The organism is Winogradskyella bathintestinalis, assembly GCF_030407435.1.
GTDB lineage: Bacteria > Bacteroidota > Bacteroidia > Flavobacteriales > Flavobacteriaceae > Winogradskyella > Winogradskyella bathintestinalis.
The window spans coordinates 57,672-115,342 of the sequence record NZ_JASDDK010000002.1 but is presented as its reverse complement, the minus strand read 5'-3'; the positions used below and the strand labels follow the sequence as shown (position 1 = coordinate 115,342).

Below are 57,671 nucleotides of genomic sequence, written 5' to 3'. Positions count from 1 at the left end.
AGTGATTATATGAGAGTTTTTATCGTTTTTTTATTGATAAATATGTATTTTTAACTTATGTTTGGTCTGAACAATTAATTATGAAACAATGGTTGATTTCTAAATGATTTAAGCCTATAAAATCAACATATTGGTTTTAAACGATAAACGCAACAACTTGTCTAATTTTTCTTTTTAGTCATCTTATTTTTTAATAAATTCCCTGAAATAAATTAACCGTTTCGCTTATACCAAATCCATAGATTTTAATTCAGTTAACCTACGTCTCATGAAGCAACCAAAAATTTATACTACACAATCTCAAGCAGAAATTTGGACTGCTTGTAAATTAGGTGGTATAGATGCTAATCGAGGATATAACGAATCTATCTCCTTGAAGTTATTGGGCCGTTTAAATAAAAAAGCATTTAAAAAAGCGGTAAGATTATTAGTAGAACGGCATGAATCCTTAAGATCTACCTTTAGTTCTGACGGTCGTTTCATTAAGGTCCCTAAGGATTGGTCAGCAATTATTAATGATAAAAACATTTCTGAATGTGATGCCGTCGAAAAGGATAAAATCATTGCTAACTATTTAGCTTCAGAAGCCAATTTTATTTTCGATTTAGTTAAGGGACCACTATTTAAAGTAGGTCTGATTAAGTTATCAGAAACAGAACATCGCTTTATTCTTACCGTGCATCATCTAGTATGTGATGGTTGGTCTATAGGAAATTTATTAGAAGAATTAGGACGTATCTATACTGCCGATGTACTTAACACTAATCTAAATTTACCACAACCAATAGCATTCGGTTCTTATGCGGCGAAAAAACATGCTAATTTGGGCAATGATGCTTTTGATGTTGCTGAAAAATATTGGTTAAATCAGTATAAAGATACGGTTCCACAATTGACATTACCAACGGATTTTCCGAGACCAGAACTTAGAACGTACAGAAGTGATCGATTGAATTTTTCCTTAAAAACAGACCTTGTAGACGGTTTGAAGAATATTGGTGAACAAGCAGGTTGTAATTTCATTAATACACTACTATTTGCTTTTGAGATTTTTTTATCTGAACAAACAGGCCGTAATGATATAGTTCTTGGCTTAACCGCAACTGATAAGATAACGGAAAATAAGACGCATATGATAGGTAATTTCTTAAATTTATTACCATTACGAAGTAAAATTGACACGGCTTTAAGTTTTAAAGAATATTTAGAACAACGAATTCCTCAATTACAAGAAGCTTATAATCATCAAGAATTCAGTTTTGGTCAATTACTCCAAAAATTTTCAATTGCTAGAGACCCGTCTAGAGTCCCTTTAATCCCTATAGTTTTTAATAATAATATGGGCATTATGGAGGCTGTCTATTTTTCAGGTTTAAATTGTGAGCTGGAAAGTAACCCAAGAGCTTATGACGCCTTCGAAATTTTTTTAAATGTAACTGGTTCTGAGGCGAATTTAACATTGGAATGGTCTTTTAATACGGCATTGTTCAAAAGAGAAACCATTAAAGAAATGATGATGTCATTTCAAGATTTACTAGAACAATTTGTAAATACACCCCAAAAAAATATAGAAGAAATTCTCAAAGTAGATGATGCGTTATATCAATTAGTAAATGCTACTAAAATAGATTATCCAAAGATCACATTACATCAACTTATATCTAAACAAGCACAGCTAAGACCTGAAAAGATTGCCTTGAAATTTGAAAATTCTGAAATTTCATATAAAGATTTTGAGATACAAGTCAACCAGCTTACACATTGTTTATTTGAAGAAGGGGTAAAACCAGGGACGATTACGGCGGTGGCATTACCTCGGTCTATTGAGCTCGTTATAAGTTTAGTGGCTATTATGCAATGCGGTGCCGCGTATTTACCGTTAGATCCTAGTTATCCGCAACAGCGTCTAGATTTTATGATGAAAGACTCAGAGGCTGAAATATTAATTTCATCAGAAAAAATACGACTAAAGTTAGACGCCATTCCAAAACAATTAACAATAGAACATTTGTTTTCGGATTTATCAAAATATTCTGCAAGCCCAACCAATACTGCTGTAGATATAGATAAAATGGTGTATTTGTTATATACTTCTGGATCTACTGGTAATCCGAAGGGCGTTCAGGTAACGCACAGAAACCTTGTAAATTTTCTTTATAGTATGCTTGAAAAACCAGGCATACAAGAAACAGATCGATTATTATCCATAACTACAATTTCATTCGATATTGCAGGTTTAGAGTTGTACCTACCATTATTAAAAGGAGCTACATTGGTTATCGCAAACGACGAAACAGCTAAAGATACCCGTTTAATGCTCGATGTTCTCAAAGCAGAAAAAATCAACATATTGCAAGCGACACCAACAACTTGGCAAATGTTATTAGATGCTGGATGGGAAAATCATTTGCCATTAAAAGCACTTTGTGGAGGTGAAGCTCTTTCCCTGAATTTAGCGACTAAATTGTTGCAGCGCGTGGATGAGCTTTGGAACATGTACGGACCAACAGAAACTACAATTTGGTCAACGGTAAAACAGATTAAAACAGAAGATACATTAATTAGTATTGGAAAACCAATTGCCAACACCCAATTGTATATCTTAAATGATAAAGGTCAACTCATGGCACCTGGTAAAATAGGTGAATTATGTATTGCGGGCGACGGTGTTGCAAAAGGGTATTGGAAACGAAAAGATTTAACTTCTGAAAAATTTATAGCTGATACCTTTAATCAAGACGAAGAGACACTATTATACAGAACAGGGGATTTGGCTAAAATGCTACCTTCAGGAGAGGTTCAATGTTTAGGCCGTATGGATCAACAAGTTAAAATAAGAGGTCATCGTATAGAACTTGGTGAAATAGAAGAGGCTATTAACAACTTAGAGGATATAGAAAATTCTGTTGTGTTGGTTAATGAAGAACGACTTGAAGGTTTTGTTATTTTGAAAAAAAATGAAGAGGTGTCAACAGACCTTACTAACAGCTGGAAACAAAGCCTTGCGGAAGAACTTCCAGCTTATATGGTGCCTGTAGATTTTTATTTTTTAAAAGAATTTCCAACCACATTAAACGGGAAAATAGATCGAAATGCACTTAAAGGTCAAGCTTATAAAAATAACCGATTAGCGGAATATACAGCTCCGCGAACTGAAACAGAAAAAATAGTAACCTCTATTTGGGAAGATTGCCTAAAACGAGACAAAATAGACATATTCAGTGACTTTTTCGAGCTTGGTGGTCATTCGTTAATTGCTGTTAAAGTCATGTCCCTGTTAGATAAGAAAACAGGAAAACGATTACCATTATCTGCCTTAATGATTTATCCAACTGTCGAAAAATTGGCAGAATTCATAGATTTAGAGACTAAAGAAATTTGTTGGAGTTCTTTTGTGCCCATAAAACCAGAAGGAACAAAAACACCGCTTTATGTCGTACATGGTGCAGAACATAATGTTTTGTTTCTAAATTCTTTAGCAAAGAATCTAGATAACGACCAGCCTATGTATGGTTTACAATCAAAAGGACTTGATGGTGTGGATACACCACATGATAAGATTGAAGATATGGCTTCATATTACATTTCTGAAATTGTGAAATCTAACCCAGAAGGCCCTTATATACTTGCTGGTTATTCTTTTGGGGGAGTCATTGCTTTTGAAATGGCAAGGCAACTTATGTCGCAGAATAAAACCGTACATAAAGTAATTCTTTTAGATAGTTATGTATATCCTTATTATTGTTATACACCGTCCGCAAGAAAAAAGATTTCACGTACAAAATATACTTTGGAAATGGTGCTTTATATGTCTCAGAAAATGTTTCATAGCAAGTCCAACTTTGAGCATCGCATGCGATTATTTAAAGAAAGCTTAAAACAAAAGTATTTAAAATTCAAATATGGAAAAGAAGCACATCACAAAATGCTGCATAGCTGGCCGTTTGAGTTAGATCAGATGCATAAAAAAGCTATTAATAATTATCAAATTTTACCCTTAGACATAAAAGTAGATTTATTAAGAGTGGCAGAAGATGATGTTTTTTATGCTCATGATCCAGATATGCTCGGATGGGGACAACTAGCCACAAAGGGTGTCAATAAGCACTTAATACCAGGAAACCATGTCAATATGCTTTCGCCTCCAAATGATAAAAAGCTTGGAAAAATATTACAAAACATTCTAGACCGTTAATAAAATGAGTCAGGTTTATAATGTGTTCTGTCACAGCACTAAGGTTATTATTGTACCCTTTGATAAATTTGAAAATAATTCAGAATATTTAAATATTTTTAAAATTAAGCTCTCACTGTATCAAAACTTGGTGATTGATTTTTTACAATTTCTTACGCCTGTTGAAATGCAACGTGCAGAAAGATATTATTCTCCGAAAGATAAATCACGCTTTATAATCTGTAGGACGTTACTAAAATTTATACTCGCTCAGAAAACAGGACTTGAAATTGAAAATATTATTTTTGAAAAAGATAATAATAAAAAGCCGTATTTACCTTTTGATAGATCAATAAATTTTAATGTTTCGCACTCCGAAAATTATGCTTTAATAGCATTAAGCCATGCTTCGGTAGGTATTGATGTAGAATATATGAATCGAGATTTTAATTTTTTGGAAATTATTCCGTCTACATTCAATGACTTAGAAATTAGATCCGTTTTAAAAGCGGCTAATAAAAAAGAAGCTTTTTATACATGTTGGACGCGTAAAGAAGCTTTCGTTAAGGCAACAGGGAAAGGTATCGATGATAATATTGCGCAAATTCCTGCATTAGATGGTCAACATACTAAAGCTTCTCATTTGCTAGGCGAGTTCAAAAATATGACTGTATTTAGTTTTGACTTAGATGAAAAATATAAAGCTGCTGTAGCTTTTAGTGAAACAATGATTTCTGAGGAAATTGTAGTTTCTAATCTTCCAACGACTTTACAGGAGTTGATAGAATTTAAAAGTATAAATAGAACATAATCTAATTATTCTGTAACATAAGTAACGTACATTTTCTCATTTACTTCGTATTTTTATAGCTTAAATTCTGGCTATGGAAGACATGCTCTTTTACGATAGAGTGCAGTTTGCATTTACGATTACATTCCACTACATATTTCCTCAATTAACCATGGGCTTATCTTTAATGATTGTCTATTTTAAGTGGAGATATTTAAGAAACAAAATTGAAAAATATAACAATGCTGCGAAATTTTTCATGAAGATTTTTGCTATCAATTTCACTATGGGAGTTATAACAGGTATTCCTATGGAATTTCAATTTGGTACTAATTGGGCAAAATTTTCTGAACTCACGGGCGACATTATCGGTCAGACCTTAGCCATGGAAGGTATATTTTCCTTTGTACTAGAATCCTCATTTTTAGCACTATTTATTTTTGGCGAAAAATTAATGGGTCAAAAATTACATTTCTTAACGGGATTTCTTGTGTTTTTAGGCTCATGGGCAAGTGGTTGGTTTATTTTGGCTACAAATGCCTGGATGCAATATCCTGTAGGTTATGAAATACTAGACAATGGAAAATTTGTATTAGATAACTTCTCTTCGCTATTTACTAATCCTTGGCTCTTGCCTGCTTTTTTGCATAATCAAGTGGCTTCAGTAGTAACCTCTGCTTTTGTAATGGCTAGTATTGGCGCTTTCTATATTTTAAGAAACAAACATTCCGAATATGGTAAACTGTTCTTAAGAACTGGTGTGGTCTTCGGGTTTATTTCAAGCGTTCTGGTTGCATTTCCTACAGGCGACTGGAATGCAAAAAACGTAGCGAAATATCAACCCGGAACTTTTGCAGCGATGGAAGGAATTTTTGAAACTGAAGATGCAGGCGCTGAAATTGTTCTCATTGGTCAACCTAATATGGTGGACAAAAAATTGGACAATAAAATTGCCGTGCCTAATATTCTCAGCTTTTTAACCTATCAAGAATGGAATAAACAGGTTATTGGCATGGATCAGTTTGAAAAGGAAGAATTGCCAGATAATATTCCGGCGCTCTATTATTCCTATCATATAATGGTTGGTTTGGGCACTATATTTATTGGTGTTATGGCCTTGGCAATTTTTCTCTTATGGCGAAAAAAATTATACACCATAAAACCGTTACTTTGGACCATTATGTTTTTAGTACCTTTTCCATACATTGCAAATCTTACAGGATGGTACACGGCAGAGCTTGGTAGACAACCTTATTTAGTTTACGGTTTACTAAAAACTAGCGATGGTATTTCACCTACGGTCTCATCGGGTAATACGTTATTTACTTTATTAGGTTTTATAGCGTTGTATATGCTTCTCGGCTTGTTATTTTTAGTCTTGGTTGGTAAAATTATTAACGAAGGTCCAACACCTAAAACACATTAAAAATGGAATTATTTTGGTACATAGCCATTGGTATTGTTTTAACGGTCTTTTTTATTTTAGATGGTTATGATTTTGGTGCAGGGATTATTCATCTCTTTTTTGCCAAGGAGGAAAAAGACAAGGAAGTCATTACAAAATCAGCAGGCCTGTTTTGGGATTCTAACGAAGTGTGGTTAGTGGCCGCAGGAGGTATGCTCTTTATGGCCTTTCCTACGTTTTATGCTTCTGTGTTTAGTGGCTTTTATTTACCGTTGATACTGGTATTATGGTTGATTATCTTTAGAGCAATAGGCTTAGAATTTAGAGGTCAATTCAAATATCAAATGTGGAAAGACATTTGGGATAAATCCTTTGGGGTTTCGAGTTTACTATTAGCCTTATTTTTTGGAATTGCATTGGGCAATATTGTGAGAGGTGTAAATTTAGGAATCGTTGAAAACGGAATAGCTACGCACGAAGGTCATTACTTTTTCTTACCATTGTGGGACAGTAGTTTTAGTCCTTTGACAGATCATCCCGGAGTTATCGATTGGTTTACAATTTTAATTGGTTTAATCTCAGTGGTAACCCTAACCATTCATGGTGCGAACTGGGTTATTCTTAAAACCAATTCATCCATTAATACTAAATTGAAAAGTGTCATTTTTAAATTAACTATAGCGTTGACCGTACTTACGTTGATATCTTTGATTACTTGGCAAATAATCAATCCGAATGCATTAGATAATTTTGCTGATAAACCTTACTTATTAGTGTTTCCAATAATTTATTTAACAGGCTTAGTGGGCCTACTATTTATTAAAAAAATTAAAAAAGAACGTCATGCGTTTTTATTATCCACCTTATTAATATTAGGTGGAATTACATCGTCATTAGCTTCCTTATTTCCTGTAATATTACCTTCTATTAATGAGGTTCATCAAGATTTAACCATTTACAATACTGCAGCATCAGAGTATGGACTGTCCGTGGCTTTTATTTGGGGTATTATCGGTTTAAGCTTAATCGTTGTATATGCTATTGTTCAAAATAGATTAAAAGGAGGAAAGGTTGATGATATGGATTATGGTCATTAGTTTAGAACTATTGAATTCAACTTTGACGTAGTTTTTAATCGAATCTAGTCTAGATTGGGTATCGATTTTGCGGTCGCAATAAAAGTTTATAATGACAATCTTACAAATCAATGACATATTCAAGATGAGTAAATAATTATGACAGGGACATTAATTTCATTAATTAGTATTATCGTAGGTATTGTTGCTGCACATACGTTTGCCAATTTTAAGAAAAAATACACTTTTGGTTTTATAGGAAATACGGTGATTGGCGTTTTTGGTAGCATTCTTCTCATTAAATCGTTTGGACGATTGGGTTTCACGCCTTGGTCTATAATGAATAATGGTGATTTTGATGGTTTCCGATTAATGATAAATATATTAGTGTCTGCGCTCGGTGGTATTTTGGGGCTGATAATTGGAAAATGGATGGTTCAAAAAATAAATAGAAAAGCGTAAATTGAGTTAATGCAGAAGCAGAACATCAGTTATAACCATACGTTCAATTGATTACAGTTAAACTACCATAAGTTCTATTGTGTGAAACTTTCGGTTTGTCTTTTCTATTTATAAGAAATTTTAGTATGCTGCCATTTACTATCGGAATAACGACGAAACAGTTATATATCATTTGTTGTGCATAATGTCCCAAAAACCGTAATCTGAATTATAGTTTGAGAAAAAAAGAAATATTTTGGCTGATTGGAACGACAATTTTTGTGTTGATTTTGAACACGCTGATTTTCGGAATTGACGGACTGAAATCTGACTCAACTCTAGATATTAATGTTCACGATACGTATTATGTAATTACGAATTTTCATGTCATTCTATTAATCGGAGTTCTGGTATTTTTTGCAATTTATTTGGTTAGAACATTACGCAGGAATTTCAAAAATTTGACTGCAAATCTAATTTTAATGATTTCGACAATACTTCTGATTTTAGTATTAATCGGAATTGATTCGATTTTAAATGCTTTAATTAGGCAAACAACGAGCTGGACAATCTATCCACCTTTGAGTGCGGGAGAAGTTAAACCTGATTTTAAACCGAAAAAAAATAATTTAGGACTTTTATCAAGTATCCTTTTCTTTACCCATATATTCTTACTGATTTTACTTGCTTTTTGCGGATTTGAAACTGGTCGGAATTATAAACGGAATGAATAAAAATACGATGCACAACAATGTGTATAATTCATTGCTGGTTATAGCCTACTTACCAACGTCATCGCGGACTTTCTATCTAAGATTTATTTACTAACTCTATTGCTAAAATACGCAACGAAATGATACACGAGACAGACCGGTAGATGAAAAATGTAACGTTTTAAATAAAATCACGTCATATAAGTAAAATCATCAATTATGGAATCGAATTACCATTCACTTAAACGTAGAGACAATCAATTATTAGTTATTACACATTTATCGCAATTATTAACTTACATTACTGGATTTGGTGGTCTTATAGCACCGTTAATCATTTGGGCAACTCAAAAAGAGAAAGTTGAAGATATGGATGCCCATGGAAAATCTATCTTGAATTTTCAATTGAGTGTTCTTATTTATTCACTGATCAGTATACCATTAATTATAGCCTTTGGATTAGGAATACTAACCTTAATCTTAATTGCAATTTTAGCATTTGTTATGCCAATTATAAATGCTATAAAAGTTAGTAATGGCGAATTACCTTCTTATCCATTGTCTATTAATTTTATTAGTTAGAAATTAAATAATGGAAATTAAAAAGCTTTGCCAATTGGTGAGGCTTTTTTTGTTTAGAAAAAAAAATCCTTATTACAGAAAAAATCAAAATGAGATATTATAATTATATCTTAAGTTTGTTTTTTCCTTGTATATGCCTGTAAATTTTAGAAATATTTTATTTTTAATACTACTTCTTTTACATGAAGTGGTAGTCGCTCAAGATCCTGTTTTTGAGCATCTCGCAAATATCTCTAATCTGCCAGATGTTGAGTTTTATGATATTTTAGAAGACCACAACCACTATATTTGGTTTGCGGCGGATAAAGGTTTGTTTAGATATGATGGTAATACCTACCAGCGTTACAGTCACCCAAATCAAAAAGCAAATTCATTATTTCAATTAAAGGAAGATGATGATGGTAAGTTATGGTGTAATAACATATATGGTCAACTGTTTTATGCGGAAAATGACCAATTACATTTGTTTCTAGATGCAAGTCAATTAGTAAAAGGGCAATTAGCAGCCTACACTATTTTAGAAAATGATATCCGCTTGTTTACTATAACAGGCATCTATGATGTAAATAAAACTACAAAAAAAATCACCAAGATTTTTGAAGGTCTATGCATAAGTAATGCTAATAGTCACGATAGTAATTATGTGTTTACAATTAATGAGGCGGCAGGTTTAAATAAAAATTGTATTTATAAAATAGAAGGTGATCATAGGATTAAAATATTTGATATTGAAAGCTTAGGCCTTATACAGTCTCCTAAATTATTCGCTTTTAAAAATGAAGTATTTTTTATTTATAAAAGTGATGATAAAAACATAATTTATCTCATAAACAGGGGTGATAATTCAGTAATAAAACTTGAAACTCCACCTCAATTAAATAATAAAATCTTTTACAATCTCTTAAGTTTTGACAACGAATATTGGTTTTTAACCACTGCAGGTATTTTTGTTTATGAATTTAAAGATCAGGTTTTCAGTCTGAAAGAACAACTTTTTAATACAGAGTCTATTACGGACGTTGAGATAGATTATAATAATAATTATTGGTTTGCGACCTTGGATAATGGAGTCTTTGTATCTCCAAATTTAAATATTAGGCGTGCAGACTTGGAGTCTACAAAGTCTAAAATTACGGCATCTTGCGCTTTACAAAATAATCAATATGTATTAGGTACAAACGATGGTAAACTTTTATTTTATGACAAGCTTCAGCGTTTTAAAACATTGCAATTGCCTGGAGAGAAAATAATAGGTAATCTATTTCACGACGCCCAACGACAGCGATTAATTGTAAGTATTAATGCTTCCGAATCTTTTGTAGTTAATCTGAAAAATAACAAAATTACAGATGTCATTAACAAATTTTCAGTAGCTAAAACTATTTCAAAATTAAACGATACCTTATTGTTTTATGGTAATTATAAAGAAGGTATAGTGTATAATAAACCTTATAATTCAAAAGAGAAAAAGAGCTTGCGTTCTAGTCGGGTAAAGGCTTCAGTGGTACATAATGATAAACTTTTTGTATCTTATATTGATGGCTTTTTTCAATATGATTTAAATAGCTTTTCTTCGGAAGGCATACGGTTTAAAGGCCATAATTTGTTGGTTAATGCAATGAGCACATCAAACAAAGCAATTTGGCTTGCAACTCAGCATAATGGCTTAATGAAGTTTGAGAATAATACTTTAAGCCAGCCTTCGGCTAATTTATTTAAGAATTTACAAATAAATACGCTAAAATCTGATGGTGATTTCCTATGGATTTCAACGGATTCTGGACTGTATCAATATAATACAATAACTAAAACTTCAAGATTTTTAAATGGGCAAGATGGGTTGAATACGGCTATAAATGACTTTCTTGTTCTTAAAGATGTTATTATTCTTAGCTTACCGCAATCCCTTTATGCACTGCCAAAAGGAGAAGGTTTATTTAAGAATTTTAAAACTTCTAAAGTTGAGGTTAAAGCTGTACACATTAACGATCGTGATACCTTGGTACAGTCTTATTATAAACTGCCTTATGACTTAAATAAAATTGGTTTGGAGTTTAATTCTAATGGCTTTCAAACCAATAAGAATGTTAAATATCAATATCGCGTACAGCAATTAGATACTGCTTGGCAGAGCATACCACTAAATACAAATGTGGTTAATTTTAATAGTTTGGCAAGCGGAACTTATAACGTAGAATTAAAAGCAAAAAATGTAAGTGCAGAAAAGGCTGTTTTTGCGACTCCGATGACCTTTGTGATTACCAAACCCTTTTGGGAAACATGGTGGTTTTATGCAATTATTTTATTTGTGATCTTTGGTTTAATTTGGTTGTATTTCAAATGGCGTTTAAAACAAAAAGAAGAACAACGTATTAGCGAAATTGATAAAATTTTAATCGATAAAAAAATTACCAATTTAAGATTAGAAAATCTGCGTTCGCAAATGAATCCGCATTTTATTTTCAATGCTTTAAATTCTATTCAAGATTATATTGTATCGAATGAAAAAGAATTGGCAAGCTCGTATTTAGTAAAGTTTAGCCGATTAATCCGAATGTATTTAGATTACAGTCAGCAAAATGAAATCACTCTTCAAGAAGAATTAAATGCTTTAAAATTGTATTTAGAATTAGAGAAAGTACGTTTTGAAGAGGAGTTAGAATATCAAATTCACATAGATCATCAACTTAAAACGCAACAAATAAAAGTGCCGTCTTTATTCGTTCAACCTTACGTTGAAAATGCGTTAAAACACGGCTTATTGCATAAACTAAATGACCGACAATTAAAGGTTGAAGCTAAAATTATTGAAAACAATAACTTACAAATTACCATTGAAGATAATGGTATAGGTAGAACACAATCTGAAAAATTAAAACGACCGAACCAACAGCACAAACCTTTTGCTACCAAAGCCAATGAAGAACGGGTTCACCTTTACAAAAACAAATTAAAACGAAATATAACCATTGCTATTGAAGATTTATACGATGAAAATCAAATAGCTTCAGGAACCAAAGTGGTTATAATAATGCCTATATAATATAGATGAAAGCCATAATTATAGACGACGAAAAACGCGCCAGACATTTACTATCTAAACTCCTAAATGAACATTGTGCAAGCATCTCAAGCATAGATGAAGCGCAGGATTTAGCATCTGGTGTAGGCTTAATAAAGTCTTCAAAACCAGATATTGTATTTTTAGATATTGAAATGCCAAATCAATCAGGTTTAGATATTTTAGAATACTTTCCAAATCAGATTAATTTTAAAATCATTTTTGTTACCGCTTATAACCAATACGCTATTGAAGCCTTTAAATTATCTGCGGTAGATTACCTATTAAAACCTGTAGATACGAGCGAACTAAAAGAGGCAGTTGCAAAAGCGGAAGAAGCAATAAAAGCCAATAATTTAAACGACCAATTAAATAAGTTGCGCGACTCACTAAAACAACTCGCTATAGATAAAATAGCCTTAGAAATTCCTAAAGGGATTATGTTTGCGTCTCATAACGACATTGTTTATTTTGAAGCTGATAGCATGTACACCAACGTACAATTAATTGATGGAAAACAAAAAACAATTTGCAAGCCCTTAAAGCATTTTGTAGAACAATTAGAAAACAATGCCATGTTTTTTAAATGTCATCGTTCCTATTTAATTAACCTAAAATACGTAGACGAATTGGTGAAAGACGACGGAGACTATTTACTCATGAACAATCAAAAGCGTATTCCTATTTCAAAATCTAAACGCGATCAGTTTTTAGAAGTTATTAAGGAAACATTTTTGTGATATTAGCTTAAAAATTCGTTTTCATTCAGAAAAAAAATCCACAACTTTAGAAAAAACACTATTAAGAATAGTGGTTTAGTTGCTTCTTTTGAGGTCTATTAAACACAATTCTTATGAAAAAAATAATTCTATTATTAGTTTTAGCATTATGCTACAATACATCCAATGCACAATTGGGCAAAATGTTAAAGAAAAAAGCCAAAGCTGCAGTAGAGAAGAAGATGAATAAAAAAGAGGAGACAAGTTCATCTTCAAGATCTGAAAGCTCAACAGGAATGGTTGGTAATACTTCAACTTCCAGTCAAAATTCATCTAAATCTGAATATACTGATGAAGAATTTAAAGCAGAATTAGCTAAAAAATACCCTAACGACCAAGAGAAGCAAGATTTATACTATCAAAAATATCTTGAGAAAAAACAACAGAAAGCCGAAGCTAATAAACCTAAAACAGGCTCTAGTATAAGTGACGACTTTTTATACATGTCTTATCCTTTTGCAATGACTAAAGGTATGAGTGCTGTTGGGGTAGACCGTGTAAAGTTGAGACGCCAAATGACAGATATGGGTGATAATGTAGATGTATTACCTGCACAAGATCCAGAATATTCGTGGTTACGTTTTTTAACCACACCAGAATTAGAAGCCATGTCACCAGAAGGTTATATTGGTTACGAGTTGGTTTCAGGAATGTTTACAACCAAAGTCGGAGCAGACAGATCACAAACGTTAGAGCTTGGTACAGGAATGCCAATACTGGTCAGAGGAATGCTTATTACAGACGATGTATTTGTTATTTATGCAGCATCGCATCAAGGTGGCCATGCGTTTAATGTACCATCGTATATGCATCAAAAGGATATAACTATTTTGAATGTTATTGGTAAAGGAGAGCAACAATTTCATTTAGAATGGCTAGAAAAAGCAAAACCAATAGTACAAGAGTTCGAAGCAACCTTAAAAGCGAATTATGATGCTGCGGCACAATCAACGATGGATGCTATTAAAATGCCAAAAGCTGGCAGCATGAATAATACTGCGTCATTAGTAAGTTTTGCTAAACAAAATGTGTCCACGACTATTGAAAAAGATGGTGCTAAACTTTTGAAGTTAAATATAGAATCTAACGACTGGAGTGTTGTAAAGAACAAATATACCGGACACATTTTGTACCGTTGGATTAAAGGTGCTTTTACCGAAAAAAATAAAAATAATGATTGCTACTTACAAGGCTTTTTAATTAAGCAACACTACAACGGTTCTGGCTATGGTAGTTCGGAATTTGGTGGCATTATACACGGCCAAATGCCTTATGGTCAAAAAATGAATTGCGAGTAAAAGGAGTTATTGTTTTATGGTTCATTAAAGTCTGCTTATTAAAGCAGGCTTTTTTTTATAACCTATAATGCAGGTGTAAACTTTAAGTTTCATTTAGAAAGAAATTTCAGTTATTCAGAAAAAAGTAAATTGAAAACCTTTCAGTTGATTGTTGCTTTGTAGTCGATTAATCATAAAAAATATTATCTACAATGAAAAAAACATTACTCTTATTTACAGCCTACTTGTGTTTAGGTTTGTTTTCGGCTTTTGCTCAAAACGTAAACATTCCAGACGCTAATTTTAAAATCTATTTATTAGCAGACGTAGCCATTAACGTCAATAATGATTCAGAAATCTCTGTCGCAGAAGCACAAGCTTTTACAGGAACTATATCGGCAACAGGACTTGGAATTACAGATTTAACAGGAATTGAAGCCTTTGTAAATATTACCATATTAGAGGTATATTCAAATAGCCTAACATCTATAGACGTTAGTAACAACACTCAGTTAACACGATTACATTGTGCAGATAACCAAATAACCCAATTAGATGTTAGTAACATTCCTACATTAAATCAAGTTCATTGCCAAAACAATCTATTAGAAGAGTTAAATATAGCCAATGGTCAAGGTGCTGCGTTTACATACATGAAATCTTACAATAACCCTAGTCTTACTTGTATTCAAGTAGATGCTGGAACTGTACCACCATCTAACGTAGGTTTGTATGATGTGGGTTGGACGAGAGATCTAGAAACTAGAGTCGTAGAAGATTGCAGTACAAGTATTTCTTACGTCACTATACCAGATGCAAATTTTAAATCTTATTTAGTTAACAGTGCAGTTAACACAGATTATGATCAAGAAATTTCTGTTGCAGAAGCACAAGCTGTTACAGGAGCATTAGATGTTAGTAGTTTGGAAATTTCAGATTTAACTGGGATTGAAGCTTTTATTAATCTTACCGAATTAGATTGTAGTGATAATACAATTACTGCTTTAGATGTGTCAACTATTTCAGGTCTTACCAATTTAAATTGTAAAGAAAATAATATTGGTAATTTAAATGTGCAGGGGACTTCTTTAATTACTTTAGATGCTGAAGATAACAGTTTAACAAGTTTAGATGTTTCAAATTTAGCGAGCTTAACAACTTTAAATACGAGATCAAATAGTATTTCAAATTTAAATCTTCAAGGTGCAATTGGTCTTGAGGTTTTAGATTGTAGCGATAATAGCTTAACCACTTTAAATGTAAGTTTAAATACTAATCTTATTGATTTAAATTGTAGTGATAATAACTTAACGACTTTAGATGTAACTAATTTAACGTCGCTAACAGATTTAAATTTTGGTGATAATACCATCTCATCAATTATACTTATCACGAATTCAAATTTAAATACATTAACAGCAAACGATAATAACTTATCTAGTGTTGATGTATCTAATAATACGATGTTAACTGATTTAATTGTGGCAAGTAATAGCTTAACGAGTATAGATATTACTAATAACACAATGCTTACTGCTGTAGATTTTCAAGATAATTCAATCAGTAGCCTAGATATTAGCAATAACCCTGATTTAACTAGGATTCACGCTGCTTTTAACCAATTTACAACTTTTGATATTAGCGCCTACCCCCAAATAAATCAATTGTTAATATATGACAATCAGCTTACAAATTTAAATGTAGCTAATGGTAATAACTCTAATTTTGTATATATGAAGGTGTATAATAATCCTGATTTAACATGTGTACAGATTGATTCAGGATATACACCAAACCAAGTAGGTGTGTATGATAATGGATGGACTAAAGATGCATCCACAAACTATAGTGAAAATTGTACACCTACAGTGTATTATGTGAATGCAAATGCCACTGGAAATAATGGTGGAAGCTCTTGGGCAGATGCTTTTACTACCATAAACGATGCATTAAGTAATGCATTATTAAATGATGAAATTTGGGTGTCTAGTGGTGTTTATACTTCAGCAACAGCCGCTTCAGTATTAACTTTAGATTTAGAAAACTTAAAAATCTATGGTGGTTTTGATGGTACTGAGTTAACCTTAGCAGACCGAGATTTAACTAAAGTATTTACAGATAACGCGACTATTATTTCTGGAGATATTAATGGTGATGATATTGAAGGTGATTTCACAACTAATAAAACCGATAATGCCACAGCATTAGTAAGTCTTGAAGCCGATCATGTCATTTTTGATGGCTTTGTTCTTCAAAATACCTACACATCTGGTTCTAGTCCTGTAATAGCTACTAATTCAAATATCACCGATTTTACATTAAAAAATACGTGGATTACAGAAAATTATAGTGAAGGCTTACTATTAGATTGGAGAAATTTTTCTGGAGACTTGGTGGTAGAAAATGTAGCAATAACCAACAATGCTACCAATAATGGTGTTGTTTTATTAGAGCATAGTGCTTCAAATTCAGATGCATTAACGTCTCATTGGTCAAATATTCTTTTTGCTGATAATGTTTATAATTCAGATTTTGGTGCAATATGGTTTAGAAGAAGTTCATCTTCCAATGGTAACAGAAGTATAGTACACTATTTAAATAATGCCACAATTGTAAATAACGTCAACAACCACACAACCGTACAACAAGTTATTAATGTTAGTGGAAGTGGATGGATCCGTCTAGAAACAAGAAATAGTATTTTTTGGCAAAATAAATATAATGGAAACCAATTCAATACTGTAGATATTGATAATAGCAAAACAGGCGAAGGGGATAGCCAAACGATCAATGTATATAACTCGGTTATACAGGTAACTTCAGCTGCTACTTCTGGTACTTATAACGCTTTAAACATTACTCAATTAGATCCTGCAACCGATAATTTGAACTTAGATAGTGATTACAAACCAACATCAGCTTCAAATTATATCTTAGATCAAGGTGAAAATTCTTATTATGATACAGCCATTTTTGCAAGCTTGGATTTATCTGGAAACGAAAGATTTTTCAATATTACTATAGATTTAGGTGCTTATGAGTATAATTCTTCATTAGGATTAAATGATGAAGTTTACATTTCTGAATTGAAATTATATCCAAATCCGGCAACCGACAAATTGTTTGTTAGCTCTACTGAGCAGGTAGAACATCTTGTTATTTACAACATAAACGGTCAATTGGTAAAGCAAACTAATACAGTAACAAACGGTGTTGATGTATCGCAACTACCAAGTGGTTTATATATGGTGCAAATAAAAACAAACACCAATACTACAACTCAAAAAATCTTAAAAAAATAAGTCTGTATTTTCAGATCTATATTAAATGGCCCATTGTAAAAAGTGGGCCTTTTCTAACTTTTAAAATGTCTTAATATATGAAACATATAAAACGTTTTGCATTCGCAATCTTAGTTATTTTAAGTGTGTCTTGTTCATCCGATGATGATAGTTCCAGCTCTCAAAACGAAAACAATATTACAGTAGGAGCATCGGTTTATGAAATGAAAACAGCCATGGTAGAACCCTCAATAGGTAATAAGATATATTTAAATATAACCAATAAAAAAGAGGATGAAATAACAGCTGCTATTAATGGGACGACACTTAATAATGTAGATATGTTTTCGGCTCGAATTAATGCCTTGGATCTTACACCTAATATAACTTATAATTTATCAGAAATTTCAAGTTTAGAGTTTGTTGTTGATGGTGAATTTATTGGTGCCGACTTTGAAAATGGTCTGAGTCAATTTTATTTAGGGGATGGAACTTCGGATTTAAGAGTCGTTGATGGTAGTATTACCGTTTTAGATTACGCTATGGAGACTATTAGTTTATCGTTTAGTTTTACACGAGCAGATGGTGAAGAAATCACAGGAATTTATAAAGGCGCTTATTTATATCAGACTTCAAATGATGAATAAGTTGTTCTAAAAACTATTAAGTTAAGGTTCATCTATGAGTGATGAACCTTTTTTTTATAAATAAAAAAGACTCACCATTACAGTGAGTCTTTTAATAAGTAATTATTATAAATAGCAATAATATTATTAGTTTAACTATTCAGCATCACAGGCATTACCAACATCGTAACAAGTTCTCCTTCATCTAAACCATCAATTGGTGTTAAGATTCCAGCTCTATTAGGTAAGCTCATTTCTAATTGCACATTATCTGAACCTAAGTTGTTGATCATTTCGGTTAAGAAACGCGAGTTAAACCCAATTTGCATATCGTCACCTTGATAATCACAAGTTAAACGTTCTTCAGCTTTGTTTGAGTAATCGATATCTTCAGCAGAAATGTTTAATTCTGCACCTGCAATTTTAAGTCTAATTTGATGCGTTGTTTTATTCGAGAAAATACTAACACGCTTTACCGAATTTAAAAATTGATTTCTATCAATAACTAATTTATTTGGATTCTCTTTAGGGATTACCGCTTCATAATTAGGGTATTTTCCATCAATTAAGCGACAAATCAATACTGAGTTTTCAAAAGTAAACTTGGCATTAGACTCGTTATATTCTACTAACACATCATCATCACTACCTGCTAAAATACCCTTTAAAAGTGTGAGGGGCTTTTTAGGCATTATAAATTCGGTAGTCTCTGTGGCGCTCACATCGTTTCTAGTATACTTTACCAATTTGTGTGCATCAGTAGCTACAAAGGTTAAATTATCTTGTGAAAATTGAAAAAACACACCACTCATTACAGGTCTTAAATCATCGTTACCAGCAGCAAAAATAGTTTTGCTTATCGCCGTTGCCAAAATATCTCCCATAATGGTCGTTTTACTAGCGTCTTCTATAGAAACTGCATTTGGGAATTCTGCACCATCAGCATAAGCTAAAGCATATTTACCATGATTAGAGCTAATTTCAACCGTGTTATTATCTTCGATAACAAAAGTTAAAGGTTGCTCTGGAAACGTCTTCAGTGTATCTAATAATAACCTGGCTGGTAAAGCAATACTACCTTCAGAATCACTTTCAACATCCATTGTAGAAGACATTGTAGTTTCCAAATCGCTAGCCGAAATGGTTAGTTTCGATTGGCTAAGCTCAAATAGAAAGTTGTCTAAAATTGGAAGTGTATTACTGTTATTAATAACGCCTCCCAATACTTGAAGTTGCTTTAATAGATAAGTGCTTGAAACTATAAATTTCATGTGTTCTATATTAATTATTTTGTATTCATCACATGGAACATCTTAATAGAATTCTAAGATAAAATCCAACCTGTAAGGCCAGATGTTTCATATTAAATGGATGTGTTTAATACTTTTGGTTCGTCTTACAAATATATCTTAATAGAAGGGTTTTATAAAACAAACTTATTAACAAATTGTTTCATTAAATATTGGAATTCTATTGTTCTAAAAACGAAATTTACTTGGCGTATTTTCTCTTTCTGAAGTAGTTGAATAAAAAGCCAAACATCGCTAATACAGCTAATGGCAATGCAATATTTAGAAGCTGCCATGTACTTTTACTGTCTTTTATTTTATCTGTGTCCAAAAATGCGACCGTAATCTCTTTAGCTCTAATGTTTATAAGTCCTTTGTCATCTAAAAGATAGTTCACAGCATTTAGAAGAAATTCTTTGTTACCAAAGGACTTTCCTGTGAATTGATCAAAGCCTAACTCTAACGGACGATTTTTAATAACGTCATTTTTAATAACGTTACCATCCGATATAACCACCATTTTAGTAGGTGCACTTTTAGATTTATAATTGTTTATTTTAAAAGGTAAAACACGTTTATCATAAACCGATGAAAATTCACCTTCTAAAAGAACTGCCAGGTTTTGAGACCCAGAATTATAGCTTGCTTCATCTGTTGCTTTCGTTACGTTCGCTAAAGAAATAGTAGTGGGTGCTCCTTCAGTTTTAGATTTTGGGGAACTCTGCAATAAAATCGATTTCTTAATGCTGTTTTTCAATGTGTCAATCGGACTAGCAAAATCAAATTTTACCAAGTTTAAATTTTTGGTAATAGGATGTTCAGGGTTAGACGCTGCCAACGGTGAATATTGCCATTGAATAGGCTGCATTTGTGCTTGGCTGCCTTCGCCAATCGATAGCATTATTGGGGCAGAGTAGAGGTCCTTTACTAAAGTAGGGTTCACACGGACGCCATATTTGAAGAAGAAATCATTCAATTTTAAATCGCGCATAATGGAAACACCTGTTCCAGCAGCATTCTTTAAACTGTCTTGGTCCATAACTACGGCTTCTGTCAACCAAAGGCTTTTACCACCACCCATAGTATATTGATCTAATACCAGTTTTTCATTTTCTGAAAACGCGATACTCGGTTTGGCTGAAATAATTAAATCGTAATTTTGTAATTTTTCTAAAGTACCTTGTGGATTGGTCGCTACACTATCTAACGTGAATTGTGCTAAATTATAATAAGGTTTTATAGTTTGAAGAAAATCAGCGATATAAATATCATTGAGCTGTCCGTTACCTTTTAAAATGGCGATCTTTTTTGATTTAGCATTTACTAATTTACTAAAGCCATCGGCAAAAGCGTATTCTAAAGATTGAACAGAACTATTAATCTGCTCTTGTAAACCTTGAGTAATACTTCGTTTTAAAAGCGGAATTTTTACGCGTCCCTCTTTATAACTTGCGTAAGCCCAAGGAAAAATAATGTCTTGAGTAACTTTTCCTGTGCTATTATCAGTATTGATATACGGTTCTAACCCTTGTTTAGTTAATTCTTCAATATACTGTTGTCGTGTCGTTTCGTTTTTAATTGGATCGATATAATTAACAATTATTCGAGGCGATTCTAATTGAAATTCATCAACAATTTGTCTTACTTCGGTTTGAAGCAATCGAAATTCCGAAGGAAAATCGCCTTCTAAAAAGATATCGATAATTAATGGTGAATCTAAATCACTAAGTAATGATTTTGATGCCCCCGAAAGTGTATAACGATTATCTTTAGTGAGATCGAAACGTTGGTATATTGAACTCGAAATTATATTTATAATGATGAGCCCAAAAAGGATAGCGACAATATATAATGTATATTTATTCTTCTTCATTCTCAAAAGTTATGTCTTCTTGATAGGTTTTTACGGCAACAACGTTATCATTTTTAAAAGTTATTTCTAAACACTCTTTTTGGTTATTAAATGCTCCAGGTTCAATTCCAAGACCGTAATTCCATTTATTTTCAACATGAGTTTTTTTAGTTTCATCCCATGATAACCATTCGTAAGTACCTAATAACTTTAAAATTTTATGTTTTGATTTTCCGATTAACGTATCTGATGATATAGTGTTATCCACCATTTCGTAGCGTAACGCAGGGTTTTCCGACCAAGTTTCGCTATCAAAATATTTTTGATGATGATAATTACTAATGATATTCAAAAACGGATAGAACATAAAGAAATATACAATGGGAGTCAATATTAAACTAATTAATCCTGAAAGCCATTTACGTTTATCAACAGTATTTAAAAATAAAAACAGCAGTACAAAAACGACAACTAAAAAAAGAATTAATAAAGGTGTAATAATCATGCTATTGTTTTTGAATTCTCAATTTAGTAAACAGTAAAAATGCCAATGTAATACTAATAAAATACACTAAATCTCTTGTGTCTATTACCCCTCTGCTCATGCTGTTATAATGTGCAGACATGCCTAGATTTTCCATATAAACAAGGTTGTCGAAAAGGTTATAATTGGACAAACCTTCAAATCCAAAATAGAAAAAGAAACAAATAAAAACAGCAATGATAAAAGCCACAATCTGATTATCGGAAAGGGTAGAGGCAAACACACCAATTGCTGTATAAGCACCCACTAAAAATAATAGGCCAAAATATGACCCGGCAGTACTTCCCATATCGAGATTCCCTTCCGGATTTCCTAATTGTGATACAGTATAAACATATAACAACGTCGGAATCAATGCCATTATAATCAGCACAAAAGCTCCCAGATATTTCCCCAAAACAATCTGAAAATGCGAAATCGGTTTTGTAACCAACAACTCTAAGGTCCCTTGTTTTTTCTCATCACTAAAACTTCGCATGGTTACGGCAGGAACAAGAAAAATAAGTATCCATGGTGCCAATAAAAAAAATGATGACAAACTTGCCAAACCGTTGTCTAAAATATTGAATTCTCCTTTAAAGACCCAGAGAAATAAGCCGTTGAGTAATAAAAAAACACCAATAACTAAATAGCCAATTGGTGAGGCGAAAAAAGTGTTTATTTCTTTTTTAAGTATTGCGAGCATTTTTTAGTGTTCAGTATTTATAGTTTTTACTAATAATTAACAACTATTCAAGCGAAGCGATTTTATTAACGCTCCAAGCCTCAGGTTTGGCATTAAATAAAACTTTGGTTTGTGCCCAAACTCCTTTAAATAATTCAGAATGTCTGTAATTATTCAAATCGTTTTCAGAATTCCAATAACTATAGGTGAAAAAGATATTGGTGTTATTATGGTCGCGATACAATTCTAAAAATTGACAACCTTCAAAATCCCGAATTTTTTGTTTAACTGTTTCAAAATTAGCCAAGAATTCTTCAATTTTCGAAGGTTCAAAACTCATTTTTACAATTCTTACTAACAACGAATTTTCGCTAAATTGTGAATCTCTATTTTCTATAGTCATTGTTTTAAATTCTTATTTATTATGCAACTCATTCTACTATCATTCTTTAAATCTATAGCATCCTTTTATTGAGAAAGTATAGAAGATGATATAAAATTAACCGTCACCGTATCCATGGTTTGTAAACCCATTAATGTTGAGGCGCCACCAACTGTAGTACAATTACTTTTATAAACGGCGATTTCTAAATACCCAGAAGAATTAAATACCACTAAACCTTTGCCTTCGATATCGCGTTTAGATTCCTCAATTTCAAAATTAATTATGTCACTAAATTTATTATGAATTTTTTTGAATTTATGGTTTCGAGCGAAAACCTCATAAGCTCTTCCTTTTTGAATGTTTTCAAAAAATTTGCGCTTTATATTTGTGACCACATTTCCATAATTATCAATATAAATGACACTACCAATAATTTGGTTTTGCTCATCATTTACAAATGGCACTAAATTTTTAATTGGCTTAATGGTGTTAATAACTTTACCAATTACATCCAAAGTTCCTCCTCTAGCAATATGGCAGGCTACTTTTACAAAAATATCTAATACTGGGAAGTTAGTTTCTACACGATCGTGAATGTTAATTTCCACAATTTTTTCAGGAGCAATTTCGGTACAAATCATACTCATAATACCATTATTGGCACATATAAAGTAATGGTCGTCTAATTTTACTGCAATGTGCTTATTTTCAGGGCTTAATTCAGAATCAATTCCTATTAAGTGAATTGTTCCTTTAGGAAAGCTACTATATGCATTCTGAATGATATAAGCGGCTTCAGAAATATTAAATGGCGATACAGAATGCGATATGTCAACAATCCTAATGTCCTCAAGTTCACTATAAATCGCTCCTTTTATGGCACCTACAAAATGGTCCTTTTCTCCAAAATCAGTCGTTAAAGTGATTATCGCCATGGATTAATTGTTAATATTTTTTTAAAATTAATATTTGTAAAATTACTAGCTTTGTGTGTACACAATTGTTGCACAAAATTAAGAAAAGAAAACAGATTAACGGACCGAAAGAATTTTAATATTTGTTCGGTGTAAACTAAATAAAGCACGCTTTTGAACGAACTAATCCTAGAACTCGAAGAAATATCTCCAAAAGAATTCTTCGGTGCACAAAATGCAAATATTGAATTATTAAAAAAATACTTTCCTAAACTTAAAATAGTCGCTAGAGGTAATAAAATAAAGGCCTATGGTGATGAAGATTTACTCGAAGAGTTTGATCGGAGGATAAATATGCTAATAAAGCATTTTGCAAAATACAATAAGTTAGACGAGAATGTTATTGAACGTGTACTTACTAGTCAGAGTACAGATGATTACGAAACCACCGCAAAAAGTGGCGAGGTATTAGTACACGGTGTCGGTGGAAAATTAATAAAAGCACAAACGGCAAATCAGCGCAAGTTGGTGGATAGTATGCGTAAAAACGATATGGTTTTTGCTATTGGTCCAGCCGGTACAGGAAAAACCTATACAGGTGTTGCTTTAGCTGTTGAAGCTTTAAAAAAGAAAGAGGTTAAGCGTATAATATTAACGCGACCTGCTGTAGAAGCCGGTGAAAATTTAGGATTTCTACCTGGAGATTTAAAAGAAAAGCTTGACCCTTACATGCAACCCTTATACGATGCTTTACGCGATATGATTCCTGCAGAAAAGTTAGAAAGCTATATAGAAAAAGGGGTTATTCAAATAGCACCTTTAGCATTTATGCGCGGTAGAACGTTAGATAATGCATTTGTAATATTAGATGAAGGCCAAAATACCACCCATGCCCAAATGAAGATGTTTTTAACAAGAATGGGTAAAAATGCCAAGTTTCTTTTAACAGGGGATCCTGGACAGGTCGACTTACCACGACGTACAATTTCTGGATTGAAGGAAGCTCTATTGGTATTGAAAAATGTAGAAGGTATAGGTATGATTTATTTAGATGATAAAGATGTCATTCGTCATAAGCTCGTTAAAAAAGTAATTGCTGCGTATAAAAGTATAGAAAATAGGGAATAATATGTATGATGTGGTTAGTTAGGTTTTTAGGGGGTTTGACCTTAAGATTATATAAGATATACTAGAAATCATATAAATATTCTAGTAACAATCCTGTATAAATTTGCTGAAGTAATAAAAACTTAAACAACATGAAAAAAGTAATTTTAATTATTGGAATAACATTAGGATTAAACCCATTATTTGCTCAAGAAGATGATTTAGATATCAGTTCGGATAATGCTTGGCTTAAAGCAGGTGTAACGGCAGGCGTGCCTGTAAGTGATGCAGGTGATTTTTCGTCTTTCACTTTAGGTGTAGATTTAAGAGGACAATATTTATTCAACCCAAATTTAGGAGTTGGTATAGCTTCAGGATATAGTAATTATTTTGGGGAAGATGAAAATGATGATTTTGGGATTATTCCTCTAGCAGGTTTTATCCGTTATTATTTTACACCTAACGGTCTTTTCTTTGGGTCTGACATCGGTTATGGTTTTTTAACTGGAGCAGATGATACCGAAGGTGGACTTTATGTGAATCCTCAAATAGGTTACCACAACAGAGATTGGAATATTTATGCGTATTATCAAAACACCTTTGCAGAGAATGATATCGATATACAATCTATTGGAATTGGTGCAACCTATAATATTAGATTCAAATAATTAAAAATAGCATAGATTAAATTAAAAAGGAGAAATTTTATTTCTCCTTTTTTTATTGAGTTTATTGTCGTACCCAAGTAAAGAAATTACATTTGTATTTCACAATAAATGATGAATAGATGAACACCATAATAGAAACCAATTTCAATTTTCCGAAGCAAAAAAGTTTTTATAAAGGAAAGGTAAGAGCCGTTTACAATATAAATGATGAGCAACTGGTTATGGTTGCTACGGATCGCTTAAGTGCTTTTGATGTGGTGATGCCAAAAGGGATTCCTTACAAAGGACAAATTTTAAACCAAATAGCCACTAAAATGATGAAGGAAACTGAAGATTTGGTGCCTAATTGGTTGGTGGCTACTCCAGATCCTAATGTGGCGGTTGGTCATTTATGTGAGCCTTTTAAGGTAGAAATGGTAATCCGTGGTTATATGTCTGGCCATGCAGCGAGAGAATATAAAGCGGGTAAACGAATGCTTTGTGGAGTTGCAATGCCAGAAGGTATGAAAGAAAATGATAAATTTCCTGAACCAATTATTACACCTGCAACGAAAGCTGAAATGGGAGACCATGATGAGGATATTTCGAGAGAAGATATTTTGAAAAAAGGAATCGTTTCAGAAGATGATTATTTAGTATTAGAGGATTACACCAGAAAACTTTTTCAACGAGGGACAGAAATCGCTGCAGAAAGAGGTTTAATTTTGGTGGATACCAAATATGAATTTGGGAAAACTAAGGATGGTAAAATTGTCTTAATTGATGAAATTCACACTCCAGATTCGTCACGTTATTTTTATGCAGATGGGTATCAAGAACGCCAAGATAGAGGGGAGGCTCAAAAGCAATTATCTAAGGAATTTGTGAGACAATGGTTAATTGCGAATGATTTTCAAGGGTTAGAAGGGCAAACCGTGCCTTTTATGAGTGATGACTATATTCAATCTGTAAGCGAGCGTTATATTGAATTGTATGAAAATATTACTGGCGATTCATTTGTAAAAGGAGATGTTAGTAATATTGAAGGTAGGATTGAAGCTAATGTTTTGGAGTATTTGAAATCTTAAAGTTGAAATTTTAAAGTTTATTATATAAATGAAAAAGATGTATAGTTTTAGGCTATACATCTTTTTTTTTTTAGTGTGGTTTATAGATTGAATGCAAAATTATAAAGCATACCATGAGTTTGTAACGTAAACCAGATGAAGACCTGATCCTCCACTTAGAGTAACTGGACTTGTAATTGTATTGCCTCCTCCAGCTTTTAAATTTTTGCCATTGGGATCTAAGGTTGTACCGCTTTCATAGTAAATATATAAAATTTGACCATGCACAGGTGCCGTAGGTAAACGTAATGTCATCGTACCATTTGTTATAACTATTTGATTGGTTGTGTTCAGTGTTGCGGTTGAGTTTAAGACAGTTATTGCTAAACCTCCTCCGTCTGCTCCATCAGCGCCAGCAGGTCCCATTGGTCCAACAGGTCCAGTCAGTCCAGTTGCTCCAGTTTCTCCTGTAAGTCCAACAGGTCCTATTGGTCCTTCAGGTCCAGTCAGTCCAGTTGCTCCAGTTTCTCCTGTAAGTCCAACAGGTCCCATTGGTCCAACAGGTCCAGTCAGTCCAGTTGCTCCAGTTTCGCCTGTAAGTCCAACAGGTCCCATTGGTCCTTCAGGTCCAGTAAGTCCAGTTGCTCCGGTTTCGCCTGTAAGTCCAGCAGGACCCATTGGTCCTTCAACACCCATTGGTCCTACAGGTCCGGTTTCACCAATAGGTCCTGGAGTAGAACTACCAGAGGTTTTGGCATATAAAGCATAAGGCACACTCATTAATTGACTGGTCCCTGTAATTGTGTAATTAGAACCTCCTGTTGGGTCAATTTCTGTTTTGATAAAATAGGTGTTATTTCCCCAATCGATAGTATTAAAAGTTCCAGTTATAATATTTCCCGTGCCAATTTCTATAGAAAGTAAACCATTATTATTTGTAGTTGGGTTTTGGGTTTCAGCATATACGGCATTGCCATCTGTTGCACCTTCTAAAAGACTAATTTGAATACCAACATTCTGATTGGTTAATATTTGGTCGCTAGTGTTTCTTACTAGCGCTTGATAGCTCATTTTATCAGGAGATTGGGCCCAAGTGGCAAGTGAGGTTACAACTAGGATTAAAAGTAAAGTAATTTTTTTCATGTAGGTTAGTTTTTAATAATTTTAAAGGTTTGGGATGTTTGATTTGTTGTATTTTCAATTTTTAGTAAATAGGTCGCCATGTCTAAATGATCTACATTGATTATAGTCGCTTTAGCAACCACATTTCCTTCCGTTACTAATTGACCTAAGAGGTTATACAACTTATACGTAAGTGTATCTGGTTTAAAACCCTCAATGGTCATGTTTAATTTTGATGAAGTAGGATTAGGATATGTAGTAATATCTATATTCGTTTTTATATCAACTATAGTTAAAGATTGATCTTCAAAGTAGAACTGAATACCTTGGATGATCGATGTGTCTGAATTTGAAATTGTATGCTGTACGATCTGTCCGACAGAATAATTTACATTCCCACCAGTGTCAATAATATCACCACCTGAAGTTAAAATTGTTTCTTGAGCTTCTGCATAACTAAAGCTTGCGAGGAGAGCTCCATAAAATAATAGAGTTTTTCGGCTAAAATGCATAAAGCATACATTAGCCATTTTTTTTTGTTTCATAAAGTAGGTTTTAAAGATTAGGTAATAACACTTATTTTATCGGTGAAACGATAATTTAAGTCGGTCAAATGTAGTTTAATTTAACATTATAAAAAAAGTTTTTAAATTATTTGAGTTTATGAAACCCTTAAATATAAATTTGAGCGAAATTGTGACGAGAATTTTACTATATAGAATCTGTGCTAAAGAAAGAATAATTGGGTGTGTCATATTCAGGAAAAAACTATTGATTATAAATTTCGAATGTGAGGGTTGTATAAAAAATTTTCATTAAATAACAACTATTCTAAACCATTCATGAAAGTTAATAATTAGCTTTTAATATTTTAGTATGATGTTCAACATGATGCGCGGTCCACATAATAATTTCTCTAACGGGCATTTTTCCCATTAAAGGGTGTGGTAAGACTACGGTATCTAAATTTTTATCGCTTATTCGTCTGGTTTTGTATTGTAGTTTCTTTTCTTCAGTTTGTATGCGATTTAAAAGGTATTGTTTGTCGACCAAGGTTGGAACCCTCATATCTTTAGAACCTTCGTAAGTTTTTCCATGTGCATCAGATAACCGCTCTTGATAGCGATTCACAATAGTTTCATAGTCTCTAACTGGTCTATTTGCTTTTCCGAATTTAAATCTTAGCAAATATTTGGGCATACTTAGAGCGTTGTTAACGGGAACTATACTTTGTAGTAAATGCAACGCTTGTTGACCTGTAGTCCATTTTCCTTTTGGCCCTTGTGTCCAAAAATCGTCTGGCTGTTTTTCTAACCACAAAATTAATTCGGAATATTTAGCATCAATTAAATCTGCAATCTCATCTTTATGCATTTCAATGAATTTAATAAAGAAAAGATAAGCAATTTTGATGAAAGTTACCTAGCAGAATAGAGAAGTTGTTTACGACTATAGAAAGCCTTTAAATATTGATTATAAATAACAAGGAATTCGAAATAACTTGAGATTATATTTATTTGTAATAGGAGATATAAATTTTTACTCTTCAACTTCAATCTCTTGAATCACAATTTTATCTTTTTTAAATAGAGGGACTAAATAAGACAAGTTAAATCCGAAACCACCACTAAAAGCACTGCTATCGTAAGTACGGTTGTAACCAGGAATATAGAGGTTTTCGTAACTATCTATTTCTTTTTCGGTAAGGAGCACTTTTAATTGTACATTGACTCCGGCGAAAAAATTATTAAATAATTCTGCTTTTAAGCCAACCTGAAGTTCTACCCACAACGCAGATAAGCCATTGAATTCTTCCCCTTCATCAACCGTAAATCGGTCATTCCAATATTGGTTATACACATCGTAAACGGTATAATTATTAAGGGTTTGACTAAAAGAGCTAGCTCCAACACGTAAACCGGCATAAATCATATTCTCCATATCGAGCCAGTTTCTGTAGAAATTCATATCTACTCCACCTTTAAAATAACTACCTTTAGTGGTGTTATTTAAATAATCAGTTTCTAATGTGCGCTCTTCATTACCGATTTCACCTGCAATATAGATTCGTTTTGTAAGCCGGTAATCTCCCATAATTTCGAACCCAGAATAGTCATCATCTATTAACGTACGTGCTAATTTGCTGAAATCGGCTCCTAATCTTAAACCATACTTTTGTTTATATACTAAAGTATCATTTATAGTTTTCTTTTCTTCTTGTGCAAAAGCCATTGCAGAAAACAATAGCATTACAACTACACTTTTAATGAAAGATGCGTACATGGGTTGTATCTTCATTTTCTACAATATTTTCAGTGACTACATCATTAATGATATTAGCTATCCATGGGTCATTATCTGTTACACTCGAAATGCTCAATTGTGTAAATATGCTTTTATAACCGCATGCTCTAGAGACATATACAAATTCTGTTATATATTTAATTTCAATAATATCTATATTGGACGTTTGTGTATTATTAGTGTCTAAACGTAGATTTGTATCTTTTTCAAGCACATATCTAACTGTAATCTCTTCGTTTTCTGGTCCAATTCTTAACGGTAATGCTATCTTATTGCTATTGATGTTAAACACATAAGAAGGTGGGGTTTCAGAGCCTAATGTTAATATTATTTTATCGGACGCTTCTAAAGGTTCGTTGAGAGTACCATCTAAATCTGTAAATAGGTCTTCACCGTATGCCGTAATCCTAGGAACATTTTTCAACACTTCGAAATCGTCATTATCATAGAATTCGACAATTAACCGTGGAGTAGTGGAGGTAGTTTCAGCACAAATATCATCACGTTCGCAGCTAAAGTTAGCTATGGCTAATGTGATAAAACTTAAAAATATTATTAATCGCTTCAAATTAAATTATTTCAGTGCTCTAAATTTATTTTATAGTGAGCGTAAAGTAATGCGGTCTTCTTTCTTAGTTTATTTTTTCAAACAACACCACCGTTTCAATATGCGCTGTATGCGGAAATTGATCTACCAAACTTATTTTTTTAAGTGTATAACCAGCTTCCCGTAATTGTTCCGTATCTCTTGCTTGAGTAGCAGGATTACAAGATACATAAACCAAACGTTCTGCATTTAGGTTTATCATTTTTTTAAGAGTTTTGGGTGCAATTCCAGCCCTTGCAGGATCCAAAATAATAGTTCTTATTTTATTGGTGTATTCGGGATGTTCGGTTAGAAATTTACCAACATCAGCAGCATAGAATTTTAAACCCTCAATATTATTTCGTTTAGCATTCTCTTTAGCATCTTTAATCGCCGCTGCGACGATATCTACACCAACAATTTTAGTATTATTGGCTTTATTGGCTATAATTTGTCCTATGGTCCCAGTCCCACAGAATAAATCTAAAACAACTGTATTATCTATCGCTTCTTTGTTTTCTAAAGCATAGTCTACCACTTTAGAATATAGTTTTTCCGCACATTTAGGATTGGTTTGAAAAAAGCTTTTCATGCTGATTTCAAAATTTAAGTCTAATAACTCCTCAACAATTTTGTCATCACCATAAATTAAAGAAATACTTCCTGTAGTAGCAATGGTTCTGTCTCCAACTTCATCGTTTATAGTATGTAATAAACCAGCAACTCTGTCGCCAAATAGCTCTACTAGATAATTCGCGAATTTATCTAAATCAAATTTAGGTAAATCGTAAGATGTCGTTACTAAATTAAATAATAGTCTGTTAGTTTTATAAGATTTTCGAACTACAAAATATCTAAAAAATCCTTCTCTTTTTGGTGCATGCCAAGGGTCTAATCCTGTTGCTATGCAATAGGCCCTAATATCTTTTAATTGGTTTTCAAATTCGGCATCAAATAGACCAGAATCGTTATTGAGATTATCACCACACCACCAAGTACCTCGCTTTTTGAAGCCTAGCGTAAATTCATCAACGTCAGTTTTTAAATCGTGATCATACCCTATAGCTGAAAAACCATATTCCATTTTATTTCTGTAATGAAATGTGTTAGGTGAGGTAACGAATTCATCAAACTTATCTTCAATATCTGCTACTTTACCTATGCGCTTAAATAATTCGAGTGTACTTTGCTTTTTATAATCGTGTTGTTTTTCAATCGGTAAATTAATATAAGGAGCACCCGGAATGCTTTGGTAAGGCATGTCAATTTCATCTTCAGACGCCTTTAAAACTTCAAAAAGTTTTCCTTCTGCATATTTCTTACTACTTTTTTTGATTTGAGTTTTCACCAATTGTCCTGGCAATGTGTTAGGAACAAAAACTACAAACTCGCCATGTTCATTTCTAATACGACCAATACCTTTACCTCCAAAAGCATAATCTTCAATTAAAAGTTCTATGATCTGTCCGCGCTTTACAAATTTGTTCCGTTCTCTTCTTGGCATTTTTTAAAATAATTTGAATGCAAAGATATTCTTATTTTGGTAATACAACGGCATAATTTGAAGCATAAGTGTAATGAATATTTCTGCAGAATTTAGTAAATTGCAAACCTCTTTAGGGATGATTTCTTTCCCACGCTGAATTTTCGACTCACTTCGTAACTAAAGTTATAAAGTGTTTTAAACTTCGAAAGGATAAAGGTAGATAAGGAATGGATATTTTATTCATTTATTAAATTATTTTTAAAATGGCTGTTTTAGACCACGTAACATCGCAACAAGCGATAAATTTAGAAAACAAATATGGTGCGCACAATTACCATCCACTACCTGTAGTTTTGAGTAGAGGAGAAGGTGTTTTTGTTTGGGATGTAGAAGGCAAAAAATATTACGATTTTTTGTCTGCATATTCCGCAGTAAATCAAGGGCATTGCCATCCTAGGATTGTAGGCGCAATGACTGAACAAGCACAAACATTGACCTTAACGTCAAGAGCATTTTACAACGACATGTTGGGTAAGTTTGAAAAATATGCATCAGAAACCTTTAAGTTCGATAAACTTTTACCGATGAATACGGGAGCAGAAGCGGTTGAAACTGCTTTAAAAATCTGTAGAAAATGGGCTTACGAGGTTAAAGGTATTGATGAGAATGAAGCTGAAATTGTAGTGTGCGAAAACAATTTTCATGGACGGACAACTACCATTATTTCATTTAGTAACGATCCAGTTGCTCGTAAAAATTTTGGACCTTATACTAAAGGTTTTATCAAAATAGATTATGATAATCTAGACGCTTTAGAGCACACCTTAAAAACTAACAGTAATGTTGCTGGTTTTTTAGTAGAACCAATTCAAGGTGAGGCCGGAGTATATGTTCCTACAGAAGGTTATCTCGAAAAAGCTAAGGCTTTATGCAAAAAATATAATGTTTTGTTTATCGCCGATGAAGTACAAACGGGAATTGCCAGAACAGGCAAGATGTTGGCCGTAGATCATGAAAACGTAAAACCAGATATTCTAATTTTAGGTAAAGCATTGTCAGGTGGCGCCTATCCTGTTTCTGCAGTTTTAGCCAATGATAATATTATGAATGTTATTCAACCTGGAAATCACGGAAGTACATTTGGTGGAAATCCTATTGCTGCAGCCGTAGCGATGGCCGCTTTAGAAGTGGTGAAAGATGAAGATTTGGCAAACAATGCGCATCAATTAGGTGAATTGTTTAGATCAGAATTATCAAAATTCATTGAAACGAGTTCTATTGTTAACGCAGTAAGAGGTAAAGGTTTGTTAAATGCTATCTTAATTAACGATACTGAAGATAGTGATACAGCATGGAATATCTGTTTAAAATTAAGGGATAACGGATTGCTGGCAAAACCAACACATGGTAACATTATTAGATTTGCTCCTCCATTGGTAATGACTAAGGAACAGTTGTTAGACTGTGTTGCAATTGTTACAAAAACTTTAAAGGAGTTTGAATAACAGAATTTATTGTCTATAAAAAAAAGCGATTTTCTCTCGTAGTCTCGAGTAAGAAAATCGCTTTTAATATTTTTATTAGATTCGATTATTGCTGTTGCATCATCTCTTCAATTCGTTCTTGTAATAATTCTTGGTTTTGTATAGTTTCCCATCCAAAATAAGAAATAATCCAGATAATGTAAGCCACCATTAAAACACTAAGCACTACACCGATAATTCCCATAATTTTTCCGGCTTTTACATTTCCATAACCAGAATAATTTTCAGGGGATTCCATATATAATTTATTGGCTTTGCTAGCAAGGACAATGGCCACTATTCCAAAAATTAAGCCAGGGATACCATAGCAGCAACAGCCAACTATTGATAAAATTCCCATCACTAGAATTAACGTGCCATTTGGTATTTGTTGTTGATGTTGTTCCATGTTTTTTTTGTTGTTTTAGTTGATTAAAAAGGTTTTTATAATAAAGCTTATTACAATAATACTAATATTTAAAAGAAATAAGCCTAAAATAATACGATGACCATTTTTGAAATGAAATTTAAGATGTAGTAATAAAAAAGAAAACAAAGCAATTAGGCTGTATATCGCGGGATACATATAAAACGCTGCGACCAAATCACCATGTAAAATAAGCGCAATTGATCTTTGCATACCACAACCCATGCAATCAATATTAAACGTTTGTTTCCATAAGCATGGTAACATATAATCTTCTAATCCTTTCAGAAATATTAGCATGTGGCTAAATTAATAATTAGAAAAATATTTACAACATATTTTAAAATTCATTTGCTATAGCGGTTGCTATTTATCTAAACCTTACTTTTGTATTTTGTTAAAAATATATACTATGAATAGATCCAGAATCATAAATTTAATTTGCATTGTTTTTGGTGGTTTGGTCGCTTTTTATGCCCAAGCTGAAAAAGAAAATAATACCTATTTATTAATAGGTGGTATAGTATTGTTATTTTTTGGTATTTATAGAACCTCTAGAAATATTCCAAGTAAGTTTGATAAACCTGAAGAATCCTTTATAAAAACCGAAAAAGAAGATGAAGTTTAAAGTTGGAGATGCTGTTGAAACTATAGATGATGATATCTATGGGATAATAACTAAAATATCAGAAAATCAAATTACAGTTGAAGATAATGACGGTTTCGGCTTACAGTTTGAAGCGCATGAACTTATGTTAACCTCTTCTGGGAACTCTATAGAAAATGCGGTTTATAATACCGATTTTGACGCCATTAAAAAAGAAAAGGCATCTAAGAAACGCCGATCGGCACCACCTTTGAGACCAAAAGAACGGCATGCGCCAAAATTTGAGGTCGATCTACACATTCATCATTTAACAAAATCATCTAAAGGAATGTCTAATTTTGAGATACTAAATTTGCAATTAGATACAGCAAGAGGACAGCTAGAGTTTGCCATAAGAAAGCGTATTCCTAAAATTGTATTTATTCATGGCGTTGGAGAGGGCGTACTTCGCCAAGAATTAGAAACCTTATTTGGTCGTTATAACAATGTAAAATTCTATGACGCTGATTATAAAATTTATGGTTTGGGTGCTACTGAGGTTCGAATTTTACAAAATATAGCACCTTAATGGTCATCTAATTAGAATACATTTGGTGTAAGAATTAGTGGCGTACTTAATGTGCCAAAATTTATCATTGTAGTTCTTAATATTTCTAAATCAAAATCTTTTACTTCAAAATTAGTAGTTACATCTCTACTAAATGTCGTAATTCTTTTACCTGGATCTGGATACGTGTCCATATAGTCTTCATCATTATACAAATAGCGATAAACTTCTAATCCTTCAGCATTCACAACTTTATCTACTAAGCCACTGCGAGGATTTTTGTCCCCGTCAACATCTTCTAAATAAGTTGGAATTCCATCGCCATCATCGTCATCATCTAAATAATCTGGAATCGTATCTCCACTTGTTAAATCGGCATCCGTATTTTTTGGGTTTGTATTAGGGTTATTATCCTCATCAGTATTATCAATTTCATCTTTAGTCAATACATTGTCGTTGTCGTCATCTTCATCGAGATAGTCAGGAATTCCATCTCCATCAGAATCTAAAGAATCCATATAAATGCCGTCTTCATTTGGTTCACCTGCTAAACCTTCAAACTCAGTAGGAATTCCATCATTATCGTCATCTACCACAGTAACAGTAATTAGTACTTCTCCAGCATTGGCTTCATAATTTTCATCAATAGTTAAACTAGCCGGAGGTACAATTTCACACAATTCGTCACTGTTCAAATTTCTATTGTAAGATCTGTATAAAAATCTATTATTAGAATTACTCAAATCTAAACTTACTGGTTCTCCAACCGGAGTGGGAGTTGTAAACAATGCGTTATTGACTGTGTTTTTTGGGAGAATCAAGATCAAAGATTCGCTTGGGTCATCGCGCGTATCATAAATAAGGTGAAATTCCTCAAAGTTATCACAACGTTTCAAATTTCCTGCAAAATCTAAGTCTACCGTAAGAATATCGCCATCATCGCAAGAAACAAAAATGACCAAACAGAAAAGGATATAAAAACGACGAATCATAGTAATAATTTTAAGCAAAAATAAAGGATTTGTAAAATTATAACGCTCCATTAACTAAATAATTTTATTTACAATATTTTTGCAGCAAAGAAGTATAAAATATGAAGCAAATATATTTAGATAATGCAGCCACAACTAGTATAAGACCCGAAGTTATTGAGCGTATGGTGGAGGTTTTAAACGACAATTACGGTAATGCTTCATCCACACATAGTTTTGGTCGTTCTTCTAAAGCGCTTTTGGAGCAATGTCGAAAAAATATTGCGTTATACTTTAACGTTTCTGCTTCAGAAATTGTATTTACTTCGGGTGGCACAGAAGCCGATAATTTGGCGTTACGTAGTGCGGTTAGAGATTTAGGAGTTACAGAAATTATCACATCTAAAATAGAGCATCACGCCGTTTTACATACTGCGGAACAATTACAAAATGAATATAATATAGCATTGAAGTTTGTAAACATTGATGCATGTGGGCAGGTAGATTATGAGCATTTAGAAGAACTGCTACAATCGGGTAACAAAGCTCTAGTCAGTTTAATGCATATTAATAATGAGGTCGGTAATATTTTAAACCTAAGCCGAGTTGCTCAACTTTGTAAAAAATATAAGGCCATGTTTCATACAGATACCGTACAGTCTGTTGGACATTATAAGATAGACTTAAAAGAAGTTTCTATTGATTTTTTAGCAGCGAGCGCACATAAGTTTCATGGCCCCAAAGGTGTAGGGTTTTGTTATATCAGAAAAGACTCTGGTCTAAAACCTTTGATTTTTGGAGGTGAACAAGAGCGAGGTTATAGAGCAGGAACAGAATCTATTCATAACATTATTGGGATGGACGAAGCTTTAAAAATCGCTTATGCCAATCTTGAAACTGAAAAGGAATTTGTCTCAGGTTTAAAAACATATTTCATTCAAGAAATAAAAAAACATCTACCGAAAGCCAGTTTTAATGGTGGATGCGATGATGCCATCAATAGTACTTACACCTTAGTCAATGTATGTTTGCCGATTGCGCCCGAGAAAGCACCGATGTTACAATTTCAACTTGATCTAAAAGGCATTGCTTGTTCTAAAGGGAGCGCTTGTCAGAGTGGTAGCAACCAATCTTCGCATGTGTTAACTGAAATTTTAAATGACGACCAATTGAGACGGCCATCAGTCCGCTTTTCATTCAGTATTTATAATACAAAAGAAGAATTGGATTATGTCATTAGCATTTTAAAAGAGTTTGTAAATTCCTAGATATTTTTTAAAACCTAGCCGATAATCTCACATTAAAAACGCGTGGTGTCAAATAATTAGGAATAGCATATTGTGCTTTAGAATAAACATCTCTTACCCAAGTATTGGTTATTGAATTTTGATTGTTAAACATGTTATAAATTTCGAAACCAATGGAAAGTTCTTTCACTGATTTTTTCCAATTAGAGGTGTAGGTCTTTTCAGGATTGACCAATTGATATGAAATTCCTAAATCAGCACGTCTATAATCTCGCAATCTAAGCTGATAAACATAAGGGTCTGCGTAACTAGGCGATCCTCCAGGAACTCCTGTGTTGTAAACCAGATTCAAGTACATTTTTAAGTCGGGCATATTGGGTACATAATCTTGAAACAAAGCTCCAAACTTTAAACGCTGATCAGTTGGTCTCGAAATATAGCCACGGTTATCAATATTTTCTTCAGTTTTTAAATAGCCAAAGCTGAACCAAGATTCTGTACCGGGTACAAATTCTCCATTAAGCCTTAAGTCTAACCCATAAGCGTATGCTTTGGCATTATTATCAGCACTATAACGAATTCTGACATTTTCAAGGGTGTATGGATTTACGTCAGACATCCCTTTGTAATAAGCTTCGGTCACCAGTTTGAAAGGTCTTTCCCAAATCTCGAAACTATATTCGTTACCTAAAACAATATGAAACGATTGTTGCGCTTTTACATTTGGTTTTACTGTACCTGACGAATCTCGTAATTCTCTATAAAACGGTGGTTGATAATATAAACCTCCTGCGACTCTAAAAAGCATGTCTTTTTGCCAATTTGGTTTAATGGCAAATTGAGCTCTTGGACTAACAACAGTCTGTGCTTCTCCATCAGAAATACCATCTCCACTAACAGACCAAGTATGTGTTCTTACGCCGGCATTATAGAAAATCTCATGGTCGTTCCAAGTGGTTCGTTTACTGTATTGTGCAAACGCTTGAAGTCTGTTAATCTTAATAAAATTAAGCGCTCTAATGTTTTCAAAAGCGGTTATTGGTCCTGCAAACGGAGTGTAAGGCTGAGAATTAGGTTCGCTAAAACGAGGCGGTCTAATGGAGAAGCCTGCGGAGTCAATTACTTCATATTCTGCTAATCGATCCCTAATATCTTCGTGCGTGTATTTTACAGACCATTCTAAAGTGCTTTCATTATCAATTTTATAATCTCCTCGGTGTTCTGCATTAATTATAAACGCATCCAAATCGTTACGCGCATGTGTTAATTGCGAACCAATACCTTCACTAAACTCCACTTCACCTAAATTCTCATCCCCAATATTAGTATTGACTTCTCCTAAACGATACTGTGCTAAAATGTCGAAATATTCTTGTTCTGTAGTGTGATAAGCTGATGCCACCAATTTTAGTGTTACATCTTCATTAGCAAAATAATTGGCTTTAAATGCACCGAAGTAGGTTTGATATTGGTCTTTTTCTTGGCCATCATAAAACACTAAGAGTGCTATAGGATCTTCTAAGGTACCAAAATTGGTTTGTCTGTTTTCAGGTTGAAAGTTGTATTTGTTCAATGAGATATTTCCGAGAAAATTTAAATGGAACTTACTTGAAAATCGATAAGTCAAATAAGTCTGAGCATCCGCAAAAACAGGTTCTACATTACCTTCTGTTTCCAGACTATTGAGCAATAAGCTATTATCTCTGTACCGTACGCCAGCAATACCTGAAAATTTACCATCTTTCGAAACCGTCTCGGCAGTAAGGCTTCCGCCTAACAAGCTTAAATCTGTTCTAATCCCAAAATTCACCGGATTCCGATAAGTGATATCTAATACAGACGATAATTTATCTCCATATTTAGCTTGAAACCCACCTGCTGAGAAATCCACGTTGTGCACCATATCCGTGTTTACAAAACTCAATCCTTCTTGATTTCCTGAGCGAATTAAAAAAGGTCTATAAACTTCAATTTCATTAACGTAAACTAGGTTCTCGTCAAAATTTCCACCTCTTACGGAGTATTGTGTACTTAGTTCATTCGAGATATTAACCCCAGGCAAGGTTTTTAAAATGTTTTCTACACCGGGCTGTGCCCCTTTTATTGTTCTCAATGTTGACGGGTCGATGGAAACAACACCTTCAATGGAAAGACGAGTATTGGTATTAATTACTACAGTTGCAATTTGTTCGACATCAATGAGCAGTACAGGGTTATATTCTATTTCCTGACCATTTTTTAAGTTGAACTTCTGTTCTACATGTTTGTGTGATATGTGAGTAAAGATAAGAGTTACTTCTATTTCTGAAGGTACTTTAAGTTCGTAAAATCCATTACTATTTGTAGCTGTACCTTCACCAGTATTCGCTTTAATGTTAACGCCTTCAATCGGCATATTGGCTTCATCTAAAATAACACCTCTAATAATTGATGATTGTGAAAAAGAAAGCGCACTAAAAAGTAAGCTTAGTAAGAGGATAAATTGAATTCGTTTCAAGTATGTATTGTTTTACGTTAGTTCAAATTTGGGTTTAGCTAATAATTTTAATAATTACCGAATACCATCTTCAAACTACGTTTGCCTCTAAAATCAGGTATTATTAAACGTTAAAAAGCTTAGCGGTATAGTAATTTTTAATTTATTTTCTAAAAAAGGTTGCTTCAAATGTAGAACTATTTCCAACATTATCGGTTACAATTATTTTTAATTCGTTTTTGGTATCTTTAACAATGTTATCATTAAAATCATGTATTAACGTATTTGTTTTATAATCGTATTCCATAAGAATCCATTTGCCATTAACTGTGGCTCTATATTTACTAACTCCAGAAAGATCGTCTGTGATTTTAACTTTTAGATATCTGTATTTACTGATCCATTTTTTATTTTGAAAGTTAACGGGTTTAATCGTTGGAGGTACGGTATCTGTAGCGAGAGCGAAAGTTCCTAAAGATTTAGTTTTGGCGGTTAAGATATTACCTTTGCGGGTGCTGGATACGTAATAAGGTTTCCAATAATTTCCATAGTACCTCGCAACAAATAGTTTTTCTTGATGCTCACTTTTATAATTACTTAAATCGTAATTTATATAAAAGTTCTTTTGCATCGGGATTTTATCGTCGTCTAGAAAAAGCGTATCAGAACTTACTTTAAAATCTATATAAGTGTCATCATATAGTGTATTATTATAAAAATTAACTGTAACAAATCCTGAAGACAATGTGGTTGGTTTGTCACTATATACCATGATTTTATTGGATACATCTACAATGTTATCGTAATTAATGGTTTCAGGCTTACCTTCGATTGGTATGGTCACCCACGTTTCGTTTTTATGGTAATCATTAATTTTTATTTTATAAACAGAAGCTGTACTATCTTGTACCAAAACATATCCATTATCATAGGCATCTTTAAAAAGACTTAAAGGATTATTTTGTTCAATAAATAATTTTTGAATTTTTGATTTTTTATCTCTATAATATTCATAATCCACGTAGCGTCTAATGTGTTTAGTTTCATCAAAACTGAACCGTTTAAAATCAACTTCCAAGCTTTTATTGCCATTAAAGAACGTCTGAATATTACTAATCCCATTATTATTTGGTGCCAAATCTTGTTTGTCATTAGAAACGATGCCAAACCCTATATTACCGTAAGCGGTTATTTTTTCGACCTCATAAGCGCCTGTTTCTTTTGGTATTAAACGTAATTCAACACGTTCGTTTTTACCATTTATAGTAGAACTCGCATCTTTAGGATAAGCAAAAACAGCAGTAACATATGGTGCTTTAGTATCTTTGACTTCAAAGCCAAATAATAATGGATTTAAAGGTCTTTCTTGATTATCTCTGATTTCGAAATGTAAATGTGGTCCACCAGAGCTGCCAGTATTACCAGAATAAGCAATTAATTCATTGGCTTCGACTAATAATTCTTCCGAATTAGGGTAAACTTCTACTTCAAAACTTTCGTTTTTATATTGGCATTCTTTTATATAATCCTCTAAACGTTGTGAAAATCTTTTAAGATGGCCATAGACAGTGGTGTAGCCATTAGGGTGCGTAATATAAATCGCTTTTCCATAACCGAATTCTGATATTTTTATTCTACTTATGTAGCCTTCTGCAGCAGTATATACGTTTAACCCTTCTCTTTGTTGAGTTTTAATGTCTAATCCTCCATGAAAATGTGTAGATCGCAATTCTGCAAAAGAACCGGCAAGAACTAATGGAATATCGAGTGGATTTCTAAAATAGTCCTGAGGATATTCAGATTGTCCATACACCGAACAGGTAAGAAGAAGAAAGAGTAACAAATTTTTCATAGATTAAGCTAAAATATTAATTTGAGAACAATTTACCAATGTAATTACTTATAATTTTTGATTTGAAAAACTTACAATTCATTGAAGAATGACAGGCTTAACCTTTAGTTATTTTATTATAAATAATACACTTGTAGTCAAACTATTAATATGATTAATATAAAGTAAATTGTTGATTAATAGAATAGTAAATTGGAAGATGTTAATGTAACTTGAAGTGATCCGTTTATAAACTCTAAGATTTTATAAAGTATTTTATTTTTTTGAGTTATGAAATTAAGATTTAGTAGACTGCCGTGCGTTTTAATATAAATGGAGAAGACCGTGATTATTTAATAAATATAATGGAGTTTATAAGCTAATAATGAGAAGTTTGAGGTGTAATTAATATAAGTAATTCTCAATTAAGTAATGTTGTTAAGACGGTTTTTAAAAAATAAATTAAACCCATTAATTATATAGGCTATACCGAGTTTCTTAGCATATATACATCTCAATTTATCTTTTAAAATTTAAAAAATAATCAAAAAAGAATTGTGTTTTATCATTAGGTATGTTAACTTTGTTTTAATAGTATTGAATTGCTTTAATGAGTAAAATAGAAGACATTGTTGATGCTTTAGAGAATAAAATCAGTAAGATTTTACATAAGCAAGAGGTTTTAAAACAAACCAACGCTAAACTCTCAGAACAATTAGAGGAGCAACAACAAAAACTTTTAATACAGCAAGATGAAATTGCTGGTTGGATTGAAAAACATGATACGCTCAAAATGGCAAATTCGATGCTTGGTAGTGACGAAAATAAGCGAGAAACGAAGCTCAAGATAAATACACTTATTAGGGATATAGACCATTGTATTGGACAACTTTCAGAATAATGTTGTAAATTAGACGTAATAATATGTCAGAACAATTAAAAATTAAACTGTCTATAGCCAATAGAGTTTATCCGTTAACGATAAACCCAGGCCAAGAAGAAGGTTTACGGAAAGCCACAAAAAAAATTGAGGCTATGATTGGGCAATTTGAGCAGAATTATTCTGTTAGAGATAAACAAGATGTATTGGCCATGTGTGCCTTGCAATTTGCAGCTCAAGTAGAGCAAAAGTCTATAGATAAAGAATATGTAAATGAAGAAGTTCAAGACAAGTTAGAAGCTTTGAATGAACTCTTACAAGCTCATATTTAACTCGTACGTTCTTAAAAATAAAAGGTTACTGCCTACATTAGTTACATTTTTTGATAAACTCAACGTTAATTCTTTAAAAAGGGTGAGTTTAAGTTGTAAAATCGTGCTGCTAGTGCTTTATGCTGAATTTATTTCAGTATCTAAAGTATCTCAGGCAGATTTTTGATCAGCTTGTTAGCCCTAAACTTGTTTTTAAGGAGTTTATACAAAACCGATAACTTATGTAGGCTTTTTTTATATACTAAACTAAATAATAAACATGGACACTTACACAATTATATATATAATTGGCGGGCTAATAGTAGGTATAATACTAGGATATATAATCGCTAAGTCATTAGAAAAAAGTAAAGCCTCAAAATTAATTCTTAATGCAAAAAATGAATCTAAATCAATTATAAAACAGGCAAAATCTGATGGGGAATCCATTAAAAAGGATAAAATGCTTCAGGCTAAAGAAAAATTCATTGAATTAAAATCTGAGCACGAAAAAGTTATTTTATCTCGTGACAAAAAAATGGCAGAAGCTGAAAAACGAATAAGAGATAAAGAATCTCAAGTTTCTAGCGAACTGTCTAAATCTAAAAAATCAACCCAATCTTTAGAATCGAAAATTAAAGATTATGATTTTAGAATGGAATTTCTCGATAAGAAACAAGAGGAAATCGAAAAAGCACATAAAAATCAAATTAAACAACTCGAAGTTATTTCGTCATTGTCAGCAGAAGAAGCTAAAGAACAGTTAGTGCAATCGCTTAAAGAAGAAGCTAAAACAGATGCCCAAGTATTTATACAAGATCATTTGGAAGAAGCAAAATTAACTGCTCAGCAAGAAGCTAAGAAAATTATTATTAATACCATTCAACGTATTGGTACGGAAGAGGCGGTTGATAATTGCGTATCTGTATTCAATATTGAAAGTGACGATGTTAAAGGAAGAATAATTGGTAGAGAAGGTAGAAACATTAGAGCTATCGAAGCTGCAACAGGTGTGGAAATTATTGTCGATGATACTCCAGAAGCTATTATCTTATCTTGTTTTGATTCTGTAAGACGTGAAATTGCGCGTTTGTCATTACACAAATTGGTTACCGATGGAAGAATACACCCCGCACGTATTGAAGAAATCGTTAGAAAAACAGAAAAACAAATTGAACAAGAAATTATAGAAGTTGGTAAACGCACTGTTATAGATTTAGGAATTCATGGTTTACATCCAGAATTAATAAAAATGGTAGGTCGTATGAAATACCGTTCTTCATATGGTCAGAATTTATTGCAGCACTCACGTGAAGTTGCTAAACTTTGTGGTGTAATGGCTGCAGAATTGGGCTTAAATCCTAAGCTAGCAAAACGTGCAGGATTATTACATGATATTGGAAAAGTACCGTCATCTGAAACAGATGTTGAAACTCCTCATGCTATTTTAGGAATGCAATGGGCAGAAAAACATGGTGAAAAACCAGAAGTATGCAATGCAATTGGCGCACACCACGATGAAATTGAAATGACAACGTTATTGTCGCCTATAATTCAAGTTTGTGATGCTATTTCTGGCGCGAGACCAGGAGCAAGACGACAAGTATTGGATTCATATATTCAACGATTAAAAGATTTAGAAGATGTTGCTTTTGGATTTACAGGTGTAAAGAAAGCCTATGCTATTCAAGCAGGTAGAGAATTACGTGTTATAGTAGAAAGTGAAAAAGTAACAGATGATAAGGCAGCGAGCTTATCTTTTGAGATATCTCAAAAAATTCAAACGGATATGACCTATCCAGGTCAAGTGAAAGTGACCGTAATAAGGGAAACCAGGGCTGTAAATATTGCCAAATAATAATAAGGCTGCAATATACAGAATAAGTTAGACTATATTAAAACCGATGCTGTGGCTTCGGTTTTTTTATGGACATAATTTAATATATTTACTATATGAAAAAACTAATCATCATCAATGGCCCTAATTTAAATTTATTAGGAAAACGAGAAACTAATATATATGGTAATCTAACCTTTACTGAATTTTTTGATACTATAGTTAAAAAATATCCAGAGGTATCGCTTGAGTATTTTCAGTCTAATATTGAAGGTGAATTGATTGATAAAATTCAAGAAGTTGGTTTTTCTTATGATGGTATCATATTAAATGCAGCCGCCTATACTCACACTTCAATTGGTATTGGTGATGCAGTAAAAGCAGTTACAGTTCCTGTCGTAGAAGTGCATATTTCTAATACGTTCGCAAGAGAAAAGTTTAGACACAAATCGTTTATTTCGCCAAATGCAAGAGGTGTGATTTTAGGTTTTGGTTTACAAAGTTATGAGTTGGCTATACAGAGTTTTATAAATCCGTCTTAGTTATTCTTCTTTTCTCCCTAATGTAGATAATATCAAAATTGTTTGGGATGAAAAATTTAATGCAATTGATTATAGTTTCCATGGCTATGTTTAGTACTCTGAGTCTAAAAGCTCAAGTTGAATTTGGCATTAAAGGCGGACTCAATTTTACATTTTTCAAAGTAGATGAAGGAGAATTTGGTACAGATCCAGAGGTAGAGTTGGGATATTATGCAGGTGGTTTTTTAGATTTTCAAATAGATGAAAAATTACATTTTCAACCGGAATTACTTTATATCAGTCTTGGGGATTTTGATTTTTTAAATGTACCAATTTACTTTAAATACAACATTAAGAATAGATTTAATATTCTAGTCGGTCCGAGTTTAAACTATTTCTTTGATTTTTTAAATGCTAAACTTAAGGTTAGAGCAGATTTAGCTTTTACTTATAATGCGGCCTCGGCCATAGATATACATATAAAATATACCATCGGTTTTGAAAAAATATCACCAAATGTGGTGTTTTTGGGTTTAGGCTATAAACTGTAAATTACATCTCATTTTAGAAAAGAGTCAAACATTTTCGTAATAGAGTTGACTTACCTATTCAACATTCACGATTGTTTTCTTGGTAAAATTGAAAACTTGTTAAACTGCTGTTAAGTGCTATTTTTACTGATGTTTTAGCTGTTAGCTTTGTGCTTTTAACCCAAATAAAACAATAATAATTATGAAAAAATTAATAGTTTTTACAGGAGTATTTTTAATGGCTTTAACATCGGTTCATGCGCAGTCCGATTCAAAAGCATTTCAACTAGGAGCAAAGGGAGGTGTGAATTTTTCTAAGCTCACTGGTGATGATTTTAATGAGGTAGATTCAAGAACGAGTTTTAATGCAGGTTTGGTTGCTGAAATCCCAATTTCTGAAAGATTTTCTTTTCAGCCAGAGGTATTTTACTCAGGTCAAGGTTTCGATATTCAAGAAATAGATCAAGATAATGTGTTTGATACTGACCAGAATGTAGAATATCAATTAGATTACATACAAGTTCCTTTATTACTTAAAGTGTATTTAGTGCAAGGGTTGAGCGTTGAAGCAGGTCCTCAATTTGGATTTAAAATCCATGAAGAATTTGATTCCGAGCCAAACTCAGATGGTGGTGATTTCGAAATTGACGAAGATGATTCTTACGTGAAGGATTTTGATACAAGTTTAGCATTTGGAACATCTTATAAATTTAACAGCGGTTTCTTTTTAAGTGCACGTTACACAATGGGATTAACAAGTATTTTTAAAGACGATACCTTTTTTGAAAATGTAGATGGAAAAAATGAAGTATGGCAATTTGGCGTAGGCTTTATGTTCTAGTGGAACAACCAATAAATAATGATATAAAAAAAGTTCCAGATAATTCTGGAACTTTTTGTTTGTTATAGTTTCTAGTTCTAAAGATGAATAACTTCATCATAAGCAGCAGCTGTAGCTTCCATAACCGCTTCGCTCATCGTTGGGTGTGGATGAACGGCTTTTAACACTTCGTGACCAGTAGTTTCTAATTTTCGACCTAAAACAGCCTCCGCAATCATGTCGGTAACTCCGGCACCAATCATGTGGCAGCCTAACCATTCGCCATATTTTGCATCAAAAATCACTTTTACAAAACCATCTTTTGCACCACTTGCACTTGCTTTACCAGATGCAGAGAACGGGAATTTACCAATCTTAATTTCATATCCCTGTGCTTTGGCTTGTGCTTCAGTTAAACCAACACTAGCAATTTCTGGAGAACAATACGTACAACCAGGAATATTGCCATAATCTAGAGCTTCAACATGCTGACCTGCAATTTTTTCCACACAAAGTATGCCTTCTGCAGATGCAACGTGTGCTAAAGCTTGACCCGGAGTTACATCTCCAATAGCATAGTAGCCCGGTATGTTAGTTTGGTAAAAATCATTTACTAAAATCTTATCTCTATCTACAGCTATACCAACATCTTCTAATCCTATATTTTCTATATTAGATTTAATGCCTACCGCTGATAATACAATATCTGCTTCTAATATTTCTTCTCCCTTTTTTGTTTTCACTGTAGCTTTAACACCTTTTCCCGTAGTGTCAACAGAAGTCACCTCTGAAGAGGTCATAATTTTAATTCCAGATTTTTTAAAACTACGCTCCAATTGTTTAGATACTTCATCATCCTCAACTGGTACAATTTTATCTAAGAATTCTACGATTGTAACTTCGGTGCCTATTGAGTTATAAAAATATGCAAACTCAACACCAATAGCTCCTGAACCAACGACAATCATTTTTTTAGGTTGTTTCTTCAAGCTCATGGCTTCTCTATAACCAATTACTTTTTTACCGTCTTGTGGCAAACTTGGTAACTCACGAGAACGTGCGCCTGTCGCTACTATAATATGGTCAGCTGTATATTCTTTACCATCGACATCAACTTTCTTTCCAGCTTTAAGTTTTCCAAAACCTTCAATAACATCGATTTTATTCTTTTTCATTAAAAATTTCACACCATTACTCATACCGTCAGCAACACCACGGCTACGTTTAACAACGGCATCAAAATCGTGCTCGGCATCTTTAACCTTTAATCCATAGTCTTCTGCATGTTTAAGATATTCGAAAACTTGAGCAGATTTTAAAAGTGCTTTTGTAGGTATACAACCCCAATTTAAGCAGACTCCACCAAGATTTTCTTTTTCTACAACGGCAGTTTTAAACCCTAATTGCGACGCTCTAATGGCAGTTACGTAGCCACCTGGACCACTTCCTAATACTATAATATCGTATTTACTCATGCTTAAGTTTATTTATGTTGAAATTAAGAACAAAAATATGAAATTCCTTTAAAAAAATGCTATGCAATGAATATCATATTTAAATAAACTACGATGTCTCTTTTCAAATTATCTAGCTACACTTATTTTAGTCTCTAGATGAGAAGAAGTCTTTGTCCCATAAGTAGGTCATTAAATAAAAATAACGTATTCATGGTCTTATCAATTTTGAGATTACTGATCCAACCCATTTAGTAAGACGTATACTACTAATCTTCAAACGGAAATTTTTAAATGCGCAAATGTTAATTTTATATGGGTCAAAGTAATATTACTTATCTCAGTAACTTGCCTAAAGTTGGATGATACCTTATAGGTTAAGTTCAAATTAAGTTAAACCAAAAAAATATTTATAATGAAAAAAATTTTATTAGTATTATGTGTAGCCTTATTTATAACTAGTTGTAAGGTGGATAAAGAAGAAAGCGGTGAATTACCTACGGTAGATGTCGATGTGGATGCGGATTCTGGTGAATTACCTGAGTATGATGTGGATTGGGCCGATATAGATGTCGGAACAAAAACTAAAATGGTCGAAATTCCGAAAGTAGTCGTGGTTATGGAAGAAGAAGAAGTTGAAGTTCCTTATTTGGATTTTGATATGCCAGGTGAAGATAAAATGGAACGTTCTATCACGGTAGAAGCAGAAGTTACAGGGAATGAACATAATCTTGAGATCCAAGAAATTAGAGCTTCTCAGAAACGCTTAATTGTAATTTCAACGATTGAAGAACTTGATACCGATTTAGGTGGAAAAACAATGAGAATACAAGACCAAGTTGAAATTAATGCTCCAGATCTTGATGTTAAGCATATTATAGTAGGGAAAAAGGGTGAACGTTCATTTAATAACAACTACATGTATGTAGATACAATGAACGACCTTGATGAAATGACAAAAAACGCAAAAGTCGTTTACAAGAAATAATATAAATTTTCTTTAAATAAAAAAGAGATTATTTGGTGAATAACCAAATAATCTCTTTTTTTTATTTATGAGCGACTCGTAAAAATCTATCGTATTTTTAAATTGAAAATTAAGAAGAGCAAATGGTATATTTGTCTCGCAGGGTACATTAGATATAGCCTAAAACGATAATATTAGAATAGATAAGATTTCTGAATGGTCCATTATTCAGTACATAAAAACCAGCAATCTTCTCTGTCAAAAATACAATTCCAGAATATTTGCAACTTAATCTTCAGCAGCAACAAACTTTAAAGCTGCACCATTAATACAGTGACGCTTACCAGTGGTATTCTTTGGGCCATCATTAAATACATGACCTAAATGGCCACCGCAAGTTGCACAGTGTTCTTCGTCTCGTGTATAACCAATCTTAGTATCCGTGCCGAAAGCAACATTGCCTTTAATTTCTCTATCAAAACTTGGCCATCCTGTACCTGAATCAAATTTATGTTCACTTTTAAATAATGGAGTATTGCAGGCTGCACAGTGATAAACTCCCTTTTCGGAATTATCATTTAACGGACTAGAAAATGGCCGTTCTGTCCCAGCTTCTCTCAATATGTAATATTGCTCATCAGTTAGCTGCTCTTTCCATTCAGCCTTAGTTTTTGTAACAGCATAACTTTCTTTATTACTCGTTTGACTTTTTTGAGCCGTTCCGTTACAGCTGAAAAATACAGTGATGATGATTAATAACGCTAATTTTTTCATATTTTAATTAAATAGTTTTTGTGATGTCTTTTTGGTCGTGTTATTATTCAATACATTACAAAATTGATTTCAGTTAAATTTTAAGCGAACATTCTCAATATTTTAATTGCCTATGTTTTTATTATTGTTAAATTTAACAGACAAAAATACAATTCGATCCATGAAGGTTATTCATATAAGTGCAGAATGTTATCCAATAGCCAAGGTAGGTGGGTTGGCAGATGTTGTTGGCGCATTACCTAAATACCAAAATGACTTAGGGGCACATAGTTCTGTTATAATGCCATTTTATAATAATAAGTTTACCCAATCACACGAGTTTTCATCGCTTTATCAAGCTAAAGTTAAGTTAGGGAATAATGATGTAAATTTCAATATTTTAAAAATTGACGATTCTGTTTTAGAGTTTGATGTATTTTTCGTCCATATAGAAAATCTACTATATACAAAAGATGTGTATTCCGATAATGACACTAATCGCTTTTTAGCCTTCCAAATTGCGGCCTTAGATTGGATACTAACCTTAAAAGTAATACCAGATTTTATACATTGCCATGACCATCATACGGGATTAATTCCCTTTATGACTCAAGAAAGTTTTAAATACCAGACTTTAAATAAGATACCAGTAATAACCACAATTCATAACGCTCAATATCAAGGTTGGATGGCTTATGATAATATTTATAAGATACCAAGGTTTAATATTGAAAAAGTCGGACTTTTAATGTGGAACGGCATGATTAACCCATTAGCAGCCGCCATTAAATGTGCTTGGAGAGTTACAACTGTGTCTCCAAGTTATATGGAAGAGCTAAAGCTTAAAGCCAATGGACTAGAGTCATTGTTAGCACATGAGAGTTCTAAAGCTATCGGTATTTTAAATGGTATTGATTCTAAAGTTTGGAATCCAGAAACTGATAGCTATATCATAAAAAATTATAAAAAATCTACAGTAGAATCTGGTAAAAAAGCTAATAAAAAATGGCTTTGTTCTCAATTTAATTTAGATGAAAGTAAACCGCTCTTCGCATTCATAGGCAGGCTGGTAGGCGAGAAAGGGGCAGAGTTATTACCTTATGCGCTAGATTATGCATTGCGTAGTAAAGATATATCAGTCATTGTTTTAGGATCTGGGTCTAAGGATATTGAAAATCAATTATTTGGGTTAATGCCAAAACATAATGGAAATTATAACGCTTTTATTGGGTATGATGAGAAATTGTCTCATATAATTTATGCAGGTGCAGATTTTTTATTAATGCCTTCTCGTGTAGAGCCTTGTGGTCTTAATCAGATGTATGCTTTAAGGTATGGTACAGTGCCAATAGTTAGACGTATTGGAGGATTAAAGGATACTGTAATAGATATTGGAGATAACGGTTTCGGAATTTGCCATAATGATATTTCAGTACAAGATATGGTGTTATCAATCCATAGAGGTAAAGAGTTTTATTACAATACAGAGAGTTTTAAAGCGAATAGAAAACATATAATGGGCATTGATCATTCTTGGAACGTATCAGCTAAAGCTTACATAGACTTATATAAATCAATTAACTAAAAACTAGATAAAGATATGGTTAACGATAACGTATTATCAATTATACTTGGTGGAGGTCAAGGATCTCGATTATATCCATTAACAGAAAAACGGTCTAAACCCGCCGTCCCTATAGCAGGGAAGTATAGATTGGTCGATATTCCGATTTCCAACTGTATAAATTCAAATATTAAACGGATGTATGTACTTACACAGTTTAATTCAGCGTCATTAAATAGACATATAAAGAATACGTTTCATTTTAGTTTTTTTAGTTCTGCCTTTGTAGATGTATTAGCCGCAGAGCAAACTCCAGAGAGTAAATCATGGTTTCAGGGTACTGCAGATGCTGTAAGACAAAGTATGCACCATTTTTTAAGACACGAGTTTGAGTATGCACTTATCTTGTCTGGTGATCAATTGTATCAAATGGATTTTAATGATATGATTCAAGCTCATATTGATGCTAATGCAGAAATTTCCATTGCCACCATACCTGTCAATGAAAAAGAAGCCACTGCATTTGGCATTTTAAAAACGGATGACAACAACGTTGTGACCTCATTTATAGAAAAACCAGATACTGAATTGTTGCCAGATTGGACTTCCCATACAAGTGACGATATGCAGGCGCAGGGAAGAAATCATTTAGCGTCTATGGGGATATATATATTCAATAGGGATTTATTAATCGAATTGATGAATAATCCAGATACCAATGATTTTGGTAAAGAAATTATTCCGCAGTCTATTGAAAAACATAAAACTTTAAGCTATCAATATGAAGGTTATTGGACGGATATCGGAAACATCGATTCGTTTTTTGAAGCCAATATTGGTTTTACAGACGATCTTCCAAAATTTAATTTATATGATACTAAGCAACGTGTGTATACCAATGCTCGAATTTTACCAACCTCAAAAATTTCAGGAACAGCTCTAGATAAGGCCGTAATTGCAGAAGGTTGTATTATCAGCGCTGCCAAAATAGAAAAATCTGTAATTGGTATTCGATCAAGAATAGGAAAAGATTCGACTATAATTAATACGTACATGATGGGTAATGATGATTATGAATCTTTAGAAGTCATTAATACCATGAAAACTGAAATTTTAGTGGGTATTGGTGAAAGGTGTTTTATAAAAAATACAATTTTAGATAAAAATGTTCGTATTGGTGATGACGTGAGAATAAATGGCGGACCTCATCTTGAAGACGCAGAAACTGATAAGTATGTCGTAAAAGAAGGTATTGTGGTAATAAAAAAAGGAGCTGTTATTCCTAAAGGATTTGTACTATAATTTATGGCAGAAGTAATTGCACATAGTCGATTTACAGAATTTGACATTAATCTTTTTAAAGCAGGAAAGCATTATCGATTATACGAAAAATTCGGATCTCACATCACTACTGTAGATGGGGTAGAGGGTGTATATTTTGCGGTATGGGCTCCGAGCGCAAAAATGGTTTCTGTAATTGGTGACTTTAATTCTTGGATAGAAGGTACGCATCAACTAAATGTGCGTTGGGATTCTAGTGGTGTTTGGGAGGGATTCATTCCTAATATCGGAAAAGGAAGTTTATACAAATACAAAATTCTCAGTAGTAATAATGACATAAAAACGGAAAAAGCCGATCCTTACGCAAGACGAGCGGAGCATAATCCTAAAACAGCTTCTATAGTTTGGGAAGCACCTTACAAGTGGAAAGACAGCAAATGGATGAAAAAACGTAAACAGTATAATGCATTGGACGCGCCATTTTCAGTTTACGAGGTTCATTTAGGGTCATGGAAAAAACATTTTGAAGAGAACCGTTTTATGTCTTATCTAGAAATGGCTGATGAATTGGTGAAGTATGTAAAGGACATGAATTTTACACATGTAGAGTTAATGCCCGTTATGGAGTTTCCGTATGATCCATCTTGGGGTTATCAGGTTACAGGTTACTTTGCTCCAACATCACGATTTGGTTATCCTGAAGAATTTAAGGTTTTAGTCGATAAATTTCATCAAAATGATATCGGTATTATTCTCGATTGGGTGCCGTCGCATTTTCCAGAAGATGCACATGGACTCGGCTTTTTTGATGGCTCAGCACTATACGAACACCCAGATCCGAGAAAAGGTTACCACAATGACTGGAAAAGCTTAATTTTTAACTACGGTAGAAATGAAGTTAAATCATTTTTAATTAGTAATGCTATTTTTTGGTTAGACCAATATCATGCAGATGGCCTGCGTGTAGATGCGGTAGCTTCTATGTTATTTTTAGATTACAGCAGAGAAGATGGACAATGGGAACCAAATATGTTAGGAGGACGCGAGAACCTTGAAGCCATTGCATTTTTAAGAGAAATGAATGAAGCCGTTTATGCTTCGTTTCCAGATGTACAGACTATTGCAGAAGAATCTACAGCATTTCCAATGGTTTCAAAACCTACAAATGTTGGAGGATTAGGTTTTGGAATGAAATGGATGATGGGTTGGATGCACGATACACTCGAATATTTTTCAAAAGAACCAATTTACAGGCAATTTCATCAAAACGATTTAACGTTTTCAATGACTTATGCCTTTTCAGAAAATTTTATGTTACCATTAAGCCATGATGAAGTGGTTTATGGAAAAAAGTCTATATTAAGTAAAATGCCAGGCGATGAGTGGCAACGTTTTGCTAATCTAAGATTATTATACAGTTATATGTTTACGCATCCTGGCGGAAAATTATTATTTCAAGGTTCAGAATTCGGTCAAAGTAAAGAATGGAATTTCACAACGAGTTTAGATTGGCATTTATTGCAATATGAACCCCATAGAGGCATACAAGAATTAATTAAAGATTTAAATACGCTTTATAAACAAGAACCAGCATTGTATGAAAAACAATTTTTACAAGAAGGTTTCGAATGGATAGATTATGGTGATTCTAAAAATTCTGTTTTTACCTACATAAGAAAAGGTAATAATACAAAAGACGATTTAATTATAGCTTGTAATATGACACCGGTTCCTAAAGAAAATTATAAAATAGGCTTGCCTAAAAAAGGAAAACTTAAAGAAATATTTAATAGTGATTTAAAGCAATATTACGGCAGTAATAACTACAAGAATACACAAAAAACTGTAAAATCTGAAGCTTGGCATTACAGAGATAATTCTGCTCATATAGATATTCCGCCATTAGGCATGGTGGTTTTTAAATATGTAGATCGTCCTAAAAAAATATCTAATTCAAAAAATAAACCTAAAAGTAAATCAACGAAAGCTCAGAATAAAAAAATACAAGCCTAAATACGTAGAAATTGAATTAAGACCTCAAAGATTTGAAATGTCTTTGGGGTCTTTTTTCTTGAAAAATTTGAGAGCGAATAACTACAACTAACTGATTATAAGTAACATGTACGCAAAAACAAAAGAACTCTTATTAAAATACGGTATTCCAAGTCTTGCTATTATTGTGGTAGTTGTACAATTGTTTTTTGTTAATACTCAAAAACTCAATAAATGGAAAGGAGGCGGATATGGTATGTATACAGGGATTCATTATTTCTACGATCAAATTTATATTCCAGGCCTGTCTGTAGATTCATTAATGGAAGACAATATTAAAATGAAAACTATTCTCAGTCGTTTAAAATTAATGCCTAATGATATTAATCTTGAGAAAGCCGCAAAGTTTGTGATAAAAACAACTCGTAAAGACAGCATTCATATTCAAATTTGGAAACCTATAGTTAATTCAAAAAAGGGTACTTTTTCAAGAGTTTTGGTCAATGAAGTTCACTTAAAAAAATCGCAGTTGTGAAATATTGGTCAGAGATAAAATATAAATTGACAGATCACATTACGGTAGCAATGCAACTACTACTCTTAATGCTTGGTATTTATATTTTTATAATGGCAGAAAAAGAGCGGTTTTGGAAAATTCCGATGCTGTTTATAGGGTTGATGGTTTGGTTTTTTTTACAGAAAAAATCAAAACATCCCATAATTTGGATTGCGTTCTTTGCACTATTAGTTTTTGATTTATATCACTTCTATTTTAGAGTAGCCAATCATCATTTTATGCTCATGTTTATGGTACTCCCCGTTATATTTTATATGTATCACCAAAAACGTAGTATTCTCTTAAAAAATATTCAGATGTTATTGGTCATAGTAATTTTGACCTCGGTAGTTCAAAAACTATTATCATCCCAGTTTATGAGTGGTGATTTCTATTACTATATGATGAATAAAGGATCTATTTTTGGTACTTTTCTTAATTTTTTTCCTGACAGTTTAGAAGTGGCACAAAGTAATAGAGCAAGTATGTTAGCATTGTATGCTTTAGATCCTAATGAAGGAGAACATATAGTTTTAAACAATGTATTTCCCTATCTGGGTCAAATTAGTTTTTTGTTTGCGTGGGCTACGGTCGCTGTAGAATTTTTAGTTGCCATAGCGATCTTATGGAAACCAAGGCACATTGTAACTCACCTACTGTTTTTAACCATGATTCTAGGTATATTATGCACAAGGCTAGAAACTGGTTTTATGGCTCTTCTTGCTATTTGTGGTATTTTTTTGTGTCATAACATTAAATTGAGATTACTTTATGTTATGATTGTAATGGGTTGTATAGCATTAGTAGTTACTAAGCTTGGGTATCATTAGAACTGACTTCTAGTTTAGATGTCCATTATGCCGTCATTAAATATTAATTCAATAATTAATAGCTCAATTTTTTTTATTCTCGTAAAAACTTGAGGCTAAACCTTTATAGTTGATAAGAATTAGTAATAACCTCTACCAACCCTTTCAAATGATTGATTTTTTCTGTTTTTTTGTCGTTTATTTTCCCAAAGATTGATTTATGATAGTAAATACTGAATTAGAAAATAAAGGAAATTTATTTCCTTCGAAAATTATAAATTTTAAAAAAGATGTCGATAAGCTATATTTCACAGCTGAGAACGATGTTATACTAGAATTAACTGTTGTCAGAGATAGTTTATTACGATTTAGATATACCACGGTCGGTAATTTTGATAATGATTTTTCTTATGCCATAACGAAATACGCTAGTAGTGGTTATAACAAATTAGTTATTGAAGATAAAAAAGAATTATTTGAAATAACGACGTCAAAATTGCGTTGCGAAATATTAAAATCTAATATGAGTGTGTCTATCTATGATGCAAAAGATGGCACCCTAATAAATCAAGATGAAGGCGGTTTCCATTGGGAAGAAAGTTACCAACATGGTGGAAACATTGTTAAGATGAGTAAAACATCTAACGACGGCGAAAGTTATTACGGTCTTGGGGATAAGCCAAATCATTTAAATTTAAAAGGCAAACGTTATAGTAATTGGGCAACGGATTCTTATGCCTACGGTAAGGATACTGATCCAATTTACAAAGCCATTCCATTTTATACAGGTTTACACCATGGAAAGGCTTATGGAATTTTCTTTGATAATACCTTTAGATCCACATTCGATTTTGCACACGAACGTAGAAATGTCACTAGTTTCTGGGCACAAGGTGGTGAAATGAATTATTATTTTTTCTATGGTCCTAAAATGAATGATGTTGTAGAAAGTTATACCGATTTAACAGGAAAACCGCATCAATTACCACCACTTTGGGCATTAGGATTCCACCAATGTAAATGGAGTTACTATCCAGAAAATAAAGTAAAAGAGATAACGTCAACATTTCGAGAGTTGAAGATACCCTGCGATGCTATTTATTTAGATATTGATTATATGGACGGTTTCCGATGTTTCACTTGGAATAAAGAATACTTTCCAGATCCCAAACGTATGGTAAAAGAATTATTAGATGATGGTTTTAAAACTGTGGCTATAATTGATCCAGGTATTAAAATAGACAAAGATTACTCAGTTTTTAAAGAAGGTTTAGAAAACGATTATTTCTGTAAACGTGCCGATGGCGATTATATGAAAGGTAAGGTGTGGCCTGGGGAATGTTATTTTCCAGATTATACAAATCCTGAAGTTAGAGAATGGTGGTCTGGATTGTTTCAAGAACTTATCGAAGATATAGGGGTAAAAGGAGTTTGGAACGATATGAATGAGCCTGCGGTTATGGAAGTGCCAAACAAAACGTTTCCAGATGATGTGCGTCACGATTATGACGGAAACCCGTGTAGCCACCGAAAAGCTCACAATATTTACGGTATGCAAATGGCTAGAGCAACGTACCAAGGTTTAAAAAAATATT

General features: G+C 32.9%; 51 protein-coding genes and 1 other RNA gene (1 of these 52 only partly in view). 33 read left to right on the top strand and 19 right to left on the bottom strand.

The features are described from left to right. Positions 1 to 268 precede the first annotated feature (268 nt). The 12 genes from QMA06_RS05465 (at position 269) to QMA06_RS05410 (ending at position 18,226) form a co-directional block, all read left to right on the top strand. Positions 269 to 4,195, top strand: a complete 3,927-nt coding sequence (locus tag QMA06_RS05465) for a non-ribosomal peptide synthetase (protein ID WP_290205866.1) — start codon at positions 269 to 271, stop codon at positions 4,193 to 4,195. Between the two features lie 4 nt (positions 4,196 to 4,199). Then, entirely contained in the window at positions 4,200 to 4,985 is a 786-nt protein-coding gene (locus QMA06_RS05460) for a 4'-phosphopantetheinyl transferase family protein (protein ID WP_290205865.1), read from the top strand. A gap of 73 nt (positions 4,986 to 5,058) precedes the next feature. Then, complete coding sequence (locus QMA06_RS05455; RefSeq protein ID WP_290205864.1) at positions 5,059 to 6,390, top strand: cytochrome ubiquinol oxidase subunit I; 1,332 nt, start codon at positions 5,059 to 5,061, stop codon at positions 6,388 to 6,390. Between the two features lie 2 nt (positions 6,391 to 6,392). After that, positions 6,393 to 7,466, top strand: a complete 1,074-nt coding sequence (cydB, locus tag QMA06_RS05450; RefSeq protein WP_290205863.1) for a cytochrome d ubiquinol oxidase subunit II — start codon at positions 6,393 to 6,395, stop codon at positions 7,464 to 7,466. A 138-nt stretch (positions 7,467 to 7,604) separates the two neighbouring features. Beyond that, the gene (locus QMA06_RS05445) at positions 7,605 to 7,907 is read left to right on the top strand and encodes a hypothetical protein (RefSeq protein ID WP_290205862.1); all 303 of its coding nucleotides are present in this window, start codon (positions 7,605 to 7,607) and stop codon (positions 7,905 to 7,907) included. Positions 7,908 to 8,122: 215 nt separating this feature from the next. Further along, positions 8,123 to 8,620 (top strand): hypothetical protein, encoded by a 498-nt coding sequence (locus tag QMA06_RS05440; protein ID WP_290205861.1) that lies wholly within the window; start codon positions 8,123 to 8,125, stop codon positions 8,618 to 8,620. 198 nt (positions 8,621 to 8,818) lie between these two features. Next, positions 8,819 to 9,181 carry a DUF4870 domain-containing protein gene (locus QMA06_RS05435; RefSeq protein ID WP_290205860.1) on the top strand — a complete coding sequence of 121 codons (363 nt, stop codon included), beginning with the start codon at positions 8,819 to 8,821 and terminating at the stop codon, positions 9,179 to 9,181. A 133-nt stretch (positions 9,182 to 9,314) separates the two neighbouring features. After that, positions 9,315 to 12,224: a sensor histidine kinase gene (locus QMA06_RS05430; RefSeq protein WP_290205859.1), complete on the top strand. Its 2,910-nt coding sequence runs from the start codon at positions 9,315 to 9,317 to the stop codon at positions 12,222 to 12,224. A gap of 5 nt (positions 12,225 to 12,229) precedes the next feature. Continuing rightward, a complete protein-coding gene (locus QMA06_RS05425; RefSeq protein ID WP_290205858.1) occupies positions 12,230 to 12,982 on the top strand; it encodes a LytR/AlgR family response regulator transcription factor in 753 nt (250 codons plus the stop codon). A gap of 113 nt (positions 12,983 to 13,095) precedes the next feature. Next, positions 13,096 to 14,319, top strand: coding sequence for a hypothetical protein (locus tag QMA06_RS05420; RefSeq protein ID WP_290205857.1), 1,224 nt, complete (start codon positions 13,096 to 13,098; stop codon positions 14,317 to 14,319). A 191-nt stretch (positions 14,320 to 14,510) separates the two neighbouring features. After that, positions 14,511 to 17,600 (top strand): T9SS type A sorting domain-containing protein, encoded by a 3,090-nt coding sequence (locus tag QMA06_RS05415; RefSeq protein ID WP_290205856.1) that lies wholly within the window; start codon positions 14,511 to 14,513, stop codon positions 17,598 to 17,600. Between the two features lie 77 nt (positions 17,601 to 17,677). After that, a complete protein-coding gene (locus QMA06_RS05410) occupies positions 17,678 to 18,226 on the top strand; it encodes a hypothetical protein (protein WP_290205855.1) in 549 nt (182 codons plus the stop codon). A 131-nt stretch (positions 18,227 to 18,357) separates the two neighbouring features. On the opposite strand, the gene dnaN is transcribed toward QMA06_RS05410, so the two are convergent. From dnaN to QMA06_RS05380, 6 genes are all read right to left on the bottom strand, one after another. Then, positions 18,358 to 19,476, bottom strand: coding sequence for a DNA polymerase III subunit beta (gene dnaN / locus QMA06_RS05405; RefSeq protein WP_290205854.1), 1,119 nt, complete (start codon positions 19,474 to 19,476; stop codon positions 18,358 to 18,360). Between the two features lie 220 nt (positions 19,477 to 19,696). After that, positions 19,697 to 21,367 carry a gliding motility-associated ABC transporter substrate-binding protein GldG gene (gene gldG / locus QMA06_RS05400; protein WP_290205853.1) on the bottom strand — a complete coding sequence of 557 codons (1,671 nt, stop codon included), beginning with the start codon at positions 21,365 to 21,367 and terminating at the stop codon, positions 19,697 to 19,699. Then, positions 21,354 to 21,851, bottom strand: a complete 498-nt coding sequence (locus QMA06_RS05395; protein ID WP_290205852.1) for a hypothetical protein — start codon at positions 21,849 to 21,851, stop codon at positions 21,354 to 21,356. The genes gldG and QMA06_RS05395 overlap by 14 nt, the downstream gene beginning before the upstream one ends. Before the next feature lies 1 nt (position 21,852). Beyond that, positions 21,853 to 22,575 (bottom strand): gliding motility-associated ABC transporter permease subunit GldF, encoded by a 723-nt coding sequence (gene gldF / locus QMA06_RS05390; protein ID WP_290205851.1) that lies wholly within the window; start codon positions 22,573 to 22,575, stop codon positions 21,853 to 21,855. 43 nt (positions 22,576 to 22,618) lie between these two features. Beyond that, positions 22,619 to 22,915, bottom strand: coding sequence for a putative quinol monooxygenase (locus QMA06_RS05385; protein WP_290206626.1), 297 nt, complete (start codon positions 22,913 to 22,915; stop codon positions 22,619 to 22,621). Positions 22,916 to 23,022: 107 nt separating this feature from the next. Further along, positions 23,023 to 23,874, bottom strand: coding sequence for an SAM hydrolase/SAM-dependent halogenase family protein (locus QMA06_RS05380; protein WP_290205850.1), 852 nt, complete (start codon positions 23,872 to 23,874; stop codon positions 23,023 to 23,025). A gap of 153 nt (positions 23,875 to 24,027) precedes the next feature. Between QMA06_RS05380 and QMA06_RS05375 the strand changes: the two genes are divergently transcribed. The 3 genes from QMA06_RS05375 to QMA06_RS05365 all read left to right on the top strand — a co-directional run bounded on the left by QMA06_RS05375 (position 24,028) and on the right by QMA06_RS05365 (position 26,695). After that, entirely contained in the window at positions 24,028 to 24,981 is a 954-nt protein-coding gene (locus QMA06_RS05375) for a PhoH family protein (protein WP_290205849.1), read from the top strand. A 131-nt stretch (positions 24,982 to 25,112) separates the two neighbouring features. Then, positions 25,113 to 25,628 (top strand): hypothetical protein, encoded by a 516-nt coding sequence (locus QMA06_RS05370; protein ID WP_290205848.1) that lies wholly within the window; start codon positions 25,113 to 25,115, stop codon positions 25,626 to 25,628. A 119-nt stretch (positions 25,629 to 25,747) separates the two neighbouring features. Beyond that, a complete protein-coding gene (locus QMA06_RS05365) occupies positions 25,748 to 26,695 on the top strand; it encodes a phosphoribosylaminoimidazolesuccinocarboxamide synthase (RefSeq protein WP_290205847.1) in 948 nt (315 codons plus the stop codon). Between the two features lie 99 nt (positions 26,696 to 26,794). Here the strand turns inward: QMA06_RS05365 and QMA06_RS05360 are convergent, their stop codons facing one another. The 6 genes from QMA06_RS05360 to rlmD form a co-directional block, all read right to left on the bottom strand. Beyond that, positions 26,795 to 27,817, bottom strand: coding sequence for a collagen-like domain-containing protein (locus QMA06_RS05360; RefSeq protein WP_290205846.1), 1,023 nt, complete (start codon positions 27,815 to 27,817; stop codon positions 26,795 to 26,797). A gap of 5 nt (positions 27,818 to 27,822) precedes the next feature. Further along, positions 27,823 to 28,341 carry a T9SS type A sorting domain-containing protein gene (locus tag QMA06_RS05355; RefSeq protein WP_290205845.1) on the bottom strand — a complete coding sequence of 173 codons (519 nt, stop codon included), beginning with the start codon at positions 28,339 to 28,341 and terminating at the stop codon, positions 27,823 to 27,825. Positions 28,342 to 28,645: 304 nt separating this feature from the next. After that, the gene (locus QMA06_RS05350) at positions 28,646 to 29,170 is read right to left on the bottom strand and encodes a DinB family protein (RefSeq protein ID WP_290205844.1); all 525 of its coding nucleotides are present in this window, start codon (positions 29,168 to 29,170) and stop codon (positions 28,646 to 28,648) included. Positions 29,171 to 29,335: 165 nt separating this feature from the next. Then, the gene (locus QMA06_RS05345) at positions 29,336 to 30,094 is read right to left on the bottom strand and encodes a DUF6048 family protein (RefSeq protein ID WP_290205843.1); all 759 of its coding nucleotides are present in this window, start codon (positions 30,092 to 30,094) and stop codon (positions 29,336 to 29,338) included. Next, a complete protein-coding gene (locus QMA06_RS05340; protein WP_290205842.1) occupies positions 30,060 to 30,668 on the bottom strand; it encodes a DUF6452 family protein in 609 nt (202 codons plus the stop codon). The genes QMA06_RS05345 and QMA06_RS05340 overlap by 35 nt, the downstream gene beginning before the upstream one ends. A 64-nt stretch (positions 30,669 to 30,732) precedes the next feature. Beyond that, the gene (rlmD, locus tag QMA06_RS05335) at positions 30,733 to 32,190 is read right to left on the bottom strand and encodes a 23S rRNA (uracil(1939)-C(5))-methyltransferase RlmD (RefSeq protein ID WP_290205841.1); all 1,458 of its coding nucleotides are present in this window, start codon (positions 32,188 to 32,190) and stop codon (positions 30,733 to 30,735) included. Between the two features lie 245 nt (positions 32,191 to 32,435). Here rlmD and rocD point away from each other — a divergent pair, with 245 nt between their 5' ends. Beyond that, positions 32,436 to 33,677, top strand: a complete 1,242-nt coding sequence (rocD, locus tag QMA06_RS05330) for an ornithine--oxo-acid transaminase (protein WP_290205840.1) — start codon at positions 32,436 to 32,438, stop codon at positions 33,675 to 33,677. A gap of 85 nt (positions 33,678 to 33,762) precedes the next feature. On the opposite strand, the gene QMA06_RS05325 is transcribed toward rocD, so the two are convergent. After that, positions 33,763 to 34,104, bottom strand: coding sequence for a CCC motif membrane protein (locus QMA06_RS05325; RefSeq protein ID WP_290205839.1), 342 nt, complete (start codon positions 34,102 to 34,104; stop codon positions 33,763 to 33,765). Positions 34,105 to 34,119: 15 nt separating this feature from the next. Then, positions 34,120 to 34,335 carry a DUF2752 domain-containing protein gene (locus tag QMA06_RS05320; protein WP_407704301.1) on the bottom strand — a complete coding sequence of 72 codons (216 nt, stop codon included), beginning with the start codon at positions 34,333 to 34,335 and terminating at the stop codon, positions 34,120 to 34,122. A 199-nt stretch (positions 34,336 to 34,534) separates the two neighbouring features. Here QMA06_RS05320 and QMA06_RS05315 point away from each other — a divergent pair, with 199 nt between their 5' ends. Together QMA06_RS05315 and QMA06_RS05310 are read left to right on the top strand one after the other, a co-directional pair. Beyond that, positions 34,535 to 34,750, top strand: a complete 216-nt coding sequence (locus tag QMA06_RS05315) for a hypothetical protein (RefSeq protein WP_290205838.1) — start codon at positions 34,535 to 34,537, stop codon at positions 34,748 to 34,750. Next, on the top strand, positions 34,740 to 35,297 hold the full coding sequence (locus QMA06_RS05310) for a Smr/MutS family protein (protein ID WP_290205837.1): 558 nt from the start codon (positions 34,740 to 34,742) through the stop codon (positions 35,295 to 35,297). Before QMA06_RS05315 ends, QMA06_RS05310 begins: the two co-directional genes overlap by 11 nt. 11 nt (positions 35,298 to 35,308) lie before the next feature. Here the strand turns inward: QMA06_RS05310 and QMA06_RS05305 are convergent, their stop codons facing one another. Next, the gene (locus tag QMA06_RS05305) at positions 35,309 to 36,319 is read right to left on the bottom strand and encodes a hypothetical protein (RefSeq protein WP_290205836.1); all 1,011 of its coding nucleotides are present in this window, start codon (positions 36,317 to 36,319) and stop codon (positions 35,309 to 35,311) included. A 50-nt stretch (positions 36,320 to 36,369) separates the two neighbouring features. On the opposite strand from QMA06_RS05305, the gene QMA06_RS05300 reads away from it, so the two are divergent. Next, positions 36,370 to 37,515 carry a cysteine desulfurase family protein gene (locus tag QMA06_RS05300; RefSeq protein ID WP_290205835.1) on the top strand — a complete coding sequence of 382 codons (1,146 nt, stop codon included), beginning with the start codon at positions 36,370 to 36,372 and terminating at the stop codon, positions 37,513 to 37,515. Between the two features lie 7 nt (positions 37,516 to 37,522). Here QMA06_RS05300 and QMA06_RS05295 read toward each other — a convergent pair whose 3' ends face one another. After that, on the bottom strand, positions 37,523 to 39,991 hold the full coding sequence (locus QMA06_RS05295) for a TonB-dependent receptor (protein ID WP_290205834.1): 2,469 nt from the start codon (positions 39,989 to 39,991) through the stop codon (positions 37,523 to 37,525). 142 nt (positions 39,992 to 40,133) lie between these two features. After that, the gene (locus tag QMA06_RS05290) at positions 40,134 to 41,822 is read right to left on the bottom strand and encodes a M23 family metallopeptidase (protein WP_290205833.1); all 1,689 of its coding nucleotides are present in this window, start codon (positions 41,820 to 41,822) and stop codon (positions 40,134 to 40,136) included. 589 nt (positions 41,823 to 42,411) lie between these two features. On the opposite strand from QMA06_RS05290, the gene QMA06_RS05285 reads away from it, so the two are divergent. The 7 genes from QMA06_RS05285 (at position 42,412) to QMA06_RS05255 (ending at position 46,721) form a co-directional block, all read left to right on the top strand. Then, positions 42,412 to 42,702: a hypothetical protein gene (locus QMA06_RS05285; RefSeq protein WP_290205832.1), complete on the top strand. Its 291-nt coding sequence runs from the start codon at positions 42,412 to 42,414 to the stop codon at positions 42,700 to 42,702. A 23-nt stretch (positions 42,703 to 42,725) separates the two neighbouring features. Continuing rightward, positions 42,726 to 43,013, top strand: coding sequence for a cell division protein ZapA (locus QMA06_RS05280; RefSeq protein ID WP_290205831.1), 288 nt, complete (start codon positions 42,726 to 42,728; stop codon positions 43,011 to 43,013). A 57-nt stretch (positions 43,014 to 43,070) separates the two neighbouring features. Further along, positions 43,071 to 43,216: non-coding RNA, 6S RNA (gene ssrS, locus QMA06_RS05275), on the top strand. Between the two features lie 56 nt (positions 43,217 to 43,272). Then, complete coding sequence (rny, locus tag QMA06_RS05270; protein WP_290205830.1) at positions 43,273 to 44,850, top strand: ribonuclease Y; 1,578 nt, start codon at positions 43,273 to 43,275, stop codon at positions 44,848 to 44,850. A gap of 95 nt (positions 44,851 to 44,945) precedes the next feature. Further along, on the top strand, positions 44,946 to 45,371 hold the full coding sequence (gene aroQ, locus QMA06_RS05265; RefSeq protein ID WP_290205829.1) for a type II 3-dehydroquinate dehydratase: 426 nt from the start codon (positions 44,946 to 44,948) through the stop codon (positions 45,369 to 45,371). A gap of 47 nt (positions 45,372 to 45,418) precedes the next feature. Continuing rightward, positions 45,419 to 45,901 carry an outer membrane beta-barrel protein gene (locus tag QMA06_RS05260; protein WP_290205828.1) on the top strand — a complete coding sequence of 161 codons (483 nt, stop codon included), beginning with the start codon at positions 45,419 to 45,421 and terminating at the stop codon, positions 45,899 to 45,901. Positions 45,902 to 46,082: 181 nt separating this feature from the next. After that, the gene (locus QMA06_RS05255) at positions 46,083 to 46,721 is read left to right on the top strand and encodes a porin family protein (RefSeq protein ID WP_290205827.1); all 639 of its coding nucleotides are present in this window, start codon (positions 46,083 to 46,085) and stop codon (positions 46,719 to 46,721) included. 77 nt (positions 46,722 to 46,798) lie between these two features. Here the strand turns inward: QMA06_RS05255 and lpdA are convergent, their stop codons facing one another. Beyond that, positions 46,799 to 48,175 carry a dihydrolipoyl dehydrogenase gene (lpdA, locus tag QMA06_RS05250; RefSeq protein WP_290205826.1) on the bottom strand — a complete coding sequence of 459 codons (1,377 nt, stop codon included), beginning with the start codon at positions 48,173 to 48,175 and terminating at the stop codon, positions 46,799 to 46,801. A 394-nt stretch (positions 48,176 to 48,569) separates the two neighbouring features. Here lpdA and QMA06_RS05245 point away from each other — a divergent pair, with 394 nt between their 5' ends. After that, positions 48,570 to 49,142, top strand: a complete 573-nt coding sequence (locus QMA06_RS05245; protein WP_290205825.1) for a hypothetical protein — start codon at positions 48,570 to 48,572, stop codon at positions 49,140 to 49,142. Positions 49,143 to 49,409: 267 nt separating this feature from the next. Here QMA06_RS05245 and msrB read toward each other — a convergent pair whose 3' ends face one another. Next, entirely contained in the window at positions 49,410 to 49,895 is a 486-nt protein-coding gene (gene msrB, locus QMA06_RS05240; RefSeq protein WP_290205824.1) for a peptide-methionine (R)-S-oxide reductase MsrB, read from the bottom strand. 160 nt (positions 49,896 to 50,055) lie between these two features. Between msrB and QMA06_RS05235 the strand changes: the two genes are divergently transcribed. From QMA06_RS05235 to QMA06_RS05210, 6 genes are all read left to right on the top strand, one after another. Further along, on the top strand, positions 50,056 to 51,459 hold the full coding sequence (locus QMA06_RS05235; protein WP_290205823.1) for a glycogen synthase: 1,404 nt from the start codon (positions 50,056 to 50,058) through the stop codon (positions 51,457 to 51,459). A 15-nt stretch (positions 51,460 to 51,474) separates the two neighbouring features. After that, a complete protein-coding gene (locus QMA06_RS05230; RefSeq protein ID WP_290205822.1) occupies positions 51,475 to 52,740 on the top strand; it encodes a glucose-1-phosphate adenylyltransferase in 1,266 nt (421 codons plus the stop codon). Positions 52,741 to 52,743: 3 nt separating this feature from the next. Beyond that, positions 52,744 to 54,732, top strand: a complete 1,989-nt coding sequence (gene glgB, locus QMA06_RS05225) for a 1,4-alpha-glucan branching protein GlgB (protein ID WP_290205821.1) — start codon at positions 52,744 to 52,746, stop codon at positions 54,730 to 54,732. A gap of 106 nt (positions 54,733 to 54,838) precedes the next feature. After that, positions 54,839 to 55,246, top strand: coding sequence for a hypothetical protein (locus tag QMA06_RS05220; protein WP_290205820.1), 408 nt, complete (start codon positions 54,839 to 54,841; stop codon positions 55,244 to 55,246). Further along, the gene (locus tag QMA06_RS05215; RefSeq protein WP_290205819.1) at positions 55,243 to 56,097 is read left to right on the top strand and encodes a hypothetical protein; all 855 of its coding nucleotides are present in this window, start codon (positions 55,243 to 55,245) and stop codon (positions 56,095 to 56,097) included. The genes QMA06_RS05220 and QMA06_RS05215 overlap by 4 nt, the downstream gene beginning before the upstream one ends. 199 nt (positions 56,098 to 56,296) lie before the next feature. Next, positions 56,297 to 57,671 carry the 5' portion of a glycoside hydrolase family 31 protein gene (locus tag QMA06_RS05210; protein WP_290205818.1) on the top strand. The gene runs 1,043 nt beyond the window's last position, so 1,375 of the gene's 2,418 nt are visible here — the first part of the coding sequence; its start codon is at positions 56,297 to 56,299; its stop codon lies beyond the right edge, outside the window.

What these genes read in the sequence shown, in the direction of transcription:
- QMA06_RS05465 (WP_290205866.1), top strand. Translation starts at nt 269, where the DNA reads ATGAAGCAACCAAAAATTTATACTACACAATCTCAAGCAGAAATTTGG.
- QMA06_RS05460 (WP_290205865.1), top strand. Translation starts at nt 4,200, where the DNA reads ATGAGTCAGGTTTATAATGTGTTCTGTCACAGCACTAAGGTTATTATT.
- QMA06_RS05455 (WP_290205864.1), top strand. Translation starts at nt 5,059, where the DNA reads ATGGAAGACATGCTCTTTTACGATAGAGTGCAGTTTGCATTTACGATT.
- cydB (WP_290205863.1), top strand. Translation starts at nt 6,393, where the DNA reads ATGGAATTATTTTGGTACATAGCCATTGGTATTGTTTTAACGGTCTTT.
- QMA06_RS05445 (WP_290205862.1), top strand. Translation starts at nt 7,605, where the DNA reads ATGACAGGGACATTAATTTCATTAATTAGTATTATCGTAGGTATTGTT.
- QMA06_RS05435 (WP_290205860.1), top strand. Translation starts at nt 8,819, where the DNA reads ATGGAATCGAATTACCATTCACTTAAACGTAGAGACAATCAATTATTA.
- QMA06_RS05430 (WP_290205859.1), top strand. Translation starts at nt 9,315, where the DNA reads ATGCCTGTAAATTTTAGAAATATTTTATTTTTAATACTACTTCTTTTA.
- QMA06_RS05425 (WP_290205858.1), top strand. Translation starts at nt 12,230, where the DNA reads ATGAAAGCCATAATTATAGACGACGAAAAACGCGCCAGACATTTACTA.
- QMA06_RS05420 (WP_290205857.1), top strand. Translation starts at nt 13,096, where the DNA reads ATGAAAAAAATAATTCTATTATTAGTTTTAGCATTATGCTACAATACA.
- QMA06_RS05415 (WP_290205856.1), top strand. Translation starts at nt 14,511, where the DNA reads ATGAAAAAAACATTACTCTTATTTACAGCCTACTTGTGTTTAGGTTTG.
- QMA06_RS05410 (WP_290205855.1), top strand. Translation starts at nt 17,678, where the DNA reads ATGAAACATATAAAACGTTTTGCATTCGCAATCTTAGTTATTTTAAGT.
- dnaN (WP_290205854.1), bottom strand. Translation starts at nt 19,476, where the DNA reads ATGAAATTTATAGTTTCAAGCACTTATCTATTAAAGCAACTTCAAGTA.
- gldG (WP_290205853.1), bottom strand. Translation starts at nt 21,367, where the DNA reads ATGAAGAAGAATAAATATACATTATATATTGTCGCTATCCTTTTTGGG.
- QMA06_RS05395 (WP_290205852.1), bottom strand. Translation starts at nt 21,851, where the DNA reads ATGATTATTACACCTTTATTAATTCTTTTTTTAGTTGTCGTTTTTGTA.
- gldF (WP_290205851.1), bottom strand. Translation starts at nt 22,575, where the DNA reads ATGCTCGCAATACTTAAAAAAGAAATAAACACTTTTTTCGCCTCACCA.
- QMA06_RS05380 (WP_290205850.1), bottom strand. Translation starts at nt 23,874, where the DNA reads ATGGCGATAATCACTTTAACGACTGATTTTGGAGAAAAGGACCATTTT.
- QMA06_RS05370 (WP_290205848.1), top strand. Translation starts at nt 25,113, where the DNA reads ATGAAAAAAGTAATTTTAATTATTGGAATAACATTAGGATTAAACCCA.
- QMA06_RS05365 (WP_290205847.1), top strand. Translation starts at nt 25,748, where the DNA reads ATGAACACCATAATAGAAACCAATTTCAATTTTCCGAAGCAAAAAAGT.
- QMA06_RS05360 (WP_290205846.1), bottom strand. Translation starts at nt 27,817, where the DNA reads ATGAAAAAAATTACTTTACTTTTAATCCTAGTTGTAACCTCACTTGCC.
- QMA06_RS05355 (WP_290205845.1), bottom strand. Translation starts at nt 28,341, where the DNA reads ATGAAACAAAAAAAAATGGCTAATGTATGCTTTATGCATTTTAGCCGA.
- QMA06_RS05350 (WP_290205844.1), bottom strand. Translation starts at nt 29,170, where the DNA reads ATGCATAAAGATGAGATTGCAGATTTAATTGATGCTAAATATTCCGAA.
- QMA06_RS05345 (WP_290205843.1), bottom strand. Translation starts at nt 30,094, where the DNA reads ATGAAGATACAACCCATGTACGCATCTTTCATTAAAAGTGTAGTTGTA.
- rlmD (WP_290205841.1), bottom strand. Translation starts at nt 32,190, where the DNA reads ATGCCAAGAAGAGAACGGAACAAATTTGTAAAGCGCGGACAGATCATA.
- rocD (WP_290205840.1), top strand. Translation starts at nt 32,436, where the DNA reads ATGGCTGTTTTAGACCACGTAACATCGCAACAAGCGATAAATTTAGAA.
- QMA06_RS05325 (WP_290205839.1), bottom strand. Translation starts at nt 34,104, where the DNA reads ATGGAACAACATCAACAACAAATACCAAATGGCACGTTAATTCTAGTG.
- QMA06_RS05320 (WP_407704301.1), bottom strand. Translation starts at nt 34,335, where the DNA reads ATGCAAAGATCAATTGCGCTTATTTTACATGGTGATTTGGTCGCAGCG.
- QMA06_RS05315 (WP_290205838.1), top strand. Translation starts at nt 34,535, where the DNA reads ATGAATAGATCCAGAATCATAAATTTAATTTGCATTGTTTTTGGTGGT.
- QMA06_RS05310 (WP_290205837.1), top strand. Translation starts at nt 34,740, where the DNA reads ATGAAGTTTAAAGTTGGAGATGCTGTTGAAACTATAGATGATGATATC.
- QMA06_RS05305 (WP_290205836.1), bottom strand. Translation starts at nt 36,319, where the DNA reads ATGGAGCGTTATAATTTTACAAATCCTTTATTTTTGCTTAAAATTATT.
- QMA06_RS05300 (WP_290205835.1), top strand. Translation starts at nt 36,370, where the DNA reads ATGAAGCAAATATATTTAGATAATGCAGCCACAACTAGTATAAGACCC.
- QMA06_RS05290 (WP_290205833.1), bottom strand. Translation starts at nt 41,822, where the DNA reads ATGAAAAATTTGTTACTCTTTCTTCTTCTTACCTGTTCGGTGTATGGA.
- QMA06_RS05285 (WP_290205832.1), top strand. Translation starts at nt 42,412, where the DNA reads ATGAGTAAAATAGAAGACATTGTTGATGCTTTAGAGAATAAAATCAGT.
- QMA06_RS05280 (WP_290205831.1), top strand. Translation starts at nt 42,726, where the DNA reads ATGTCAGAACAATTAAAAATTAAACTGTCTATAGCCAATAGAGTTTAT.
- rny (WP_290205830.1), top strand. Translation starts at nt 43,273, where the DNA reads ATGGACACTTACACAATTATATATATAATTGGCGGGCTAATAGTAGGT.
- aroQ (WP_290205829.1), top strand. Translation starts at nt 44,946, where the DNA reads ATGAAAAAACTAATCATCATCAATGGCCCTAATTTAAATTTATTAGGA.
- QMA06_RS05260 (WP_290205828.1), top strand. Translation starts at nt 45,419, where the DNA reads ATGAAAAATTTAATGCAATTGATTATAGTTTCCATGGCTATGTTTAGT.
- QMA06_RS05255 (WP_290205827.1), top strand. Translation starts at nt 46,083, where the DNA reads ATGAAAAAATTAATAGTTTTTACAGGAGTATTTTTAATGGCTTTAACA.
- lpdA (WP_290205826.1), bottom strand. Translation starts at nt 48,175, where the DNA reads ATGAGTAAATACGATATTATAGTATTAGGAAGTGGTCCAGGTGGCTAC.
- QMA06_RS05245 (WP_290205825.1), top strand. Translation starts at nt 48,570, where the DNA reads ATGAAAAAAATTTTATTAGTATTATGTGTAGCCTTATTTATAACTAGT.
- msrB (WP_290205824.1), bottom strand. Translation starts at nt 49,895, where the DNA reads ATGAAAAAATTAGCGTTATTAATCATCATCACTGTATTTTTCAGCTGT.
- QMA06_RS05235 (WP_290205823.1), top strand. Translation starts at nt 50,056, where the DNA reads ATGAAGGTTATTCATATAAGTGCAGAATGTTATCCAATAGCCAAGGTA.
- QMA06_RS05230 (WP_290205822.1), top strand. Translation starts at nt 51,475, where the DNA reads ATGGTTAACGATAACGTATTATCAATTATACTTGGTGGAGGTCAAGGA.
- glgB (WP_290205821.1), top strand. Translation starts at nt 52,744, where the DNA reads ATGGCAGAAGTAATTGCACATAGTCGATTTACAGAATTTGACATTAAT.
- QMA06_RS05220 (WP_290205820.1), top strand. Translation starts at nt 54,839, where the DNA reads ATGTACGCAAAAACAAAAGAACTCTTATTAAAATACGGTATTCCAAGT.